The sequence below is a fragment of the Rhodocyclus purpureus genome (assembly GCF_016653115.1).
Lineage (GTDB): Bacteria > Pseudomonadota > Gammaproteobacteria > Burkholderiales > Rhodocyclaceae > Rhodocyclus > Rhodocyclus purpureus.
Window position 1 is genome coordinate 54,889 of sequence record NZ_NHRX01000061.1, and the last position, 55,684, is coordinate 110,572.

The 55,684-nt window shown below is 67.2% G+C and carries 53 protein-coding genes and 2 tRNA genes (2 of these 55 running past the window's edge); 24 read left to right on the forward strand and 31 right to left on the reverse strand.

All coding sequences use genetic code 11. The annotated features are described in order from the left end of the window. From tig to CCR84_RS12415, 5 genes are all read left to right on the forward strand, one after another. Nucleotides 1-81 carry the final stretch of a trigger factor gene (gene tig, locus CCR84_RS12395; protein WP_201212718.1) on the forward strand. It extends 1,248 nt beyond the left edge of the window, so only the last 81 of its 1,329 coding nucleotides appear in the window; the start codon falls outside the window, past its left edge; it ends in the stop codon at nt 79-81. Between the two features lie 53 nt (nt 82-134). Further along, nucleotides 135-761, forward strand: coding sequence for an ATP-dependent Clp endopeptidase proteolytic subunit ClpP (gene clpP, locus CCR84_RS12400; protein ID WP_274610819.1), 627 nt, complete (start codon nt 135-137; stop codon nt 759-761). 45 nt (nt 762-806) lie between these two features. Further along, nucleotides 807-2,078 carry an ATP-dependent Clp protease ATP-binding subunit ClpX gene (gene clpX, locus CCR84_RS12405; RefSeq protein WP_201212720.1) on the forward strand — a complete coding sequence of 424 codons (1,272 nt, stop codon included), beginning with the start codon at nt 807-809 and terminating at the stop codon, nt 2,076-2,078. A gap of 103 nt (nt 2,079-2,181) precedes the next feature. Next, complete coding sequence (lon, locus tag CCR84_RS12410; RefSeq protein WP_201212722.1) at nt 2,182-4,587, forward strand: endopeptidase La; 2,406 nt, start codon at nt 2,182-2,184, stop codon at nt 4,585-4,587. Between the two features lie 111 nt (nt 4,588-4,698). Further along, nucleotides 4,699-4,774, forward strand: a tRNA-Val gene (locus CCR84_RS12415). 74 nt (nt 4,775-4,848) lie between these two features. On the opposite strand, the gene CCR84_RS12420 is transcribed toward CCR84_RS12415, so the two are convergent. The 13 genes from CCR84_RS12420 to CCR84_RS12480 all read right to left on the reverse strand — a co-directional run bounded on the left by CCR84_RS12420 (nt 4,849) and on the right by CCR84_RS12480 (nt 19,436). Then, complete coding sequence (locus tag CCR84_RS12420; protein ID WP_201212724.1) at nt 4,849-5,172, reverse strand: hypothetical protein; 324 nt, start codon at nt 5,170-5,172, stop codon at nt 4,849-4,851. Beyond that, nucleotides 5,126-6,097: an ATP-grasp domain-containing protein gene (locus CCR84_RS12425; RefSeq protein WP_201212726.1), complete on the reverse strand. Its 972-nt coding sequence runs from the start codon at nt 6,095-6,097 to the stop codon at nt 5,126-5,128. The genes CCR84_RS12420 and CCR84_RS12425 overlap by 47 nt, the downstream gene beginning before the upstream one ends. Then, the gene (locus tag CCR84_RS12430; protein ID WP_201212727.1) at nt 6,094-6,903 is read right to left on the reverse strand and encodes a hypothetical protein; all 810 of its coding nucleotides are present in this window, start codon (nt 6,901-6,903) and stop codon (nt 6,094-6,096) included. The genes CCR84_RS12425 and CCR84_RS12430 overlap by 4 nt, the downstream gene beginning before the upstream one ends. 18 nt (nt 6,904-6,921) lie before the next feature. After that, entirely contained in the window at nt 6,922-8,721 is a 1,800-nt protein-coding gene (locus tag CCR84_RS12435) for a M6 family metalloprotease domain-containing protein (protein WP_201212729.1), read from the reverse strand. A 257-nt stretch (nt 8,722-8,978) separates the two neighbouring features. Continuing rightward, entirely contained in the window at nt 8,979-10,610 is a 1,632-nt protein-coding gene (locus tag CCR84_RS12440) for a tetratricopeptide repeat protein (RefSeq protein ID WP_201212731.1), read from the reverse strand. Between the two features lie 260 nt (nt 10,611-10,870). Beyond that, on the reverse strand, nt 10,871-11,131 hold the full coding sequence (locus CCR84_RS12445) for a hypothetical protein (RefSeq protein ID WP_201212733.1): 261 nt from the start codon (nt 11,129-11,131) through the stop codon (nt 10,871-10,873). Between the two features lie 399 nt (nt 11,132-11,530). Then, on the reverse strand, nt 11,531-11,992 hold the full coding sequence (locus CCR84_RS12450; RefSeq protein ID WP_201212735.1) for a response regulator transcription factor: 462 nt from the start codon (nt 11,990-11,992) through the stop codon (nt 11,531-11,533). Between the two features lie 283 nt (nt 11,993-12,275). Beyond that, complete coding sequence (locus CCR84_RS12455) at nt 12,276-13,886, reverse strand: peptide chain release factor 3 (RefSeq protein WP_201212737.1); 1,611 nt, start codon at nt 13,884-13,886, stop codon at nt 12,276-12,278. A 160-nt stretch (nt 13,887-14,046) separates the two neighbouring features. After that, nucleotides 14,047-15,072 carry an AI-2E family transporter gene (locus tag CCR84_RS12460; protein WP_201212739.1) on the reverse strand — a complete coding sequence of 342 codons (1,026 nt, stop codon included), beginning with the start codon at nt 15,070-15,072 and terminating at the stop codon, nt 14,047-14,049. Between the two features lie 8 nt (nt 15,073-15,080). Next, nucleotides 15,081-16,379 carry a TIGR03862 family flavoprotein gene (locus CCR84_RS12465; protein WP_201212741.1) on the reverse strand — a complete coding sequence of 433 codons (1,299 nt, stop codon included), beginning with the start codon at nt 16,377-16,379 and terminating at the stop codon, nt 15,081-15,083. 34 nt (nt 16,380-16,413) lie between these two features. Beyond that, on the reverse strand, nt 16,414-17,199 hold the full coding sequence (gene murI / locus CCR84_RS12470) for a glutamate racemase (RefSeq protein ID WP_201212743.1): 786 nt from the start codon (nt 17,197-17,199) through the stop codon (nt 16,414-16,416). A gap of 106 nt (nt 17,200-17,305) precedes the next feature. After that, a complete protein-coding gene (locus tag CCR84_RS12475; protein WP_201212745.1) occupies nt 17,306-18,853 on the reverse strand; it encodes a fumarate hydratase in 1,548 nt (515 codons plus the stop codon). A gap of 43 nt (nt 18,854-18,896) precedes the next feature. After that, a complete protein-coding gene (locus CCR84_RS12480) occupies nt 18,897-19,436 on the reverse strand; it encodes a TIGR00645 family protein (protein ID WP_242508709.1) in 540 nt (179 codons plus the stop codon). Between the two features lie 315 nt (nt 19,437-19,751). On the opposite strand from CCR84_RS12480, the gene acs reads away from it, so the two are divergent. The 10 genes from acs (at nt 19,752) to rpoS (ending at nt 30,655) form a co-directional block, all read left to right on the forward strand. Then, entirely contained in the window at nt 19,752-21,725 is a 1,974-nt protein-coding gene (gene acs, locus CCR84_RS12485) for an acetate--CoA ligase (protein WP_201212748.1), read from the forward strand. 227 nt (nt 21,726-21,952) lie between these two features. Then, nucleotides 21,953-23,842, forward strand: a complete 1,890-nt coding sequence (locus tag CCR84_RS12490; RefSeq protein WP_242508718.1) for a DUF294 nucleotidyltransferase-like domain-containing protein — start codon at nt 21,953-21,955, stop codon at nt 23,840-23,842. Further along, the gene (locus CCR84_RS12495; RefSeq protein WP_201212750.1) at nt 23,839-24,555 is read left to right on the forward strand and encodes a 3'-5' exonuclease; all 717 of its coding nucleotides are present in this window, start codon (nt 23,839-23,841) and stop codon (nt 24,553-24,555) included. Before CCR84_RS12490 ends, CCR84_RS12495 begins: the two co-directional genes overlap by 4 nt. A gap of 8 nt (nt 24,556-24,563) precedes the next feature. Then, the gene (locus CCR84_RS12500) at nt 24,564-26,597 is read left to right on the forward strand and encodes a sodium:solute symporter family protein (RefSeq protein ID WP_201212752.1); all 2,034 of its coding nucleotides are present in this window, start codon (nt 24,564-24,566) and stop codon (nt 26,595-26,597) included. A gap of 25 nt (nt 26,598-26,622) precedes the next feature. Then, nucleotides 26,623-26,889, forward strand: a complete 267-nt coding sequence (locus CCR84_RS12505; RefSeq protein WP_201212754.1) for a DUF4212 domain-containing protein — start codon at nt 26,623-26,625, stop codon at nt 26,887-26,889. A 31-nt stretch (nt 26,890-26,920) separates the two neighbouring features. After that, nucleotides 26,921-27,208, forward strand: coding sequence for a hypothetical protein (locus CCR84_RS12510; protein WP_201212756.1), 288 nt, complete (start codon nt 26,921-26,923; stop codon nt 27,206-27,208). 117 nt (nt 27,209-27,325) lie between these two features. Further along, nucleotides 27,326-28,069: a 5'/3'-nucleotidase SurE gene (gene surE, locus CCR84_RS12515; RefSeq protein ID WP_201212758.1), complete on the forward strand. Its 744-nt coding sequence runs from the start codon at nt 27,326-27,328 to the stop codon at nt 28,067-28,069. Next, nucleotides 28,066-28,722, forward strand: a complete 657-nt coding sequence (locus CCR84_RS12520; RefSeq protein ID WP_242508710.1) for a protein-L-isoaspartate(D-aspartate) O-methyltransferase — start codon at nt 28,066-28,068, stop codon at nt 28,720-28,722. Before surE ends, CCR84_RS12520 begins: the two co-directional genes overlap by 4 nt. Further along, the gene (locus CCR84_RS12525; protein ID WP_201212762.1) at nt 28,719-29,666 is read left to right on the forward strand and encodes a peptidoglycan DD-metalloendopeptidase family protein; all 948 of its coding nucleotides are present in this window, start codon (nt 28,719-28,721) and stop codon (nt 29,664-29,666) included. Before CCR84_RS12520 ends, CCR84_RS12525 begins: the two co-directional genes overlap by 4 nt. 2 nt (nt 29,667-29,668) lie before the next feature. Continuing rightward, entirely contained in the window at nt 29,669-30,655 is a 987-nt protein-coding gene (gene rpoS, locus CCR84_RS12530; protein ID WP_201212764.1) for an RNA polymerase sigma factor RpoS, read from the forward strand. Between the two features lie 21 nt (nt 30,656-30,676). Here the strand turns inward: rpoS and mltB are convergent, their stop codons facing one another. The 4 genes from mltB to CCR84_RS12550 are packed head-to-tail and all read right to left on the reverse strand — an operon-like array spanning nt 30,677 to nt 35,703. Further along, nucleotides 30,677-31,783, reverse strand: coding sequence for a lytic murein transglycosylase B (gene mltB, locus CCR84_RS12535; protein ID WP_242508711.1), 1,107 nt, complete (start codon nt 31,781-31,783; stop codon nt 30,677-30,679). Between the two features lie 5 nt (nt 31,784-31,788). Further along, nucleotides 31,789-33,792 (reverse strand): transglutaminase TgpA family protein, encoded by a 2,004-nt coding sequence (locus CCR84_RS12540; protein ID WP_201212765.1) that lies wholly within the window; start codon nt 33,790-33,792, stop codon nt 31,789-31,791. Then, nucleotides 33,779-34,774 carry a DUF58 domain-containing protein gene (locus tag CCR84_RS12545; protein ID WP_242508712.1) on the reverse strand — a complete coding sequence of 332 codons (996 nt, stop codon included), beginning with the start codon at nt 34,772-34,774 and terminating at the stop codon, nt 33,779-33,781. Before CCR84_RS12545 ends, CCR84_RS12540 begins: the two co-directional genes overlap by 14 nt. Further along, nucleotides 34,774-35,703 (reverse strand): AAA family ATPase, encoded by a 930-nt coding sequence (locus tag CCR84_RS12550; protein WP_201212767.1) that lies wholly within the window; start codon nt 35,701-35,703, stop codon nt 34,774-34,776. Before CCR84_RS12550 ends, CCR84_RS12545 begins: the two co-directional genes overlap by 1 nt. A gap of 198 nt (nt 35,704-35,901) precedes the next feature. On the opposite strand from CCR84_RS12550, the gene CCR84_RS12555 reads away from it, so the two are divergent. The 5 genes from CCR84_RS12555 (at nt 35,902) to CCR84_RS12575 (ending at nt 39,963) form a co-directional block, all read left to right on the forward strand. Beyond that, nucleotides 35,902-36,828: an arginase family protein gene (locus CCR84_RS12555; RefSeq protein ID WP_201212769.1), complete on the forward strand. Its 927-nt coding sequence runs from the start codon at nt 35,902-35,904 to the stop codon at nt 36,826-36,828. Nucleotides 36,829-36,913: 85 nt separating this feature from the next. Beyond that, on the forward strand, nt 36,914-37,792 hold the full coding sequence (gene dapA / locus CCR84_RS12560) for a 4-hydroxy-tetrahydrodipicolinate synthase (RefSeq protein ID WP_201212771.1): 879 nt from the start codon (nt 36,914-36,916) through the stop codon (nt 37,790-37,792). Between the two features lie 35 nt (nt 37,793-37,827). Continuing rightward, nucleotides 37,828-38,988 carry an outer membrane protein assembly factor BamC gene (bamC, locus tag CCR84_RS12565; protein ID WP_201212773.1) on the forward strand — a complete coding sequence of 387 codons (1,161 nt, stop codon included), beginning with the start codon at nt 37,828-37,830 and terminating at the stop codon, nt 38,986-38,988. Nucleotides 38,989-39,012: 24 nt separating this feature from the next. Continuing rightward, a complete protein-coding gene (locus CCR84_RS12570) occupies nt 39,013-39,741 on the forward strand; it encodes a zinc ribbon domain-containing protein (RefSeq protein WP_201212775.1) in 729 nt (242 codons plus the stop codon). A 3-nt stretch (nt 39,742-39,744) separates the two neighbouring features. Further along, entirely contained in the window at nt 39,745-39,963 is a 219-nt protein-coding gene (locus CCR84_RS12575; protein WP_201212777.1) for a double zinc ribbon domain-containing protein, read from the forward strand. Between the two features lie 63 nt (nt 39,964-40,026). On the opposite strand, the gene CCR84_RS12580 is transcribed toward CCR84_RS12575, so the two are convergent. Continuing rightward, nucleotides 40,027-41,298 (reverse strand): bifunctional O-acetylhomoserine aminocarboxypropyltransferase/cysteine synthase, encoded by a 1,272-nt coding sequence (locus tag CCR84_RS12580; protein ID WP_201212779.1) that lies wholly within the window; start codon nt 41,296-41,298, stop codon nt 40,027-40,029. Between the two features lie 257 nt (nt 41,299-41,555). Between CCR84_RS12580 and CCR84_RS12585 the strand changes: the two genes are divergently transcribed. The 3 genes from CCR84_RS12585 to CCR84_RS12595 are packed head-to-tail and all read left to right on the forward strand — an operon-like array spanning nt 41,556 to nt 45,718. Next, nucleotides 41,556-42,860, forward strand: a complete 1,305-nt coding sequence (locus CCR84_RS12585) for a hypothetical protein (RefSeq protein ID WP_201212781.1) — start codon at nt 41,556-41,558, stop codon at nt 42,858-42,860. A gap of 2 nt (nt 42,861-42,862) precedes the next feature. Next, a complete protein-coding gene (locus CCR84_RS12590; RefSeq protein WP_201212783.1) occupies nt 42,863-43,297 on the forward strand; it encodes a type 2 periplasmic-binding domain-containing protein in 435 nt (144 codons plus the stop codon). A 9-nt stretch (nt 43,298-43,306) separates the two neighbouring features. Next, complete coding sequence (locus CCR84_RS12595) at nt 43,307-45,718, forward strand: putative bifunctional diguanylate cyclase/phosphodiesterase (RefSeq protein ID WP_201212785.1); 2,412 nt, start codon at nt 43,307-43,309, stop codon at nt 45,716-45,718. Here the strand turns inward: CCR84_RS12595 and mnmC2 are convergent. From mnmC2 to prfB, 3 genes are all read right to left on the reverse strand, one after another. After that, on the reverse strand, nt 45,715-46,476 hold the full coding sequence (mnmC2, locus tag CCR84_RS12600) for a tRNA (5-methylaminomethyl-2-thiouridine)(34)-methyltransferase MnmC2 (RefSeq protein ID WP_201212787.1): 762 nt from the start codon (nt 46,474-46,476) through the stop codon (nt 45,715-45,717). The two genes, CCR84_RS12595 and mnmC2, sit on opposite strands and share 4 nt — an antisense overlap. A 244-nt stretch (nt 46,477-46,720) precedes the next feature. Beyond that, nucleotides 46,721-48,253: a lysine--tRNA ligase gene (gene lysS / locus CCR84_RS12605; protein WP_201212789.1), complete on the reverse strand. Its 1,533-nt coding sequence runs from the start codon at nt 48,251-48,253 to the stop codon at nt 46,721-46,723. Between the two features lie 165 nt (nt 48,254-48,418). Beyond that, nucleotides 48,419-49,523 (reverse strand): peptide chain release factor 2 gene (prfB, locus tag CCR84_RS12610; RefSeq protein WP_201212797.1). Its coding sequence is split into 2 segments (ribosomal slippage): nt 48,419-49,441 and nt 49,443-49,523, totalling 1,104 coding nucleotides; the frame shifts between segments, so codons are not numbered across the junction. 103 nt (nt 49,524-49,626) lie between these two features. Here prfB and CCR84_RS12615 point away from each other — a divergent pair. After that, nucleotides 49,627-49,701: transfer RNA gene (locus CCR84_RS12615), tRNA-Val, on the forward strand. A gap of 116 nt (nt 49,702-49,817) precedes the next feature. On the opposite strand, the gene CCR84_RS12620 is transcribed toward CCR84_RS12615, so the two are convergent. From CCR84_RS12620 to CCR84_RS12665, 10 genes are all read right to left on the reverse strand, one after another. Next, a complete protein-coding gene (locus CCR84_RS12620; protein ID WP_201212806.1) occupies nt 49,818-50,873 on the reverse strand; it encodes a tyrosine-type recombinase/integrase in 1,056 nt (351 codons plus the stop codon). Continuing rightward, a complete protein-coding gene (locus CCR84_RS12625; protein ID WP_201212807.1) occupies nt 50,860-51,081 on the reverse strand; it encodes a DUF4224 domain-containing protein in 222 nt (73 codons plus the stop codon). The genes CCR84_RS12620 and CCR84_RS12625 overlap by 14 nt, the downstream gene beginning before the upstream one ends. After that, nucleotides 51,078-51,287 (reverse strand): hypothetical protein, encoded by a 210-nt coding sequence (locus CCR84_RS12630; protein ID WP_201212809.1) that lies wholly within the window; start codon nt 51,285-51,287, stop codon nt 51,078-51,080. The genes CCR84_RS12625 and CCR84_RS12630 overlap by 4 nt, the downstream gene beginning before the upstream one ends. Before the next feature lie 2 nt (nt 51,288-51,289). Continuing rightward, nucleotides 51,290-52,069 carry a hypothetical protein gene (locus CCR84_RS12635; RefSeq protein ID WP_201212811.1) on the reverse strand — a complete coding sequence of 260 codons (780 nt, stop codon included), beginning with the start codon at nt 52,067-52,069 and terminating at the stop codon, nt 51,290-51,292. Next, entirely contained in the window at nt 52,066-52,410 is a 345-nt protein-coding gene (locus CCR84_RS12640) for a hypothetical protein (RefSeq protein ID WP_201212813.1), read from the reverse strand. The genes CCR84_RS12635 and CCR84_RS12640 overlap by 4 nt, the downstream gene beginning before the upstream one ends. Further along, the gene (locus CCR84_RS12645) at nt 52,400-52,816 is read right to left on the reverse strand and encodes a hypothetical protein (RefSeq protein ID WP_201212816.1); all 417 of its coding nucleotides are present in this window, start codon (nt 52,814-52,816) and stop codon (nt 52,400-52,402) included. Before CCR84_RS12645 ends, CCR84_RS12640 begins: the two co-directional genes overlap by 11 nt. Beyond that, complete coding sequence (locus CCR84_RS12650; protein WP_201212818.1) at nt 52,810-53,004, reverse strand: hypothetical protein; 195 nt, start codon at nt 53,002-53,004, stop codon at nt 52,810-52,812. The genes CCR84_RS12645 and CCR84_RS12650 overlap by 7 nt, the downstream gene beginning before the upstream one ends. Next, on the reverse strand, nt 53,001-53,525 hold the full coding sequence (locus tag CCR84_RS12655; RefSeq protein WP_201212821.1) for a hypothetical protein: 525 nt from the start codon (nt 53,523-53,525) through the stop codon (nt 53,001-53,003). Before CCR84_RS12655 ends, CCR84_RS12650 begins: the two co-directional genes overlap by 4 nt. A gap of 126 nt (nt 53,526-53,651) precedes the next feature. After that, the gene (locus CCR84_RS12660) at nt 53,652-54,074 is read right to left on the reverse strand and encodes a hypothetical protein (RefSeq protein WP_201212823.1); all 423 of its coding nucleotides are present in this window, start codon (nt 54,072-54,074) and stop codon (nt 53,652-53,654) included. A 199-nt stretch (nt 54,075-54,273) separates the two neighbouring features. Beyond that, a protein-coding gene (locus CCR84_RS12665; RefSeq protein WP_201212830.1) for a GIY-YIG nuclease family protein crosses the window boundary here: on the reverse strand, nt 54,274-55,684 show its 3' portion. Its footprint extends 194 nt past the window's final position; the window shows 1,411 of its 1,605 coding nt (coding positions 195-1,605); its start codon lies beyond the right edge, outside the window — the gene reads right to left on this strand; its stop codon occupies nt 54,274-54,276.

Sequence of the window (55,684 nt, forward strand, 5' to 3'; positions counted from 1 at the left end):
GCCGTCGAGTGGGCGCTCGGCAAGATTCAGGTCACCGACAAGCCGATCTCGTTCGACGAGCTGATGGGTCGCCAGGGCTGATTGCCGGCCGCAAGACACGGACCGACTGTCTGAATCCAAACAGAGGAGAAGGAATGAGCACGTACGAAGGAAGCTTTGAGCCGCAAATGCTCGGCATGGTGCCGATGGTCATCGAGCAGAGCGGTCGCGGCGAGCGCGCCTACGACATCTACTCGCGCCTCCTGCGCGAGCGGGTGGTCTTTCTCGTCGGTCCGGTCAACGACGTCACCGCCAACCTGGTGGTGGCGCAGCTCCTGTTCCTGGAAGCGGAGAATCCCGACAAGGACATCTTCTTCTACATCAACTCGCCCGGCGGCTCGGTGACCGCCGGCCTGTCGATCTACGACACGATGCAGTTCATCAAGCCCGACGTGTCCACGCTGTGCCTCGGGCAGGCCGCTTCGATGGGCGCTTTCCTGCTCGCCGCCGGCGCCAAGGGCAAGCGCTTCGCCCTGCCCAACTCGCGCGTGATGATCCACCAGCCGATGGGCGGCTTCCAGGGGCAGGCGTCCGACATCGCCATCCATGCCAAGGAGATCCTCTCCTTGCGCGCCAAGCTCAACGACATCATGGCCCTGCACACGGGCCAGCCGGTCGAGCGCATCGAACGCGACACCGATCGCGACAACTTCCTGTCGGCGCAGGAAGCGGCCGACTACGGCCTGATCGACAAGGTGCTGCACACCCGGCAGGCGGCCTGAGCGCCGTCGCTGCGCCGGCGCATTTAGAAGGAGGAATGGGAGAACATGGCGGACAAGAAAAGCGGCAGCGACAAACTGCTCTACTGCTCGTTCTGCGGCAAAAGCCAGCATGAGGTGAAGAAGCTCATCGCCGGACCGTCGGTGTTCATCTGTGACGAGTGCATCGATCTGTGCAACGACATCGTGCGCGACGAGATCGCCGGCGAGAACGGCGGCAAGGGGCTGCGCAGCGACCTGCCGATCCCCAAGGAAATCTGCGCGATCCTCGACCAGTACGTGATCGGCCAGGAGCAGGCCAAGCGCATCCTGTCGGTGGCGGTTTATAACCACTACAAGCGCCTGCGCCACCAGGGCCTGCCGACCGACGACGTCGAACTCGCCAAGAGCAACATCCTGCTCATCGGCCCGACCGGCTCGGGCAAGACCCTGCTTGCGCAGACGCTGGCGCGCCTGCTCAACGTGCCCTTCGTCATGGCCGATGCGACGACGCTTACCGAAGCCGGCTACGTCGGCGAGGACGTCGAGAACATCATCCAGAAGCTCCTGCAGAAGTGCGACTACGACGTCGAGAAGGCGCAGCACGGGATCGTCTATATCGACGAGATCGACAAGATCTCCCGCAAGTCGGACAACCCGTCGATCACCCGCGACGTTTCCGGCGAGGGCGTGCAGCAGGCCCTGCTCAAGCTGATCGAAGGCACGGTGGCTTCGGTGCCGCCGCAGGGCGGGCGCAAGCATCCGAACCAGGATTTCGTCCAGGTCGATACGACCAACATCCTGTTCATCTGCGGTGGCGCCTTCGACGGGCTGGAGAAGGTCATCCGCAACCGCTCCGAGAAGGGCGGCATCGGTTTCGGCGCGCAGGTGAAGAGCAAGGACGACCGCAAGGCGAGCGGCGAACTCCTGCGCGGCGTCGAGCCCGAAGACCTGATCAAGTTCGGCCTCATCCCCGAGCTGATCGGCCGGCTGCCGGTCGTGGCGACGCTCGAGGAACTGTCGGAAGACGCGCTGGTGCAGATCCTGATCGAGCCGAAGAACGCGCTGATCAAGCAGTACCAGAAGCTGTTCGCGATGGAGGGCGTCGAACTCGAGGTGAGGCCGGCGGCACTGGTCGCGATCGCGAAGAAGGCGCTCGAACGCAAGACCGGCGCGCGCGGGCTGCGCTCGATCCTCGAATCGGTGCTGCTCGACTCGATGTACGAACTTCCGGGGATGGAGAATGTCCTAAAGCTCGTCATCGACGACAACACGATCAACGGCGACGTGAAGCCGCTCCTGATCTATGCGGACCAGCCGAAGGTGTCCGGGTCGAACTGATCCGGAGCGACTGAAGCAGCGCCGCTTCATTTCTTCCGCAGCTTGTTATCTTCGTCGATGCCCCCATCTGGGAGCATCGACGTTCATTTTGTAAGGCGCCCTGATGTCATCCCACTCCCTTCTCCCTGCCGAGCTCGTCGACCTGCCGCTGTTGCCGCTGCGCGACGTGGTGGTCTTCCCGCACATGGTGATCCCCCTCTTCGTCGGTCGTCCGAAGTCGATCAAGGCGCTCGAGGTCGCGATGGAGTCGAACAAGAGCATCCTGCTCGTTGCGCAGAAATCCGCCGCCAAGGACGAGCCCGAGGTCGAGGATCTGTACGATGTCGGTTGCGTCGCCAACATCCTGCAGATGCTCAAGCTGCCCGACGGAACGGTCAAGGTCCTCGTCGAAGGCACGCAGCGTGCGGTGATCAAGTCGGTCGAGGTGCGCACCGACGTGTTCTTCGCCGGCGCGCTGCCGGTCGAGGCCGAAGACGGCGCCGAGTACGAGGTCGAGGCGCTGCGCCGTGCGGTGATCGCCCAGTTCGATCAGTACGTCAAGCTCAACAAGAAGATCCCGCAGGAGATCCTGAGTTCGATCGCCGGGATCGGCGACGCGGGCCAGCTCGCCGACACCATCGTCGCGCACCTGCCGCTGAAGCTCGAACAGAAGCAGGAAGTGCTCGAGCTGTTCGACATCCGCGTGCGCATCGAGCGCCTCCTGGCGCAGCTCGAAAGCGAGATCGACATCCTGCAGGTCGAGAAGCGCATCCGGGGCCGCGTCAAGCGGCAGATGGAGAAGACGCAGCGCGAGTACTACCTGAACGAGCAGGTCAAGGCGATCCAGAAGGAACTCGGCGAGGGCGAGGACGGCGCCGACCTCGAGGAACTCGACAAGAAGATCAACGAAGCCGGGATGAGCAAGGAAGCGACGGCGAAGGCGCAGGCGGAGCTGAAGAAGCTGCGCCTGATGTCGCCGATGTCGGCCGAGGCCACCGTCGTGCGCAACTTCATCGAGACGCTGACCGGCCTGCCCTGGCGCAAGAAGACGCGCATCAGCAAGGACCTCGGCGAAGCGCAGAAGGTGCTCGACAAGGACCACTGGGGGCTGGAGAAGGTCAAGGAACGCATCCTCGAATACCTCGCGGTGCAGCAGCGCGTCGACCGCCTGAAGGCGCCGATCCTCTGCCTGGTCGGACCTCCCGGCGTCGGCAAGACCTCGCTCGGCCAGTCGATCGCGCGCGCGACCAACCGCAAGTTCGTGCGCATGAGCCTCGGCGGCGTGCGCGACGAGGCCGAGATCCGCGGCCACCGCCGTACCTACATCGGTTCGATGCCGGGCAAGATCCTGCAGAACATGAGCAAGGTTGCGGTCAAGAACCCGCTCTTCCTGCTCGACGAGGTCGACAAGATGGGCCTCGACTTCCGCGGCGACCCGAGCTCGGCGTTGCTCGAAGTGCTCGACCCCGAGCAGAACTCGACCTTCGTCGACCACTACGTCGAGGTCGAGTACGACCTCTCCGAAGTGATGTTCGTGGCCACCGCCAACACGCTGAACATCCCGGCGCCGCTGCTCGATCGCATGGAAGTGATCCGCCTCTCGGGCTACACGGAGGACGAGAAGGTCAGCATCGCGCAGCGCTACCTGCTGCCGAAGCAGATGAAGAACAACGGTCTCAAGAAGACCGAGCTCACCGTCGCCGAGAGCGCGCTCAGGGACATCCTGCGCTACTACACGCGCGAAGCCGGCGTGCGCTCGCTCGAACGCGAGCTGTCGAAGATCTGCCGCAAGGTGGTGAAGACGCTGCTCCTGAAGAAGAGCCAGACCAAGGTCGCCGTCACCGCGCGCAACCTCGACAAGTTCCTCGGTGTCCGTCGCTACAGCTTCGGGATCGCCGAGAAGGAGAATCAGGTCGGCCAGGTCACCGGTCTCGCCTGGACCGAGGTCGGCGGCGAACTGCTGACCATCGAGTCGGTGGTGCTGCCCGGCAAGGGCAAGACGACGACCACCGGCAAGCTCGGCGAGGTGATGCAGGAGTCGATCCAGGCCGCGCTGTCGGTGGTGCGCAAGCGCGGGAAGTCGCTCGGCATCGCCGACGACTTCTACCAGAAGAGCGACATCCACATCCACCTGCCCGAAGGCGCGATCCCCAAGGATGGTCCGTCGGCCGGCATCGCCATCTGCACGGGCCTCGTCTCGGTGCTGACCGGCATTCCTGTGCGTTGCGACGTGGCGATGACCGGCGAGATCACGCTACGCGGCGAGGTGCTGGCGATCGGCGGTCTCAAGGAGAAGCTGCTCGCCGCGGTGCGCGGTGGCCTGCGCAAGGCACTGATCCCGCACGAGAACGTCAAGGACCTGGCCGAGATCCCCGACAGCATCAAGGGCAAGATCGAGATCGTGCCGGTGCGCTGGATCGACGAGGTGCTCGCGCACGCGCTCGAGCGTGCGCCGGAACCCGTCGCCGAGGCTGCCGTTCCCGTCGTGCCGGCAGCGGCCGAGCCGGCCGCTGCGCTGGTCACCCACTGATCGTAGATCCGTTCCCGTGCGGCTCCCGCACGGGAACGAGTAAACGATGGGCTGCCGAACTGGTGAAACGCTCGCGGATGCGTTAGAATGCGCGGCGTTTCGCAGCAGCGGGGGTGCTTAGCTCAGTTGGTAGAGCGCTAGCCTTACAAGCTGGATGTCGGCGGTTCGATCCCGTCAGCACCCACCACTCCGCAGCAGTCCGGAAAGACCGGCCAACCCGCCCCGTGCGGGTTTTTTTACGTCCGGCAGCCGCGTGCCTCCTCAGCGAGCTTTTCCGCGCTGAAGTTCCTCCCCGGGCTGTCCGATGCTCCCCGGTACAGCTGTATACACGCCGGGAGCGCGCAGGCGGACGTCCAGTGCAATGTCGGCACCGGGCTGCAGGGCATCGATGCTCGCGCGGTCGGCGGGTGAGGCGAGGACGACGAGGGTATCGCCGGCGCCCGCATGCACGAGGCTGGGGAGATCGCGCAAGCTGCTGCTCTCCCGCACCTCGACGGAGACGCGCAACCAGCCGGGCCGGGCCGGGTCGGCGCTGCTTTCAAGCAGGCGGGCTTTCAGCTGGGTGGCGTTTTCGATGACTTCCACGATTGGGTCCTCCGGCAAGATGGGTTACCAGCGAATCGGCCACGCCTTCTGCCGATTCGCGATCGAAACAGGTGTACGCCGGTGATGGGTTCACTTCGAAGCAGACGTATTCGCCGCCCGGGGTGCGCTTGAGGTCGATCCCCGCCAGCTCCAGCTCCATTCCGGCCGCCAGCGCCACGCAGCGGCGGGCGATTTCCGGCGGCAGGCGGTCGGCGCGCATCTCGGCCTCGACACCCTCGTGGCCGGCGTAGCGGTAGTCGGTGGCCTCCGACGCCACCCGCGTGCAGAAGACGCGCTGGCCGACCACATGCACGCGGTAGTTCACCCCCGGAACGAAGGCCTGGAACAGTGTCGGCAGCGCGCGCACGCGCTCCAGTTGCGCAGCATGGATCCCGTCCAGCGTCGTCACGATCGAACGCACGCCGCTGGCCGACTTGAACACCACCCGACCGTGGCGGCGGGCGAAAGCGCGCACGGCTTCCGGATCGTTGCTCAGCAGCGATACCGGGGTCGCGAAACCGGCCTTGCGGATCAGTTGCTCCTGCCACGGCTTCGACGCGTTGGACATCCCCGGTGCCATGCGGTTGGCCACCCGCAGCGGCGCCACCTCCAGCCAGGCGTTGAGCGCATCGACGAAGTAATGGTGATGCAGGACGCCGCGCGGATCGAGCGGTGGATCGCGCAGCAGGCTGGCCGGCATCAGCCGCGAGTAGGCGCCGGCATGGCGGGAAAGGTCAACGCTGACGCTGCCGCTCCACCAGCGCGCGAACAGGCGACCGCGACTGAGTCCGACTTCGATGTCCTGGTGGGCCAGCTGGCGCTGGTCGATGACCAGGCAGTCGACGTCCAGGCGTTCGGCTGCGGCGATGACCATAGCCAGCGGGGACTCGCTGGCGACGCCACAGACCAGCAGCGCCCCGTTCATGGTGTCAGTGCCCCATGCAACCAGGCGGCGCAGCGCTCGGCGAGTTCATCGTCGTCGAGTGCGGGACAGGGATCGAGCTCGACCAGGCGCAGCCCTGCCGCGGTGTCCATGAAGCCCAGCGCCGCGTAGTGCAGGCCCAGGGCACGCACGAAGGCCGGACACGCTGCTGCCACCCCTTCCTCCAGCCGCCCGAGCGATTGCTCGCCGAGCACCCACAGCCAGTGCAGCTCGCTTCCTGCCGGCGCCGGCCGGTACCAGCCGGCGAGGTCGCTGCCGCGCGGGTAGGGGCTGCCGCCGACCCGTTCGAGGCCGCTGCAGGCGCCACCGCGTAGCGATGAAACCACGCAAAAATCACCCACCGGCAGGCCATGCGCCGCTGCCAGCGCATGCCAGCCGAGGGGATGGCGCGCCGACGCCCAGGGGTTGTCGTCCGCCGGCGGGTTGGCGACCAGCACCTCCTGCACCGCCAGGCCATTCAGCCAGCTGGCGAGCAGGGCACCGAATTCGGCCAGGGCGTAGTCGCGGTCTGCTGCCGTCGCCTGCGCGAACTGGGGCAGTTGCGGCCCGTTCAGCCGGTTGAGCACGACCCCGATGCGCCGGTCGTCGAGCTCGACGCCATCGGGCAGGACGATGCGCGTGCCCTCGTCGTGCGGCGAGTGATGCCAATGCGCCAGGGCCAGATCAGCCGCGCTCGCCTGGACGACGCGGCAGTCCCGTCGACGCAGGGCAAGCCCGACCAGCGCGCACATCGGCTCGTCGGGCTCGCCCAGGATGAGGGCTACACGCTCGCTGCCGGACGGGGTCATCGGCAGGTTCCGCAGGCATCAGCCGCCGGCAGGACGATCGAGCAGGCGCTTCGCGGAAGCCTCGCAGCAGCCGGCATCCGCCTCGACCTCCTCGCCGGAATAGGCGCTTGCCGACAGGTCCGGACGCAGGTCGCCGGAGATGAAGGGCTGCGCTGCCTCGCCGCCGAGCAGCAGGGACTCGATGTGCGCGACGCGCGCCTCCAGCGAACCCTGCGTCGTGGAGCGCAGGCCGCCGCCGGGTTTGTCGACGAGCTTGCCGTCGGTCAGCTTGTCGGTGAGCTTGTCGGGCTTCTTGTCGGTCAGCTTGTCGTGAAGTGGCTTGTCGATCGCAACATCCTTCTTCAGCTCCTTGAGTTCCTTCTGGAACTCCTTCTTGACCTCCTTGATCTCCTTCACCTTGACGACGCACTTGACGCGCAGGTTGGCACTCATCACCGGCCCGGAGGCGCCGATGCCGGTCACCGCCACGCAGGTGTCGGCGCCTGCGTAGGACTTGGAGTTCGGCGTCGAGGCGCTGTTGAAGGTGGTGTTGTTGCTCGAACCCGGATACGGGTCGCCCGCGTCGCCGCGGTTGTGGTCGAGTTCCATGTCGCGCTTGCCGTCGGCCTGCTCCAGCGCCACCTTGTAGTGCGCCTCGTTGGTGTTGTTGGCGACGCTGTCGTCGATGTGCCAGATCAGCAGCCCGCCCGCCGGCAGCGAGGCATCGAAGCCCGTCTTCTGGCGGTTCTCGACCAGGAAGTATTCGCTGCTCGCGGCACCGTCCTTCCACAGGCGATAGACCGTTCCCGAGTCCTTCACGTCGGCGATGTTCCTGGCCCCGTTGCTGGTCACGTTGATCACACTGGCCCAGCCCTGGTTCACCTTGCACCAGGCCGAGGGGTGTGCGGGTGTATTGCCGCCGCCACCCCAGCTGCCGCCCGCCATCAGGCACCAGTTGCCGATGCCTTCGGAGGTGTAGTCGGTGTCGTAGAGATCGGGGAAGCCGAACAGCAGGTGCCCCAGTTCGTGGCAGCAGACGCCGATCTTCGAGTCTTCCGGAACGGTCAGGTAGGAATAGACCTTGGTGCCATCGATGTTCATCGCGCCACCGGCGATATTCCACTTGTGCGACCAGATGTCACCGGCACTGCCGGTTACCTCCGCCCCCGATCCCGCATGCACGACGATGAAGGCATCGACGTAGCCGTTGCCGTCGTTGTCGTACAGGCCGAAATTCACGCTGGCATTGGCGGCCAGCAAGGCATCGCGTGCCATCGTCTGCGCGTTGGGCTGGGCGCCGCCGATGCCCGAGGCACCGTGGGCGTACTGGGCCAGCGTCTGCGGCATGCGGAAGGGACCGACCACCTGGCCCTGGATATCCACGAGGCCGCGGCTGACCTCGCTGTAATACTCGCGCACGCTCCTGGTCGGGATGACGCCGGTCGAGAAGAACAGCTGATTGAAATGCGCCGCCGTCTGCACCATCGGCTTGTCGGAAAAGTCCACCAGTACAACGATCACGCGCACGACCCCGCGCAGCGGCGCACGCTCGGCGGCGGCGCCGCGGATCATGCTCGGCGAGGCACCGAGCGGGAAATCCTCCGGTGGAAAGATCGTTCCGTCGTTGAAGCCGTCATGACGAGGCTCGGAGGCGCGCAGCTGGAAGGAGGACAGGAATTCCTTGGCCTTGCCGCGCATCTGCGCCAGTTCCTTCTTCAGCTTGTCCGCCAGTTCCGGGCACGGCGCCACCATGCTCCGCTCGCCATCCGCGTTGGCCTGCGCTGTCCGGTAGATATGCGCCATCTCCCTCGCCAGGGACCGGTAACCATGTTCACTCATGACATTTCCCTCGTAGACGATGCGTGCAAGTCGGCCACCGGGCGGATGCCGATCGATTGATCGAGATCAGGGATGAGCCGAAGTCAGGGCGCTTCCTTCGCGGCGATGGGGCTTCCACCCGGACTGCCGGAAGGGCTCACCTGCACATGATCTTAGATTGCGGAAATGACAATGTAAATATGATTTTTGAATTTTCGAGGGGCGGTGCTGCCGGCACGGGTGCGTGCCGGCGCCGATCACGCGCGCGGCGCTCCGTGCTAGCGCAACTTGGCGACCGCGCGTACGTACGGGCGAGGGTTGGCGAGGGTGGCGGGCAACTGCGCCATCGCCGCCGCGGCTGCTGCCCTGTCCGGATAGTCGCCATAGATGATGCCGATGCGCTCGCGTCCGCTCAGACGCGAACGATAGGCCCGCACCTGTTGCGGATCGAGCGCAGCGAGGACCTCGGCGAGCCGGGCTTCTGCCGCCGGGCGCTGCCGGGCGTCGTTCGACCACAACTGGATGAAGCAGTGCTCGCCCGGCGCTTCCCTGATCCACCCGGCCGATGCGGCGATCAGGGAATCGAGCGTGTCGCCGGCAGCGCCCGACGGCTCGGGCGCGGCAGGTACCGCTGCGGTTCCGGCGTTCGCGGCAGCGGCAGATGCAAGCCGGGCCGCGGGTGGTGTTTCCGGTACCACGACGGGATCGGTCTGGCGATCACCGCGCAGCTGGTGCACCTGACGCAGCGTGGGGCGGCTCTTGCGCAGGGCCACCGGCAATTGCGCCAGCGCGGCGGCGGCACTTGCCCGGTCGGCGAAGTCGCCGTAGATGATGCCGATGCGATCGCGACCGCTGAGCGCCGAGCGATAGGCGCGCACCTGCTCGGGGTCGAGCAGGGCCAGGGCTTCGTCGAGCTTGTCTTCGGCAGCTGTCCGCTGGTCGGCGCGATTCGCCCACAACTGGATGAAATAGTGCCCGCCCGGGGTCCGCTGCACCCAGTCGCCGGAAGCGGCGATCCGTGCATCGAGCGCACTGCCCGCTGCCGGGCTTGTCGCCTGGCTGGTGACGGGAGGCGTTGCCGGCGTCGGCGCAGTTGCCATGAGCGTAGCCGGCCTCCCGCCTGCACTCGGCGCAGCAGCGCCGGCTGGCGTGAGCGAGCCCGCGGACAAGGGAGGCGCAGCGCGTAGCGCAGGCGCTGCCGTCGGTGCTGCCGTCAGTGCAGCCTGCTCCCGGGCGGTCGGCAGTCCCGCCGGCAAGTCCTGCCGATCCAGTTGCGCCAGGATTTCCGGTCGGTCGCCCTGGTCGGCATACATCGCCGCCAGGTTTTCCCTGACGGCCAGCGTGCTCGGATGGTCCTTGCCGAGGTTCCGGTCGAGAATCTCCAGGCTGCGCTCGTAGAGCGGCTTCGCTTCGGCGATCTGCCCGCGTGCCCGATACAGCTGGGCCAGATTGTTGAGGCTGACGGCGACATCGAGGTGCTCGGGGCCGAGCGTCTTTTCCCGGATGGCCAGGCTGCGGCGATAGAGCGGCGCAGCCTCGTCGTACTGGCCCAGGTTCTTGTACAGCATCGCCAGGTTGTTGAGCCCGATCGCGACGGCGGCGTGCTCCGCTCCCAACTCCCTCTCCAGGATCGCGATGCTCCGGCGATACAGGGGAACGGCCCGCGCGCTCTGCCCCTGCTGGTGATAGAGCGCCGCCAGATTGTTCAGCGCCTTCGCGGTCTGCGTGCTGCCCGGGCCGCTTTCCCTTTCCGAAATGGCCAGGGCTTCCTCGACCAGCGCGGTGGCACGCGGGTAGTCGCCCGCACGAAAGAGACGCGTTGCCTCCGCGTTGACCGAGTCGTAGCTCGAACCGGCGAAGGCACTCGCGGTGGCAAACAGGAGAGCAATGGCGGTGAGTCGTGATTTCATCGTCTGTGTTCCTTGAGTCGTGGCCCGGCGTATGGGGCGCACGCCGACATAATATGGTGCCATATCAACGCGGGAATGTTTAGCCTGTCAATGTGTGCCGGTCGAAGCGTTCATCATGCTGCAGACTGCCCGCTTTCCACGGGTATCGGAAAGTATGTTTTGATGCTAGTCCAAAGGCATTTTCAGGTGCGGCAGACGGCGAGGTCGGATAGTGTTGCTTGCGTCAGGGTATATATGTCCGACATTGATGATCAGGTGATTCAGCCGATATCTCCACGTTGTTTGTTTATGATGAATAACTTGTTTTTGGCATGTTCAGCCGCGCCCGGCGAATCATCCGCCTGTGATTCCAGAAAAGCGCCAACTTTCTGATTTCGATGAAGATAAATCCAGACAAGAAACCGGACAATCAGCGCTGTCCGGTATTTTTTTAACTGCAGGCAGGTATTTTCAGGTCTGCCTTTTTGCCGGCGGGAGAAATCGAGAAACGCGCCCAATTGTCCGGTGAATTTGCTGCACATTGGCCATCCATCGTCTCGCCTGATCGTCCGGATGGCAGGAGTCGAGCTCGGACGGGTCATGATTTTCCGATTCGCCAGCTGTTTCTTGCATTCCGGGTAGGCTATGCGTCACGCGCGAAGAAACATGAATCGCCGGGAATATTTCCCTGTTTTCGGAAATGCATGAAGATAATGAAATATGGTTATTCCTTATGGATGAAGTCCGGCGGTGCCGTATTTGTGTCGAAGAAACCCGCTGACGATGAATCCTCGAATCCGTTCCGGTCGTGACGGGCTCTGGCAACCGGCCAGTTGCCCGCCCTTTGGCTGAAGCAGCCGTTTGCGCAGATGCCGGGCCCTCCGATCGCCGTGAGTTGCTGCACTAACTCGACATCCCCAGACTCGTCGCAAGACTCGGCGTCAGCGCGCCTGCTGGCCCGGGAAGCTCGGGGCATGCGGTTTTGACGCCGGCGGCACGGCATGCCCGCGCGCGTGGCCGAGCCTACGCCTGATGTTGTTGACGACGAGCGCCAGTTCAGGTTCCGAGACAGGTTTGCTCAGGTAGATGTCGGCACCGCTGACGTAGCCCCGAATCCGCTCTTCCGCATTGGCATGGGCGGTCAGCATGAGGATGTAGGTATCAGGGTGGGTGGTACGCATCCGCTTCGCGATGTTGTAGCCGTCCTCACCCGGCAACTTGAGGTCGAGTACCAGGAGGTCTGGTGTCGTGCAGGCCAGATAATCGTAGAACTCGTCGGCCAGGGCAAAACCGATGACGATATGCCCCATGCCGGAGAGGAAGTTGACGAGCAGATTACGCAAATCGGCATGATCCTCGACTATCGCGATTCTAAGCCCGAGTTCTTGATTTTCACTTCGCATGCCCCGCATTAAAGCACGTGGCATTATGCGGGGCCAGCGAATTCTTGCATTGCCGAAACCGGCGAGGCGCTGCAGCCCTTGACGCAAAAGCGCAAGTTCAGCAGCAGTGGCGTCTCCCTCTGCGCCCGTTCGGGTGGCGAGCGTCAGCAGGAGGGAGGGGAGCAGCTCAACAGCAGCGCAGGCTCAAGGCGCGTCCGCTGGTGAAGGCGTGAGGGCGCGCGCCGGTACACGGTCACGGATTGCGCATGGCTGCAGTCTCGCTGCGCATTCAGGAAGATCGGTTTCAGCGCAGTACTTCGCCGTGCTCGCGGGAGGCATGGAAGCCGACCTTGGTCCATTTCTCGCGGGTGACGTCGAGGTTGTAGCGCGTGCTGGCGAGATAGACGAGGTTGCCGTCGACGTCGCGGCCCATGCGGTGCTGCTGCTCGCGCTCGAAGTTGCGCCGCGTCGTCTCGTCGGGGAAGGTCAGCCAGCGTGCCGAGTAGATGTCGGCCGGCTCGAAGATCGCGTCGACCTTGTACTCGCTGCGCAGGCGCTCGGCGACGACTTCGAACTGCAGCTGCCCGATCGCGCCGAGCAGCAGCGCGCCGGTGGCGAGGTTCTCGAAGACCTGGATCGCGCCTTCCTCGCCGAGTTCCTGCAGGCCCTTCTGCAACTGCTTGCTCTTCAGCGGATCGCGCAGCCGCGCCTGGCGGAACAGTTCGGGCGAGAAGTAGGGGATGCCCTTGAAGCCCAGCGCCTCGCCCTCGGTCAGCGTGTCGCCGATGTGCAGCTGGCCGTGGTTGTGGATGCCGATGATGTCGCCGGCGACCGCGTCCTCCATCAGCACGCGCTCGTTGGCCATGAAGGTCAGCGCGTTGGCGAGCTTGATCTCGCGGTCGAGGCGAACGTGCTTCACCTTCATCCCCGACGAATAGCGGCCCGAGCAGACGCGGAAGAAGGCGATGCGGTCGCGGTGGCGCGGGTCCATGTTGGCCTGGATCTTGAAGACGAAGCCGGAGAACGCCGCTTCGGCCGGTTGCACCTCGCGCTTGCCGCCGTCGCGCGCCAGCGGCGCCGGCGCCCAGTCGAGCAGCGCCTGCAGGATTTCCTGGACGCCGAAGTTGTTGATGCCCGAGCCGAAGAATACCGGCGTCTGCTGGCCGGCGAGGAAGTCGACCAGGCTGAACGGGCTGCTCGCGTCGCGCAGGAGTTCGACGTCCTCGCGCAGCTTGCCGACCTCGAGCGGGAACTGCGCGTCGAGCAGCGGGTTGTCGATGCCGTCGAGCTTCTCCGCCTCGACGCGGCGCTCCTCGCCGGGCGAGAAGCGCAACAGCGAGTCTTCCTGCAGGTGGTAGACGCCGCGGAAGGTCTTGCCCATGCCGATCGGCCAGGTGATCGGCGCGCACTCGATGCCGAGCACCGACTCGATCTCCTCGAGCAGGTCGAAGGGCTCGCGCACCTCGCGGTCGAACTTGTTCACGAAGGTGATGATCGGCGTGTTGCGCATGCGGCAGACTTCGAGGAGCTTGATCGTCTGCGCCTCGACGCCCTTGGCCGCGTCGATCACCATCACCGCCGCGTCGACCGCGGTCAGCACGCGGTAGGTGTCTTCCGAGAAGTCCTCGTGACCCGGCGTGTCGAGCAGGTTGACGACGTGGTCCCGGTACTCGAACTGCATCACCGAGCTGGTGACCGAGATGCCGCGCTGCTTCTCGACTTCCATCCAGTCGGAGGTGGCGTGACGCGCGCTCTTGCGCGCCTTGACGGTACCGGCGAGCTGGATCGCGCCGCCGAAGAGCAGGAGCTTCTCGGTCAGTGTCGTCTTGCCCGCGTCGGGGTGGGAGATGATGGCGAAGGTGCGCCGGCGCGCGATGTCGCGCAGCAGTTCGGGCGGGTAGGGCAGCGAATTCATGAAGGTCTGGGCGGGGAATGGCCTGATGCCGACCCTCGTGAGGGGTCGGCGGGCAAAGGGTGGCGCCGGGGCGCAGCGAGGCCGAACTATAGCAGGACTGGCTCGCCGGCGGAATTTGCCGGCGCCGCCGCGCTCGCGCCGGTCGCGACGATGCGGCGCTTCAGATCAGGCCGCGACTCGCGAGCTCGTCCTTCAGCCAGGCGTAGCAGATCGGCGCGGCGACCAGTCCGGGGATGCCGAAGACGCTTTCCATCACCAGCATCGCGCTCAGCAGTTCCCAGGCGCGCGCCCTGATCTGCGTGCCGACGATGCGCGCGTTGAGGAAGTATTCGAGCTTGTGGATGACGACGAGGAAGAGCAGCGAGCCGACCGCCACCAGTGGCGAATTGGCGAAGCTGACGGTGACGATCACCGTATTCGAGATGATGTTGCCGACCACCGGCAGCAGGCCGGCGACGAAGGTGACGACGATCAGCGTCTTGACGAGCGGCAGCTCGACCCCGAGCATTGGCAGCAGCAGCGCCAGATAGATGCCGGTGAGCACGGTGTTGATCGCCGAGATGCGGACCTGCGCGAAAACGATGCGGCGGAAGGCGTCACCGAGGCGCGCCGCGCGTTCGCCGAGCGCGCGCGCGAGCGGGCCGACCTTCTCGCCGTCGACCACCTCGCGCAGCGAAACCAGACCGCCGATGATCATCCCGATCAAGAGCTGCGCGATCAGGCGACCCGTTTCGCCACCGACGCGGCGCAGGTCGGCGGCGTGCTCGCGCAGCCAGGCGATGATGTCCTCGCGCAACTCGGCAGCGTTTTCCGGCAGCGCACTCCCCAGCCAGCCGAGCCAGTCCGGCAAGGACGAGCGCGACTCCTCGATGATGTCGGCCATGCGCGAGAGCAGCGCCGAGAGGCTGCTTCCTTCGCGGTGCATCAGCACGAAGACGGCGAAGGCGAGCCCGCTCACCGCGGCGATCACGAGCAGCGATACCAGCCCGACCGCCAGCCCCTTGCCGCTACCGACGGGCAGGTGGCGCGCGAAGATCGGCGCCAGCACGCGCACCATCTCGTGCACCAGCAGGCCGGCGAGCAGCGCCGGCAAGAGCTGCGTCGAGATCACCAGCAGCATCGCCAGTCCGGCGAGCACCCAGGCCGCGTAGTCGTGGCGGCTGGCCGCCTGCATTGTCCGCGTCATCGGTAGCTTCATTCCGCGCTCCCCGGCGCCGGCGCCTCGCCCGCGCCGGCGCGCAGCCAGGCGGCAATCCCTGCGCCGGCCGCACGGCCGCTGGCGAAGCAGGCAGTGAGCAGGTAGCCGCCGGTCGGCGCCTCCCAGTCGAGCATCTCGCCGGCGCAGAAGACGCCGGGCAGCGCCTTCAGCATCAGGTGCTGGTCGAGCGCCGCGAAGCGCACGCCGCCGGCACTGCTGATTGCCTCGGCGAGCGGGCGCGGCGCATTCACGGTGATCGGCAGGGCCTTGATCGTCGCCGCCAGCGTCGGCGCGTCGTTGATCCGCGCCTTGCCGAGCACCTCGTGGAGCAGCGCGAGCTTTACGCCGGCGATGCCGACGCGGCTGGCGAGGTGGCTGGCCAGCGAGCGCGAGCCGCGCGGGTGCATGACCTCGGCCAGCACCCGTTCGGCGCTGCGACCCGGTGCCAGGTCGAGCGTGAAGCTGGCGCTGCCGCGGGCATTCACCGCCTCGCGCAGGCGCTGCGCGAAGGCGTAGATCAGGCTGCCCTCGACCCCGCGTGCGCTGATCGTCAGTTCGCCCTGCCGCGTCTCCGTGTTTCCCTCGGCGTCGGTGAAGCTGAGCGCCACCGACTTCAGCGGTGCGCCGGCAAATTTCTCGCGCAGGTAGGCACTCCACGCCACCTCGAAGCCGCAGTTGGCCGGCTGCCAGGGGGCGATGTCGACGCCGCGCTGTTCGAGCCAGGGCACCCAGGCGCCATCCGAACCGAGCCGTGGCCAGCTGGCGCCGCCGAGCGCGAGCAAGGTCGCCTGCGGCTGCAGCGAGAATTCGCCGTCGGGCGTCGCGAAGCGCAAGGCGCCCGTTGCAAGGTTCCAGCCGAGCCAGCGGTGGCGGACGTGGAAGTGCACGCCGGCCGCGCGCAGCCGCTGCAGCCACGCGCGCAGCAGCGGTGCCGCCTTCATCTCCTTCGGGAAGACGCGCCCGGAACTGCCGACGAAGGTGTCGACGCCGAGCCCGTGCACCCACTCGCGCAGCGCCTGTGGCGGAAACGCGTCGAGCCAGGGCTGCAGCTCCGCCCGGCGCGCGCCGTAGCGGCTGCAGAAGGATTCGTGATCCTCGCCGTGCGTGATGTTCAGCCCGCCGACGCCCGCCTGCAGGAACTTGCGCCCGAGCGACGGCATCGCGTCGAAGACGGCGACCGACAGGCCGCTGCCGGCGAGCACCTCGGCCGCCATCAGCCCGGCCGGACCGCCGCCGATGACGGCGACTTGCGCTGAACGTTGATCGGGAATTGACGGGAGCGGGGGAGATTTCATCGGGGACGCATTCCAGGCGCCGTTGCTGCGCGGCTCAGACGCGGACCTCCTGGGCCGGCCTCGACATGCGCCGCGCGAGCCAGTCGAGCCCGAGTGTCGGCAGCGCCGCCTGCAGCTGTTCCGGGTGCGCGCTGGCGAAGAGTTCGAGGCGACCGTCACCCTGCGCCTCGCTGCCGGCGAGGCGCACGCACTGGCGCGCGACCGCGTCGGCGACGTCGACGAGTTCGGCACGGCCATCGATCAGCGTGTTCAGGGTCGGCGCGAGGAAGGCGTAGTGGGTGCAGCCGAGGACGATGCGGTCCGCGCCGGCGGCGAGCAGGGGTTCGATGCGCGCACGCGCTTCGGCGACGAAGTCCGGGTGGTCGAGCTGCAGGGTTTCCACCCGCGTCGCCCAGCCCGGGCAGGGTTCGACGTCGACGCGGACACCGGTGGCGTGATCCTCGATCAACTGTGCCAAGCGCTCGCTGCGTGCGGTCGCCGGGGTGGCGAGGACGGCGATGTGCCGGCGCGCCGAGCTGGCGGCCGCCGGCTTGATTCCGGGCTCGATGCCGACCACCGGCACCTCCGGGAAGTGCTCGCGGCAGGCGGCGACCGCGGCGACCGTCGCCGTGTTGCAGGCGACGACGATCAGCGAGCAGCCGCGCCCTACGAGGTACTGGCTGATCGCCAGCGCGCGACCGCGGATGAATGCATCGTCGCGTTCGCCGTAGGGAACGTTGGCGCTGTCGGCGAGGTAGCAGAGGTCGGCGGCGGGCAGCGCACGCGCGATCGCCGCGAGTACCGAGAGTCCACCCAGGCCGCTGTCGAAGACGCCGATCATGATGATTGGGGAAGGGGGGGAGCGGCGGCCGCGACAGCCGCCGCGAAGGCCCCGCCAGGCATGGACATGCGCGGCTGCCGCCGCTCCCGCTGCTTCAGCCCGAGCCTCAGGCGGCGACCACCGGGATGTTGCCGATCTTCGCCTGCGCGATCTTTTCCTGCCACGCGCGCGGGCCGGTCTCGTGCACCGAGCTGCCGTTGGCGTCGACGGCGACGGTGACCGGCATGTCCTTGACCTCGAACTCGTAGATCGCTTCCATGCCGAGGTCGGCGAAGCCGACCACCCTGGCTGCCTTGATCGCCTTGGCGACCAGGTAGGCGGCGCCGCCGACGGCCATCAGGTAGGCCGAACGGTGCTTCCTGATCGCCTCGATCGCCGCCGGGCCGCGTTCGGCCTTGCCGACCATCGAGATCAGGCCGGTCTTGTCGAGCATCATCTCGGTGAACTTGTCCATGCGCGTCGCCGTGGTCGGGCCGGCCGGGCCGACCGCCTCGTCGCGCACCGGGTCGACCGGGCCGACGTAGTAGATGACGCGGTTGGTGAAGTCGACCGGCAGTTTCTCGCCGCGGGCCAGCATGTCCTGGATGCGCTTGTGTGCAGCGTCACGGCCGGTGAGGAGCTTGCCGTTCAGGAGCAGCGTCTGTCCCGGCGTCCATGAGGCGACTTCCTCGGGTGTCAGCGTGTCGAGGTCGATGCGCTTGGCGGTCTCCAGGTCGGGAACCCAGTTCACCTGCGGCCATTCGGACAGCGCCGGCGGTTCGAGCCTGGCCGGGCCGCTGCCGTCGAGGTGGAAATGCACGTGGCGGGTCGCCGCGCAGTTCGGGATCATCGCCACGGGCAGGCTGGCGGCGTGCGTCGGGTAATCCATGATCTTCACGTCGAGGACCGTGGTCAGACCACCGAGTCCCTGCGCGCCGATGCCGAGCGCGTTGACCTTCTCGTAGAGTTCGAGCCGGAGTTCCTCGACGCGGCTGAGCTGTTCGCCCGCCTGTTTCCTGGCGACCAGTTCGTGGATGTCGACCGGCGCCATCAGCGACTCCTTGGCCAGCAGCATCGCCTTCTCGGGCGTGCCGCCGATGCCGATGCCGAGGATGCCGGGCGGACACCAGCCGGCACCCATCTGCGGGACGGTCTTGATCACCCAGTCGACGATCGAGTCGGACGGATTGAGCGCGACGAACTTCGACTTGTTCTCGGAGCCGCCGCCCTTGGCCGCGCAGATCACCTCGACGTGGTCGCCGGGGACCACCTCGAAATGGACGATCGCCGGCGTGTTGTCCTTCGAGTTCTTGCGGCTGCCGGCCGGGTCGAGCAGCACCGAGGCGCGCAGCGGGTTGTCCGGGTTCATGTAGGCACGGCGCACGCCTTCGTCGACCATCTCCTGCACCGACAGCGTCGCGTCCCACTGCACGTTCATGCCGACCTTGAGGAAGACGACGGCGATCCCCGTGTCCTGGCAGATCGGCCGGCGGCCCTCGGCGCACAGGCGGCTGTTGGTCAGGATCTGTGCGATCGCGTCCTTCGCGGCAGGGCTTTCCTCACGCTCGAAGGCCTTGGCGAGCGCCTGCAGGTAGTCGAGCGGGTGGTAGCAGCTGATGTACTGGAAGGCATCGGCGATGCTGTCGATGAAGTCTTGCTGGCGGATGACGGTCATGGGATTTTCCTGCGTTGAGATGTCCGGCGCCGGAGTTCGCGCCTCAGTGGTGGTCCTTGGAGAGCAGCAGCGTCTGCGTCATCATCCTGTCGACCCAGACCATCGCCATCGCCGACAAGAGGAAGACGACGTGGATGATCACCTGCCACTGGATCGCATGCTCGCTCATGTTCTCGGCGTTGATGAAGGTCTTCAGGAGGTGGATCGACGAGATGCCGATGATCGCCGTCGACAGCTTGATCTTGAGCACGCCCGCATTGACGTGGGAGAGCCACTCGGGCTGGTCGGGGTGGCCTTCGAGGTCGAGCGGCGAGACGAAGGTCTCGTAGCCGCCGATGATGACCATGATCAGCAGGTTGGCGATCATCACCACGTCGATCAGGCCGAGGACCACGAGCATGATCGTGGTCTCTTCGACGTGGCCGGTTTTGAAGATGTCGCCGACGAGGTGCGACAACTCGACCATGAACAGGTAAACATACACGCACTGGGCGACGATCAGGCCGAGGTAGAGCGGCGCCTGCAGCCAGCGGCTCCAGAAGATCGTCTTTTCGAGGGTTTGTTCGAATGCTGTCTTCTTCATCATCGTGGAAGGGCTCGGGAGGGGGGGCGATGGGCGCTGCGCGGAGGCGGCGATTCTAGCACGGCCGGTGCTCGCCGCCCTTGCCGGACGCATGCTGCTGCCTGCCGCCGCGCCTGTAAGGCGCTTGTAAGATAGCTGTCGTCAAATGCGCTTCGGGCAAAGTTATGCCAACTACCGGGTCCAGGTGCCCGGACCGACTGTGCTTCCTGCGCAGCAGTCCGGCGCTGCGACCGCCCCGTCGGCATCGCCTTTGCATGCAGCTTGCCATACCCCGATTCGCTTCAAGTCATAAAAAACCCCTACAGGAGATACACGATGTCCGAGAGCCAGTCCGTCCAGGTTTTTCCGCCGCCCGCCGACTTCGCCGCACAGGCGACGATTTCCGGCATGGACGCCTATCGCGCCCTCTGTGCCGAGGCCGAGCAGGACTACGAAGGCTACTGGGCACGTCTCGCCCGCGAACACGTGACCTGGAAGCAGCCGTTCACGCAGACGCTCGACGAGTCGAACGCACCTTTCTTCAAGTGGTTCGCTGACGGCAAGCTGAACGTCTCGCACAACTGCATCGACCGCAACATCGAAGCCGGCCTCGGCGACAAGACCGCGATCATCTTCGAAGCCGACGGTGGTGAAGTCACCCACGTCAGCTACAAGGAACTGCTCGTCCGCGTCTCGCGCTTCGCCAACGCGCTCAAGGCGCAGGGCGTCAAGAAGGGCGACCGCGTCGTCATCTACCTGCCGATGTCGATCGAAGGCATCGTCGCCATGCAGGCCTGCGCGCGCATCGGCGCGACGCACTCGGTCGTCTTCGGCGGCTTCTCGGCGCAATCGCTGCGCGACCGCATCAACGACGCCGGCGCCGTCCTGCTGATCACCTCCGACGGCCAGTGCCGCGGCGGCAAGGCGCTGCCGCTGAAGCCGATCGCCGACGAGGCGCTGGCGATGGGCGGCTGCGAGTCGATCAAGAAGGTCGTCGTCTGGCAGCGCACCGGCGCCGCCTGCGCGATGACCGAAGGCCGCGACATCTTCTGGCAGGACTTCGTCGCCGGCCAGGCGGACTATTGCGAACCCGAGTGGGTCGAAGCCGAACACCCGCTGTTCCTGCTCTACACCTCGGGCTCGACCGGCAAGCCGAAGGGTGTCCAGCACTCGAGCGGTGGCTACCTGCTGCACGCCATCCTGACCATGAAGTGGACCTTCGACCTGAAGGCGAACGACGTCTTCTGGTGTACCGCCGATATCGGCTGGGTCACCGGCCACACCTACATCACCTACGGCCCGCTCGCCTGCGGCGGCACCGAGATCGTCTTCGAAGGCGTCCCGACCTACCCCGATGCCGGCCGCTTCTGGAAGATGATCCAGGACCACAAGGTCTCGATCTTCTACACCGCGCCGACCGCGATCCGTTCGCTGATCAAGGCTGCCGACACCAACGCCGCCGTGCATCCGAAGAGCTTCGACCTCTCTTCGCTGCGCCTCCTCGGCTCGGTCGGTGAGCCGATCAACCCGGCGGCCTGGTCGTGGTACCACGACAACGTCGGTGGCGGCCGTTGCCCGATCGTCGACACCTTCTGGCAGACCGAGACCGGCGGCCACATGATCACCCCGCTGCCGGGCGTCACGCCGTTGGTTCCGGGTTCGTGCACGCTGCCCTTCCCGGGCATCCAGGCGGCGATCGTCGATGAGACCGGTACCGAGCTCGACTGGGGCAAGGGCGGCATCCTCGTCGTCAAGCGTCCGTGGCCGTCGATGATCCGCACCATCTGGAACGATCCGGACCGTTTCCAGACCTCGTACTATCCGGCCGATTTCAACGGCAAGCTGTACCTGGCGGGTGACGGCGCGACGCGCGACGCGGAAACCGGCTACTTCACCATCACCGGCCGCATCGACGACGTGCTCAACGTTTCCGGCCACCGCATGGGCACGATGGAAATCGAGTCGGCGCTGGTCTCGCACCCGCTGGTCGCCGAAGCGGCCGTCGTCGGCCGTCCGGACGACCTGACCGGCGAAGCCATCTGCGCTTTCGTCGTCCTGAAGGGCGAGCGTCCCGAAGGCGACGCTGCGAAGAAGGTGATCAAGGAACTGCAGGATCACGTCGGCAAGCTGATCGGACCGATCGCCAAGCCGAAGGACATCCGCTTCGGCGAGAACCTGCCGAAGACGCGTTCGGGCAAGATCATGCGCCGCCTGCTGCGCTCGCTGGCCAAGGGCGAGGAAGTGACGCAGGACACCTCGACGCTGGAAAACCCGGCGATCCTGGCGCAGCTGTCGCACACCGCCGGCTGAGCATCGCCCGGCAGCGGCGTGGTCCCTGCGGCCACGCCGCCCGTATCGTGTTGGAGGAGACCGGCCGCGGCATTGTCGCGGCCATGAAACGAGGCAAAGCGGCGACCGAAGCCGCGCCCGGGCCGGCGGCGAACAACTGCCGGCCTTTTCATTGGTCCGCCAGTAAGCGCATGCCGGGACGAGGACTGGCGGGAAACGGGGAGGATCGGAAAGTGAGCGCTACGCAGATGCTGGTTGCAGCGACGGCGGAGTTCCTGCGCCGTCATCCGCCCTTCGACCGAATGGAAGCCGAGGCGCTGCAGTTCCTCGGCGAGCGCGTCAAGCTCGCCTACTACGCGAAGGATACGGCGATCATCACCCCCGAGATGGGGGTGATGCAGCGTTTCTACATCCTGCAGCGCGGCAAGGTGCTGGTGCGCCGCGAGGGCGAGGTCGGTGCCATCGACTACGCGACGATGACACTGTCGGCCGGCGAGTGTTTCCCGATCGGTTCGCTCACCGCGCGTCGGGCGTCGACCAACGTCTATTCGGCGCTCGAAGACGTCTTCTGCTATGAACTCGCGGTCGATGACTACTTTGCGCTGATGCGCATGAGTCCCGAGTTCAACTACTTCTGCACGCAGTACATCGCCAGCCTGCTCGGCCAGTCGCGGCAGCAACTGCAGGTCGAGTTCGCGCAGCGCGCCAGCGAACAGCAGACGATGAACTCGCCACTGTCGTCGATCATCAAGAAGCAGCCGGTGTGTGCGTCCGAGCAGACGACGATCCGCGAGGTGATCGCCGTCATGGCCGGCGGCCACATCGGCTCGATGATCGTCGTCGACGACGAAGAGCGGCCGATCGGCATCTTCACCCAGTCCGACGTCCTGAAGCGCGTCGTCCTGCCCGGCGTCCCGCTCGATGCGCCGATTGCCTCGGTGATGTCGCCCGACCCGCACACCCTGCCGCTGGCCTCGAGCGCCTACGATGCGGTGCTGGCGATGGCCTCGTTCGGCATCCGTCACGTGCTCGCTGTCGACGAGGGCGGACGCCTGAAGGGCGTCGTCTCCGAGCGCGACCTGTTCGCCCTGCAACGCGTCGGCCTGCGCCAGATCCGCCAGGAGATCGAGACGGCAGCCGACATCGAAGTGCTCGCGCAGGCGGCGGTCGATGTGCGCAAGCTGGCCCTGAACATGCTCGCGCAGGGTGTCGGCGCCGAGCAGCTGACCCAGTTCATCTCGGCGCTGAATGACACGCTGACCCGCCGCGTGATCCAGTTGAACCTCGACCGCCACGACCTCTACGGGATCGACTGGGCGTGGCTGTCCTTCGGTTCGGAAGGGCGCGACGAGCAGACCTTCAGTACCGACCAGGACAACGGCCTGATCTTCATCTGCACCGACATCATGGACCGCGAGCAGACGCAGTTGCGCATGCTCGAATTCGCCCGCGACGTGAACGACGACCTCGACCGCGTCGGCTTCCCGCTCTGCCCGGGCAAGATCATGGCCAGCAACCCCGAGTGGTGCCTGACGCTTGAAGAGTGGGAGGAGAAGTTCCTGAACTGGATCCGCACGCCGGAGCCGCAGGCACTCTTGAACGCCAGCATCTTCTTCGACTTCCGCCCGCTCTACGGGCAGTTCCACCTCGCGCACCGGCTGCGCCTGACCCTGCTCAGGGCGGCGCAGGACAACCGCCTGTTCCTGCGCATGATGGCGCAGAACGCGCTTTCGGTGCAGCCGCCGCTCGGCCGCATCCGCGATTTCGTCACCGACGCCGATCCCGAGCATCCGGGAACGATCGACCTGAAGAAATTCGGCACGCGCCTCTTCGTCGACGCCGCACGCGTGCTGGCGCTGGCGGCCGGCGTCGCGGCGACGAACACCGCGCAGCGCCTGCGCCTGGCAAGCGCAGCCTCGCGCGCTGCGGGCGAGGAGGCGGCGAGCACCATCGAGGGCTTCAACTTCCTCCAGTTGCTGCGCCTCAAGCGGCAGAATTTCGAACTCGAACAGGGTCGCGCTGGCGACAACCTGATCAATCCCGACGAACTCAACCAGGTCGAGCGGCGCGTGCTCAAGGAAGCTTTCCGCCAGGCGCGCAAGCTGCAGCAGCGCTTGAAGCTCGACTACCAGACATGAGCTGGCTGAAGCGAATCTTCGGCGGCAAGGCCGAGCCAGGCGTCGAACTCGGCGACGCGCAGCGCGACTCGCTCGCCGCCTGGCAGCGCTCGGCCGCCGCCGACCTTTCCCGCCCGCACTACCAGACCCGCTACGTCGTCGTCGATGTCGAGTCGAGCGGGCTCGACATGAACCGCGACCGGCTGATCGCGATCGGCGCGGTCGCCGTCGTCGACGGCCTCATCGACGCGCACGACAGCTTCGCGACGATCCTGCGCCAGGACGAGGTGAGCACCACCGAGAACATCCTGATCCACGGTATCGGCGGCTCGGCGCAGCGCGACGGCATCGACCCGCCGCAGGCGCTGCTCGACTTCCTGAACTACTGTGCCAAGGCGCCGCTGGTCGCCTACCATGCGCTGTTCGACCAGACGATGATCGAGCGCGCCTTGCGCCGCCACCTCGGCGTCAGGCTCGACGCCGAATGGATCGACCTCGCCTGGGTGCTCCCCGACCTCTTTCCTGAACGCATCGACGCGCAGGTGCAACTCGACGACTGGCTCGACCTCTTCTCGATCGAGAACATCCAGCGCCACAACGCCGTTTCCGATGCGCTGGCGACGGCGATGCTGCTGCAGGCGGCGATCGCGCGCGGCGCCGCCCGCAATGCGCGCACGCCGGCGAGTTTCATAGACATCCAGAAGTCGCGCCGCTGGCTGCGCCGCTCGACCTGATCAGCGCCATGCCCGACCTTCCCGCCCGCCTGCGCCGTTACTTCGTCGCCTACACCGGCGCCTTCGTTGCGCTCGTGCTGCTGCTCGGCACGCTCGAACAGCTGGGCCTGCCGCCGCGCTGGATCGGCTGGTCCTTCCTGTTCCTGACCATCATCCTCTACGCGACCATCGGCGTCCTCGCCCGTACCGCCAACATCACCGAGTATTACGTCGCCGGCAGGAGCATCCCGGCGCTCTACAACGGCATGGCGACCAGCGCCGACTGGATGAGCGCCGCGTCGTTCATGGGGCTCGCCGGGACGCTCTACCTGGCCGGCTACCAGGGCCTGGCCTACGTCATCGGCTGGACCGGCGGCTACGTGCTGGTCGCGCTGCTGCTCGCCCCCTACCTGCGCCGCTTCGGTCAATACACGATTCCCGACTTTCTCGGCGAGCGCTACGGTGGCGACTCCGCGCGCCTGATCGGCGTCGCCGCCGTGGTGCTCGCTTCCTTCGTCTATGTCGTCGCGCAGATCTACGGCGTCGGCCTGATCACCAGCCGCTTCGTCGGCTTGCAGTTCGAGGTCGGCGTCTTCGTCGGGCTCGCCGGCATCCTCGTCTGTTCCTTCCTCGGCGGCATGCGTGCGGTGACCTGGACGCAGGTCGCGCAGTACGTGATCCTGATCGCTGCCTACGTCGTTCCGGTGGCGATCCTGTCGTTCAAGGCGACCGGCTTGCCGCTGCCGCAGATCGCCTACGGCGAGGTGCTGCAGCGCGTCGAGGCGCTGGAGACGAAGATCTTCCAGCAGCCGGAGGAGGTCGAGGCGCGCCGCCTCTATCGCGAGCGCGCCGAAGAGACCGGCGAGCGCATCGCCCGCCTGCCCGAATCGCTGACCGAGGAAAGGCAGCGCCTGTCGGAGAAGATCGGCGAGCTGAAGGCGGGCGACGCGCGCATGCGCGACATCGTCGTCGTCGAGCGGCAGCGCCGCGAACTGCCGCAGAACGTCGACGCGGCGCGTGACTACTGGGAGGCGTCGATGGAGGCCGCCGCCGAGCGTGGTGCCGAGCCCGTGCATCACGCGACGGCGTTTCCGGGCGACGAGGGCAGGAGCGACAATGCGCGGCTCAACTTCCTCGCGCTCGTCTTCTGCCTGATGATCGGCACCGCCGCCCTGCCGCACATCCTGATGCGCTCGTATACGACGCCGACCGTGGCCGACGCGCGCACCTCGGTGTTCTGGTCGCTGCTCTTCATCTCGCTGCTCTACCTGACGGCGCCGGCCTACGCGGTTTTCGCCAAGTACGAGATCTACTCGGGGCTGATCGGCAGCAGCATCGCCGAGCTGCCGGGCTGGATCGCTTCTTGGGGCAAGGTCGGTCTGGTGTCGATCGATGACATCAACGGCGATGGCCGCCTGCAACTCGCCGAGCTGACACTCAATCCCGACCTGATCGTGCTGGCGACGCCGGAGATCGCCGGGCTTCCCTATGTCGTCTCCGGCCTCGTGGCCGCCGGTGCGCTGGCAGCTGCGCTGTCGACCGCCGACGGCCTCCTGCTGACGATCGCCGGCGCGCTGTCGCACGACCTCTACTACAAGATCCACCGCCCGCAGGCGTCGACGCAATGGCGCCTGCTGGTATCGAAGACGATGCTGCTCGTCGTCGCAGTACTCGGCGCGACGGTCGCCGCGCAGAAGCCGGCGAGCATCCTCTACATGGTTTCCTGGGCCTTCTCGATCGCCGCCGCCGCCTTCTTCCCGGCGCTGGTCTGCGGCATCTTCTGGAAACGCGCGAACCAGGCCGGCGCCGTCGCCGGCATGCTGGTCGGCATGCTGCTCACCCTCTATTACCTCGTCCGCGTGCAGTTCGATTCGATCCCCTGGCTCGGCATTCACGGCATCCGCATGCAGCCCTGGTTCGGCATCGAGTCGCTGTCGGCCGGGATCTGGGGCGTCGCCGCAGGATTCGTCACCATCGTCGTCGTCAGCCTGCTGACCTCGCCACCCTCTGCGGAACTGCAGCGCTTCGTCAGGAGCGTTCGCTACCCGCCGATGCAGGCCTGAGCGCTTTTCGGGGAAGTTCATTCCGATGCAGACATCCGACCGGCAGAAGCAGTACTGGCGGCGCAACATGCGCGTCACGCTGATCCTGCTCGCGATCTGGCTCCTGGCCACCTTCAGTGCCTGTTTCTTCGCGCGCGAACTGAACGGGCTCAGCGTGCTCGGCTTCCCGCTCGGCTTCTACATGGGGGCGCAGGGCCTGCTGCTCATCTACCTGGCCATCGTCGGCTTCTACGCCTTCTACATGAACCGGCTCGATCGCGAGTACGGGGTCGATGAGGGTGGCAGCCGCTGATGCCGCCATCCGCTGCCACGCTCGATCGCCGATGTCCGCGCTGCTCTTCCTGATCAGTCTCCTGCGCACGCTGGTCGAGGTCGCGCTGCTGTCGCTGCTGGCGCAGGGGATCGTCGGCCTGCTCAGCGGCGCCGCCCGGCAGGCGAATCCGGTCTATCGCGTCCTCGCGCTGGTGAGCGCGCCGGCACTGCGCGCCAGCCGCTTCGTCACCGGCGGCGTGTGCCCGGAAAGGCGCCTGCCCTTGCTAGCTTTCCTGCTTCTCTTTTCGCTCTGGATCGGTCTCGCCTGGCTGAAACTTTCCTTGTCCGCACCGGTCTGAGGCAGCTGCTGTTCGCATTTGTCATGATTTGTGCATTGCGGGACTTTCGCTGCCGCCTGCGTTAGAATCCCGCAGTCGCTCGTCTCCGGCTTCGCAACGGGCATTCTTGGGTATCTTATGCGCATATTGCTCAGTAATGACGACGGTTACTTCGCCCCCGGGATCGAGCATCTCGCCCGGGCGCTCGCCGGTCTCGCCGACATCACCGTCGTCGCACCTGAACGCGACCGCAGCGGCGCCAGCAATTCGCTGACGCTCGACCGTCCGCTCTCGCTGCGTCGCGCCGCCAACGGCTTCTACTTCGTCAATGGCACGCCGACCGACTGCGTCCATCTCGCGGTCACCGGCATGCTCGACGAGCAACCGGACATGGTCGTCTCCGGCATCAACCACGGTGCCAACATGGGCGACGACACGATTTACTCGGGTACCGTCGCTGCGGCGACCGAGGGCTTTCTGCTCGGCGTCCCCTCGCTGGCGATCTCTCTCGTCAGCCGCAGCGGTACGCATTTCGAGACCGCGGCGCGGGTCGCACGCGAGATGGTCGAGGAATTGCTGCATCGGCCGTTCCCGCAGCCGATGCTGCTCAACGTCAATGTCCCCGACGTCCCCTACGCCGAACTGCGCGGTCGCGTCGTCACGCGCCTGGGCAAGCGGCACAAGGCCGAGCCGGTGGTGGCCGCGCAGACGCCGCGCAACGAGACCGTCTATTGGGTTGGTGCCGCGGGCGCGGCGCAGGACGCCGGCGAGGGAACCGATTTCCACGCGCTACGCCAGAATCAGGTGTCGGTGACGCCCTTGCAGATCGATCTCACCCATACCGCACAACTGGGCCTGCTGCGCGAATGGATGGGCGGATGAATGTCGCCGCAGGCATCGGCATGACGTCGGCGCGCACGCGCGCACGCATGGTCGATCGCCTGCGCGAGCGCGGCATCCACGACGAGGAGGTGCTGGCGGCGCTCGGCGCCGTCCCGCGCCACCTGTTCGTCGAGGAGGCGCTGGCTTCGCGCGCCTACGAGGATACGGCGCTGCCGCTCGGTTGCTCGCAGACCATCTCGCAGCCTTACGTCGTCGCCCTGATGATCCAGGCGCTGCGTTGCGGCGGGCGCGCCTTGGGCAAGACGCTCGAAGTCGGCGCCGGCTGTGCCTACCAGGCCGTGGTGCTGGGCAGGCTCGCCAGCGAGGTCCATGCGCTCGAGCGCATCGGCACCCTGGCCGAACGGGCGCGCCAGAACGTTGCGCGCGTTGCGCAGTCCAACGTCCGCATCCTGCATGGCGACGGCCATCTCGGGTTGCCGGAAGCGGCGCCCTTCGACAGCATCATCGTCGCTGCAGCGACGCCGGTCCTGCCGCCGGCTCTGCGCATGCAACTGGCCCCCGGCGGCAGGATGATCCTGCCCTTCGGTGCCAGCGAGCAACAACTGCTCATGATCGAACGTCGTGGCGAAAGCTTCGTCGAAAAACGCCTCGACGGAGTCAAGTTCGTCCCATTACGCCAAGGAGTCGAATGAATCAGGACCGTCGCCGCCGTGCCGCCCTCGTCACGGTTTCTTCCTGCACGCTGTTCCTGGCCGCCTGTGCCAGCAATGTCCCGGCGCCGGTGATCAGCCGGGCAGCGCCCGCGACGGTGAGCACCGCGAAAGTCCCTGCGACCGAGAACGGTGCGTACACGGTGAGGAAGGGCGATACGCTCTACAGCATCGCGCTCGACAACGGCCAGGATTACAAGGACATTGCTGCCTGGAATGGCATTGCCAATCCTGATATCATATTCGTCGGGCAGCAGCTGCGCGTCAGGCCGCCTGAAGATGGCGCGTCGGTCGCCGTGGTCAGGCCGCTTTCGACGGGGCCCGTGGTGGAGACGCGTCTCCTGGCCGGCAACAGCGAACTGCTCAAGCGCGAGCCGAAAGCGGGCAAGGAGCCTTATTCGGAACAGGCGCTGGCGCAGGCAGCGAGGCGCAGCGAGCCGGCGCCGCAACTGGTGGCTGTGCGTCAGGAGCCGCGGCCGGAGGTGAAGACGGAAACCCGGCCCGAGGCTAAGGCCGAGGCCAAGGTCGACGCGGCAGCCAGTGAGGCGGCGGTGGCCGACGGGATCAGCTGGAAGTGGCCGGCGACGGGAACCGTGATCGGCGCCTTCAGCGAGGGCACGAACAAGGGCATCGACATCGGCGGCAAGCCGGGAGATCCGGTGCGGGCAGCCAGCGACGGCAAGGTCGTCTATAGCGGCTCCGGCCTGCGCGGCTACGGCAAACTGCTGATCGTCAAGCACAACGCGTCCTACCTGTCGGCTTACGCACACAACCGCCAGGTGCTGGTCAAGGAAGGGCAGACCGTCACGATGGGGCAGAAGATCGCCGAGATGGGCAATACCGATTCAGAGCAGGTCAAGTTGCACTTCGAGATCCGCCGCCAGGGCAAGCCGGTCGATCCCCTCAAATATTTGCCGCAGCGTTGACCATGAGTGATTCCCGCGATCCCACCGACGAAGAGTTTGCCGCCGCCGACGCGGAAGGGGTGCCTGTGGACGAGGCCTGTGCCGACGCGGCGCTGGGACTTGCCCAGGAAGCGTCGCCGGGCGCGGCCAATGGCACGGTCGCCAACGGCGAGGCCGAGGTGCTCAACGACGTCACGCTGATCTACCTCAACGCGATCGGTGCCAAACCCCTGCTCACGCCGAGCGAGGAACTCGACTGTGCGCGGCGCGTGCGCGCCGGGGACTTTGCCGCGCGCCAGACGATGATCGAGCGCAACCTGCGCCTGGTCGCCAGCATCGCCAAGCGCTACCTCAACCGCGGCGTTCCCCTGCTCGACCTGATCGAGGAGGGCAATCTGGGGCTCATCCACGCGCTGGAGAAGTTCGATCCCGAACGCGGCTTCCGTTTTTCGACCTACGCGACCTGGTGGATCAGGCAGAGCATCGAACGGGCGATCATGAACCAGTCGCGCACGATCCGCCTGCCGGTCCATGTGGTGAAGGAACTCAACGTCGTCCTGCGTGCGGTCCGTCGCCTCGAGGCGCGGCATGGCCACGACGTCGGCGTCGAACGCATCGCCGAGGAGAGCGGCCTTCCGGTCGAGGATGTCCGCCGCGCACTGGGACTCAACGAGCATGTCGGATCGCTCGACGCGCCGCTCGAATTCGACGCCGAGCGCAGTCTCGGCGACGCGCTCGCCGACGAGAATGCGACCGATCCCGAGGACAGCATGCAGTCGCTCGAGATCGGTGAACTGCTCGAGCGCTGGCTGGGGCAACTCGACGAGCGGCACCGGGCCGTGATCGAGCGCCGCTACGGACTGGGCAGCGCCGAGGTGAGCACGCTGGAGACGATCGCCAGCGAACTCAAGCTCACGCGCGAGCGTGTCCGCCAGATCCAGATCGAGTCGCTCGACCAGTTGCGGCGGCTGATCAAGCGCGCCGGCCTCGGTCCGGACAGCCTGTTCTGAACTCGCCAGGACGGCGCAGCTTCAGCGCTGCTCCTCTCCAGTGCGCAGTGCCTGCGCCAGCTGGAACACCGCCATCGCGTAAAAGCTCGAGCGGTTGTAGCGCGTGATCACCCAGAAGTTGTCGAAGGTCGCCCAGTATTCGTCGTCCGCCTCCGGGGAGGACAGGCGGATCAGCGCCGCCTGCCGCTCCGGCTCGACCTCGGCGGCGGTGAGGACTCCCTGACGTGCGAGTTCACCGACCGGGACCGAGGGCTTCATCCCGGCCGCGAGCAGCGCCCCGGGGTCGCCGTCGACGCGCGCCGGCAGCGTCACCGGCGCACCGCTCTGCCAGCCATGCGCCGCCAGATAGCGGGCGACGCTGCCGATGGCGTCGGCGCGGCTATGCTCGAGATCGATCCGGCTGTCGCCGTCGTAGTCCACCGCGAAACGGCGCAGGCTGCTCGGCATGAACTGCGCGATGCCACTGGCGCCGGCAAACGAGCCGCGCAACGACAAGGGGTCGATGCCGCGCTCGCGCGCGAAGAGCAGCAAGGCTTCCAGTTCGTCGCGGAAGAAGGGCGCACGCGGCGGGTAATGGAAGGCGAGTGTCGCCAGCACCTCGAACACGCCGAAACGGCCGGTGTTGGCGCCGTAGGCCGTTTCGACACCGATCAGCGCGGTGACGATTTCCGGCGGCACCCCGTAGTCGGCCTCGGCACGGCGCAGGAGATCGTCGTTCTCCTGCCAGAAGCGCAGGCCGGCGTCGATGCGCTGGCGATTGACGAAGCGCATGCGGTAGCGTTCCCATGAACGCTGCAGTTCCGGGGTCGCTGCCGGCGCGATGGCGCGCAGCGCCGCGTCGTTGCGCTCGATCGAAGCAAAGAAGCGGTGCAGTTGCGTCGGGTCGAAACCGTGCCTCGCCTGCATTTCGGCGACGAAGGCGCTGACCTCCGCGGCGGCGCCGAAGGCGGCCGGCTTCCTCGGCGCGGCAAGGCGGAGCTTGGCCTTGCCCGGTTTCACTGCGGCATGGCGGGCCTGCGTCTTGGCCGGCTTCGCCATCGCCTCGACCGGGGCCAGCGCCAGCGCGAGCAGCGCGGCGAAGAGCAACTGCAGCCAGCGTGCCGGCGGGTTTTTCGGGGGCGGCGTCATCGCCTTCAGGCCTCGTCTTCGTTCATCGGCGACCGCCAGTGCATGCGGTTGGCGCGACGCACGCACCGGCGAAGCTGCAGCAGGTCTTCCGGCGTGCCCTTGCCGTAGCGCAGAAGAGCGTAATGGCCGGCGGCGTCCCGGGTCAAGCGCGCCAGCTGCGGGCGTTCGCGCGCGACGCGTTCGGCAAAGGCGAGCGGTCCTTCCCAGCCGGCGCGGATGACGCCGTGCGCGGCGAGTCGGCGGCAGAAGCGCTGCCAGGCACGCTCGGCCGGGTCCCTGGGCCGCTGGCGCAGGAAGGCGGCCGCGGCGAGGGCAAGCAGGACCATGCCTGCCGTGGCCGAGAGGGCGATGGCCAGGGGGCGCCAGTCGACCTCGCCGAGTCCGAGGCGGGCGAAGGTGCTGCGCTGGCGCTCCGGAGAGTAGCCGAGCACCCACTGGTTCCAGGCATTGTTGCTCGCCTCCCAGCGGTCGCGCAGCGCGCGCAGCCATGGAGCATCGATGCGCAGCGCCAGCGGCAGGGCGTCGCCGACCGGCAGCGCAGCGGCAACGCCGCGTTCGATGCGCGACGGCGCCACGGCGGCGGTCGGATCGACGCGCAGCCAGCCGCGACCGCGGATCCATACTTCCGCCCAGGCGTGCGCGTCGGACTGGCGCAGCACGAGATAGCCGTCGACCGGGTTGATCTCGCCCCCCTGGTAGCCGCCGACCACGCGCGCCGGAATCCCGGCAGCGCGCATCAGGAAGACGAAGGCAGAGGCGTAGTGCTCGCAGAAGCCGCGCCGCGACGAGAAGAGGAAGTCGTCGACCGCGTCGCGTCCGAGCAGCGGCGGCTGCAGCGTGTAGGCGAAGGGCTCTTCCCTGAACAGGGCGAGCGCGCGCTCCACGATCCGCTCCGGCGCCTGGCCGCCGGATTCCGCGACCCAGCCGCTAGCCAGGGCGCGGGCGCGCGGATTTACGTTACCCGGCAGCTGCAGCGAGCGCAGCAGCATGCGGCCACTTTCCTCGCGGTTGGCGACGAAGGCGGGCGCCGAGGTGAAGGAGAAACGGGCGCGCTGGCGCACCGGCTCGCGCGCGAGCGCGGCGAAGCTTTCGCCGAGCACGGCATCGGCCGGCAGCACCAGCGGCATGTCGAGCGCCAGCAACCAGCGCTGGTTGTGCGCTTCGAGCGTCGTCTCGTAGTCGATGGCACGCCTGCTGCCCGCCGCAAGCTCGATGCGCGGTGGGGGCGCTCCTGCGTCCGGCGCCATCGTCCAGGTGCGGCCGTCGTAGTTCTCGAAGACGGGACCGCGAAAGTAGCGCTCGTCCTGCCTCGGCACCTCGCCTGCGAAACGCACGCGCAGGGCGATCGCGCCCGACTGGATCAGGGAACTGAACGAGCCCGGGGACATGCGCTCGGACAGTCCGACGCCGGCGGTGAAGGCGTCCTGCGGCAGTCCCCAGAGCGGTCCCGAGACGCGCGGAAAGATCACGAAGAGCAGCAGCGCCAGCGGCAGCGCCTGCAGGCTGAGCCGCGCCGCCAGGGCGGCGATCGCCCTCGCTGGCTGCGCGCCGCCATGCACGCGGATCAGCACCGCCGAGAGCAGGGTCGCCGTCGCCACCATCCAGGCACCGACGAGCAGGGTCTGCGCGTAGAAGAACAGGGTCAGCAGCAGGAAATAAGCGAGCATGACGAGCGCGATTGCATCGCGGCGCGTCTGCATCTCCATCGGCTTGGCGGCCATCAGCAGGAAGAGCACGGCGACACCGGCATCGCGTCCGAAGAAGGCGCGGTACTCGCCGCTGATGGCGACGATCGCGCCGAGGACCGGCAGCGCGAGCAGCCAGCGCGGCGGCAGGGGTTTCTCCTGCTGCCAGAGCCACGCACGCCAGAGCAGCAGGACGGCGCCGAGCGCACTGATCCACGGCGGCAGGTGCAAGGCATGCGGCGCCGCGCTGGCCAGGGCGGCGGCGAGCAGCCAGGGGACCGTGCCGCGCTCGAGCGGCGGCGACGGACGGTCAGCGCCGGCCATGGAACGCGAGCGCCTCCAGGCAGGCCGCACGATGCGCCTCGCCGTACGCCGGCGCAATCTCCCGCCCGGGGAGGCGCAGGCCGTAGGGGCTGCCCTCTGCGTCGGCGGCCAGCACCCAGCCGGTGAGCAGCGACAGCCGCGTCTCGACGTCGCTGTCGGCGGGCAACTGCTCCCAGTCGAGCCAGCGCTCGCCGCTGTCGCCGCCGGCGAACTGCTTGACCAGCAGCGGGCTGTTGCCGGCGTCACGCGCCGCCACCTTCCAGGCCACGTGGCGCAGGGGGTCGCCCGGCTGGCGCAGGCGCAGGCCGGCGAAATCCTCGTCGCCGCCGTTGCCAGTGAGGCTCACGCCGCCTGCGCTCGCCGCCAGCGGCGGCAGCGGCGAGGGGAGCGGACGCGGATAGACGATGCAGGATAGCAGCGGGTGCGGATGGCTCCAGGCGCGGAAGAGGCCGAGCGGGTAGCGCGTGGCGAGCGTCAGTCGCCCCGGGTCGAGCAGGCCGCGCCGGGGCGCGGGCAGGGGGATCGACACGCTGCTGCGCTGGCCGCTGGCGACCGCGAAGACGACGGTCCCGGCCGGGGCATCGGCGAACCCCAGTTCGAGCGCGTGGCGCGCGCGTGCCGCCGGGTTGTCGACATGCACGACGAAGCGCGCCGTGTCGCCGGCGAAAACCGGCTCGCTGCGCCCCGGGCTGATGGCGAGTAGCGAGAGGTTGCGGAAGGTGTGCAGGATGGTGGTGGCACCGATCGACGCGAGCAGGAAGACCAGCGCGTGGCCGAGACCGAGCTCGTAGTTGATCGCGCCGAGCAGCATCAGGCCGAGCAGCAGCGCGAACAAGAGCCCGCTGCCGGTCGGCAGGATGAAGATGCGCCGCTGGCTGAGCACGACCGGAAGTTCCTCGTCGCGCCCGAAGCGGAACAGGCGTTGGCGCAGGCGCTCCATCAGGCGGCGCAGCAGCGCGGAGCGGTCCGCGGCGACGTGCATCAGGGCAGGGCGACGCGCTGGATGAGCTCGGCGATGTCGTCGGCGCCGGCACCGATGCCCTTCTGCGCAAGACGCAGCCGATGGCGGGCGACGCCGGGAAAGACCGCCTGTACGTCTTCCGGCAGCACCAGCGCGCGTCCGTCGATCAGCGCCCAGGCGCGTGCTGCGGCGAGCAGCGCGAGCGCCGCGCGCGGGCTCAGGCCATGCACGAAACGCGGATCGTCGCGCGTCGCCGCGACCAGGGCCTGCACGTAGTCGAGCAGTGCCGGCGCGACATGGACCTCCGCCGCCCGAAGCTGCAGCGTGAGCAGCATTCCCGGCGCCAGGCAGGCACCGATGTTCACAGCCTGGTCGCGCCGTCCGCCGCTTTCGAGCAGCGCACGCTCGGCGGCACGGTCGGGATAGCCGAGCTCGATGCGCATCATGAAACGGTCGAGTTGCGACTCGGGCAGCGGGAAGGCGCCGATGTGGTGTGAGGGATTCTGCGTCGCAATGACGAAGAAGGGCTCGGGCATCGGGCGGGTCTCGCCTTCGCTGGTCACCTGGTGTTCCTCCATCGCCTCGAGCAGCGCGCTCTGCGTCTTCGGCGTGGCGCGGTTGATCTCGTCGGCGAGGACGACGTGCGCGAAGATCGGGCCGGGGACGAAGCGGAAGGAGGCGCGCTCGCGGTCGAACACCGAGACGCCGATGATGTCGGCCGGCAGCAGGTCGCTGGTGAACTGGATGCGCGCAAAGCGCATGCCGAGCACCGCTGCCAGCGCATGCGCCAGCGTCGTCTTGCCGACCCCCGGCAGGTCCTCGATCAGCAGATGCCCGCGTGCCAGCAGGCAGGCGAGCGCCAGCCGGATTTCGTGCTCCTTGCCGAGGATGACGCGGTTGACGGCAGAGAGGATCGTGGCGATCGGCACTTCCTGGTCGGGCGGGTTCATCTGGATTCCTCGGGCATGGCTTGTCGACGACACGGCATTGCGATCATAATCGAGCATCGCCGTAGATTGCTGATGGACGCACGGGTTCGGCAAGAGTTCATTCGTGCCGCCCTTGTTTCGATCCTGCCGCGTCGCCGGCGCAGATTTCCGCTTGAGTTCCCGAAGGGGCATCCGCCTCACTGTTCGAGAAAGGCCCGCGTGACCAGTACTGCATTCATCACCCACCGTGACTGTCACCTGCACGACATGGGTTCGTATCACCCCGAGGCGCCGGGGCGCCTCGCGGCCATCGGTGATCAGCTGATTGCACAAGGTATCGACCCCTATCTCGTGCACCATGAGGCGCCGCTGGCGACCTTCGAGCAACTCGGGCGCGTGCATCCGGCCGCGCATCTGCAGAACCTGAAGCGCAAGTCGCCCGAGCACGGCATCGTGCACCTCGACCCCGATACGGCGATGTGCCCGCATACCTGGCAGGCCGCGCTGCGTGCGGCCGGAGCCGGCATCGAGGCGGTCGACATGGTAATGCGCGGCGAGGTCGAGAACGCCTTCTGCTCGGTGCGTCCGCCCGGACACCATGCCGAGCGCGAGACTGCGATGGGTTTCTGCTTCTTCAACAACGTCGCGGTCGCTGTCGCGCACGCGCTCGCCGTCCATGGCCTTGAACGCGTCGCCGTCGTCGATTTCGACGTGCACCACGGCAACGGGACCGAGGACATCTTCCGCGGCGACCCGCGCGTGCTGATGACGAGCATCTTCCAGCATCCGTTCTTCCCGTATTCGGGCACCGAGAAGCCCGCCGAGAACATGCTCAACGTGCCTCTCCCAGCGGGCGCCGACAGCGAGCAGTTCCGCGCCGTGGTCAGCGAGCTGTGGCTGCCGCGACTGCGCGAGTTCCGTCCGCAGATGGTCTTCTTCTCGGCCGGCTTCGACGCGCATCAGGAAGACGAGATGGGCAACATGAGGCTCACCGAGAAGGATTTCGCGTGGGTCACGAGCGAGGTCCGCCGCGTCGCCCGGGAGACGGCAGGAGGGCGCATCGTCTCGATGCTCGAAGGCGGTTATTCGCTCTCCTCGCTGGCACGCAGCGTCACCGCACACCTGCGCGCGCTCGCCGACCTGTAGTGGGGCGCCGGCACGGCCGTCGTAGGCAGGCTGTGCGCCTTCGGTTAGAATTCACCGCTCAATTTTCCTGACGGATCCCCGCCCCATGATTACCGGATCGATCGTTGCGATTGTCACCCCGATGCACGAGGACGGCAGCCTGGACCTCCCCGGTCTGCGCCGCCTGATCGACTTTCACGTGCAGGAGGGAACCGACGGTCTCGTCATCGTCGGCACCACTGGCGAATCGCCGACAGTCACCCCCGAGGAACACTGCGAACTCATCCGCGTCGCCGTCGAACACGCCGGCGGCCGCATCCCGGTGATCGCCGGCGCCGGCGCCAATTCGACCGCCGAAGCGATCGAGCTGACCCGCTTCGCGCAGCAGGCCGGCGCCGACGCCAGCCTCTCGGTCGTCCCCTATTACAACAAGCCGACGCAGGAGGGGATGTACCGCCACTTCCGCGCGGTGGCCGAGGCGGTCGATCTGCCGCTGATCCTCTACAACGTGCCGGGGCGCACCGTCGCCGACCTGGCCAACGATACCGTCCTGCGGCTGGCCGAAATCCCCAACATCGTCGGCGTCAAGGATGCAACCGGTAACATCGAACGTGGCTCCGACCTTATCGCGCGCGCGCCCGCCGATTTCGCCGTCTATAGCGGCGACGACGCCAGCGCCTGCGCGCTGATGCTGCTCGGTGCCAAGGGCGACATCTCGGTGGTCGCCAACGTGGCGCCGCGGCTGATGCACGAGATGTGCGCGGCGGCCTTGGCCGGCGACGTCGTGCGCGCGCGCGAACTCAATTTCCGCCTGCTCGGACTGCACCGTCACCTGTTCTGCGAAGCCAACCCGATTCCGGTCAAGTGGGCCTGTCAGCAGATCGGCCTGGTCGGCAGCGGCATCCGCCTGCCGCTGACCCCGCTGTCGCCGGAGTACCACGAGCGCGTGCGTGCTGCCATGCGCCAGGCCGGACTCGCTGCATGAAGCGAACGCCTTCCAGTTTCCATCCCGAATCCCAGATGAAATCCTCCTCCCTGGCAGTGAAGCCCTTGGCGCTTCGGCTCACCCCGCTCGTGCTGGCGATGGCGGCGGCCGGCTGCAGCGGCCAACTCTTCGAATCGAAGAAGATCGACTACAAGTCGACTGCCGTGCAGACCGTGCCGCGGCTGGAAGTCCCGCCCGACCTGATCGCCCCGACGCGTGACGACCGTTTCGCCGTCCCCGACATCGGCGGCAAGGGCGGCGCCACCTTCTCAGCTTACAGCGCCGAGCGCTCGCCGCAGGCGGTGGCGGCGCAGCAGAGCGACGTCTTGCCCGCGGTCGACAAGACGCGCATCGAGCGAGCCGGCACTCAGCGCTGGCTGGTCGTGAGCGGGACGCCCGACAAGGCCTGGGACGTGGTCAGGGAGTTCTGGCAGGAGACCGGCTTCATCGTCAGCATCGAGCGCCCCGAGGCCGGGGTGATGGAGACCGACTGGGCCGAGAACCGCGCCAAGATTCCGCAGGACGGCTTGCGTGCGCTGCTCGGCAAGGCCATCGATGCGCTCTATTCGACCGCCGAACGCGACAAGTTCCGCACCCGCCTCGAGCCCGGCAGCGAGCCGGGGACGACCGACATCTTCATCAGCCACCGCGGCATGTACGAGACCTTCATCAGCGAAGGCAAGGACGAGACGCGCTGGCAGCCGCGTCCGGCCGACCCCGACCTCGAAGCCGAGATGCTGCGTCGCCTGATGGTCCGTTTCGGCGTCGACGAGAAGCGCGCGGAAGCCGCGCTTGCCGCTGCTCAGTCGAAGCCGCTCGACAAGGCGAGGCTCGCGCGTGGCAACGACGGCGTCGGCAGCCTCGAAGTCGACGAGTCCTTCGATCGTGCCTGGCGCCGTGTCGGTCTGGCGCTCGACCGGGTCGGCTTCACCGTCGAGGACCGCGATCGCTCGAAGGGTCTCTACTTCGTCCGCTACGTCGATCCCGACGCGGGCAAGAAGGACGAGGGCATTCTCGGCAAGCTGGCCTTCTGGAAGGGCAAGCCGGCCGACGCCGAGGCGCAGACGCAGTTCCGCGTCTACCTGCGCGACGACGGCGCGATCACCACCGTTCAGGTCCTCTCGCGCGAGGGCGGCGTCGATCGTTCCGAAACAGCGCGCAGGATCCTTGGCCTGCTGCACGAGCAGCTGAAGTAAGTTTTCCCTGCGGAGGCAGGCGCCGTGCGTGAGACCTGCAGCGGCTGCGGCGCCGCCCTGCGCCCCGGGGCGAAGTTCTGCGGCCGCTGCGGCCTGCGCATCGCCGCCGCGGTTCCCGTGGCGGTCCCGGCTGTTCGCGAGCGCGTGCCTGCGGGCCACATCCGCATCCTGGAAACCCTCACCGAGGGACCCGACGAGAGTGGGCGTTACCGCCTCGTCACGGTGTTCGAACTTGCCGATGAGCCTGGCGGCGCGCTCGTCCCTGCCGTAGCGACCAGCGCCGCAGCCGACACGCCGCCAGCGCCGCTCGCATCCTCCGGCTGGCGCGTGCGCCTGCTCGACCCTGCCGCGCACCCCCGCCGCAGCAGCGCTGGCGCCTTCCCGCTCATCGTGATGGTGGTCGGGCAGGAGGCACGCCCCTGGGATCGCTCGGCTCTGGGCGATGCCCTGTTCGCCGGTCGCTCATGGCGCTGCTGCGAGCCGCCGGGAAGCAGCATTCCGGGAGGGCTGCTGCCGGGGCTCGCTGCCGACGGCAAGCTGAGCTACCGCGAGCTGAAGGCGGCGGGAGACCCTGCAGCGCTGCTGCAGGCACTCTTTCCCCATCTCGACGGGGTGTTCAAGGTCGATGCGTCGAGCCGGACGATCGAGGAGTGGGAGCTTTCCGAAAGCAGCGTCAGCTTCTTCCTCAAGTTCGACGTCCTCGCCAAGCCCGAGCGCTTCTACATCGAATTCGTCGAGTTCGTTCCCGCCTGAGCCATGTTGAAATGCCTTCATTGCGGGGCCTGGGGAGACGCCCGGGCAGCCGTCTGCATGGGCTGCGGCAAGCCGGCCGAACTCGCCTACGCGCTCGATGCGTATTGCCTGCACTGCGGCGCCGCGCTCGCGCCCGAAGACCGCTTCTGTTGCGCATGCGGCGCACGCCGCGGCGGCGGCAGGACCGCCGCCGTGCCGCCGGCAATGCCCGGCCAATCCTAGGCCGCGGCATTCCAGCTGGCCAGCCAGCCGCCGGCCGTACGGCCGGCGGTGCGGGCGACGCGCTCAGGCGGCGGCGAGCGCCTGCTCGAGGTCGGCGATCAGGTCGTCCGCGTGCTCGATGCCGATCGACAGGCGGATCATGTCCTCGGAGACGCCGGCGCGCTCGAGTTCATCGGGCGACAACTGGCGGTGCGTCGTCGACGCCGGGTGGCAGGCGAGCGACTTGGCATCGCCGATGTTGACGAGGCGCGTGAACAGCTTCAGGGCGTCCTGGAAGCGTGCCCCGGCCTCGCGGCCGCCCTTGACGCCGAAGGTGAGGATGCCCGAGGCCTTGCCGCCCATGTATTTCCTGACCAGTCCGTGGTCGGGGTGCGAGGCGAGCCCCGCGTAATTGACCCATTCCACCTTCGGGTGCTGCTGCAGGAAGTAGGCGATCTGCAAGGCGTTCTCGCAGGTCCGCTCCATGCGCAAGGCGAGCGTCTCGATCCCCTGCAGGATCAGGAAGGCGTTGAACGGCGACAGCGCCGCGCCCATGTTGCGCAGCGGGACGACGCGCGCGCGGCCGATGTAGGCGGCGGCGCCGAGCGCCTCCGTATAGACGACGCCGTGGTAGGAAACGTCGGGTTCGTTGAGGCGGGCGAAGCGCTCCTTGTGCTCGGCCCAGGGGAACTTGCCGCTGTCAACGATGGCGCCGCCGAGCGAGGTGCCGTGGCCGCCCAGGTACTTGGTCAGCGCATGCACGACGATGTCGGCACCGTGCTCGATCGGGCGGCACAGGTAGGGCGAGGGCACCGTGTTGTCGACGATCAGCGGCAGCCCGTGGCGGTGGGCGATGTCGGCGAGTTTCTCGAAATCGGTGACGTTGCCGAGCGGGTTGCCGATCGATTCGCAGAAGATCGCCTTGGTGCGCGCGTCGATCTGGCGCTCGAAGGCGGCCGGGTCCTGGTAATCGGCGAAGCGCACCTCGATCCCGTACTGCGGGAAGGTGTGCGCGAACAGGTTGTAGGTGCCGCCGTAGAGCGTCGCCGAGGAGACGATGTTGTCGCCGGCAGCAGCGATGGTCTGGATCGCGTAGGTGATCGCTGCCATTCCCGATGCCACCGCCAGTGCGCCGATGCCGCCCTCGAGCGCGGCGACCCGTTTTTCGAGCACGTCGGTGGTCGGGTTCATGATGCGCGTGTAGATGTTGCCGGCCACCTTGAGGTCGAACAGGTCGGCACCGTGCTGCGTGTCGTCGAAGGCGTACGAGGTCGTCTGGTAGATCGGCACCGCCGCGGAACGCGTGGTCGGGTCGGGACTGTAGCCGGCGTGGACGGCGAGTGTTTCGAGTTTCATCTAGGCTCCCTGGACTTGGCTGCGTGAATGAGGGGAAGCAAATCTTAGCATTGCGTCCGTCCCGGATGAGCGCCGGGCAGTACGGATCGAGCGGTGCCCGCCCCGGAACGCGGCGGCCGGCGGCGGCGACTTCGCTGTGTATTCGTTTGGAATTGGTCCGGGCGATGCCGATTTGTTAGAATCGGGAGGTGCTGCAGAAATTCCGGGCGTCAGATCTGGTGGGCGTGAAAAAACTCTTGGAAAGACCAGAGGCGACGATGGCCAATGACAATCCGACAGGCAGGGTGGGCAGGGCCGTGCAGGGCGCTCCGCGCCGTTCGCCGACGCGCAAGGGCACCGGTTCTTTCCGTCTCCGGCTCGCCTGCTGTCTCGCCGCTGCCGTCCTCGGCGCACCGGGCGCCTTCGCCGCGACCGACGAGGGCGCGCTGCCCGGCCTGTCGTTGCGCGGTTTCGGCACCCTCGGGCTGGCGCGGACGACGACCGACCAGGCCGAGTTCGTCCGCGACCTGTCGCAGCCGGGGGGCGTCCAGCGCGACTGGTCGCCGAAGATCGACTCGATTCTGGGTGTGCAGGCCAACTACCTCGTCGGCGACCAGCTCGAAGCGGTGGTGCAGGCGGTCAGCCGCTACCGTTCCGATGGCTCGTTCCGGCCGGAGGTGAGCTGGGCCTTCCTGAAGTACGACCCGAACCCGCAGTTCTCCTGGCGCGTCGGACGCCTCGGCACCGAGTTCTACATGCTCGCCGACTCGCGCCTGGTCGGCTATTCGTACCTGCCGATCCGTCCTCCCGGCGATTACTTTGGCACCTTGCCGTTCACCTACATCGACGGCGCCGACGTCGCCGTGACCGCGCCTTTCGCAGCCGGCCTCGTGCGCGGCAAGCTGTTCGCCGGGGTGTCGCGCGAGAGCGCGCCGGTCGATAACCGGCAGTTCGACCTGAACGGCTCGCAGATGCAGGGCGGTCATCTCGATTACCAGCAGGGCTCGTGGTTGTGGCGCCTGGGCTACGCGCAGTTGCGCTTCGAGCACGAGTTGCCGCCGGTGGCCGACCTGCGCAGCGTGCTGCTCGGCCCCGGCTTGCCGGCTTCCGCGCGCGCCGTGGCCGACGCACTGGCGACCGCGGGCACGGTGTCGCGCTTCCATTCGGCGGGGATGAGCTACGACCGTGGCCCGCTGCAGCTGCAGTTGATGGCGAGCCGGACGACGCACGAGGCGGGCATCTACCAGGACACCAATGCCGGCTACCTGATCGCCGCCTACCGCGTGAACGAATTCACGCCCTACGTCGGTCGCTCGTGGGCGAGGTCGAAGGCCAGGTCGCTGCCTTCCAGCGGTGTCGGCGAACTCGACGCACTGGTCGCCGCTTCGCAGGCGCGCACCCACACCGACCAATTCACGCATTTCCTCGGCGTACGCTGGGATTTCCGGCGCGACATGGCACTCAAGGCGCAGGTCGACTTCATCCGCGGTGCGCCGTCCTCAGTTTATCCGTTCCAGTGGGTCACCCCCGCCTACGACGGCCGGATGAACGTGTACAGTCTTTCGCTTGATTTCGTCTTCTGAACATGGCGCGTCGTACCTTCAAAGTCATGCTGCTCGCCGGCATGCTCCTGCTGGCGGCCAGCGCAAGCCTCGCGGAAGTGGTGGTGGTCGCCAACGCGAGGAGCGGCATCGATCGTCTGACGCGCGACGAGGTCGTTAACATCTTCCTCGGCCGCTACCGGCAACTGTCTTCCGGCCTGCCGGCGATTCCCGTCGACCTGCCGGCGAGCGATGCGGGGAAGGCGAGCTTCTACCGACTGCTGGTCGGCAAGGACCTCTCCGACCTCAACGCGTACTGGGCGCGCCTCGTCTTTTCCGGCAGGACGGCGCCTCCCCGCCAGTCGAACGGCGAGGACGACCTGTTGCGCTTCGTCGCCGAGAACCCGGGTGCCGTCGGCTACCTCGAGCGTTCCCGCGTCGATTCGCGCGTCAGGATCGTCTTCGATTTCGGTAGCTGAACCCTCGCCATGGCCGTTCTCCCCAAACAGCGCAGCATCCTCTACCTGTCGGCGCGCGCGATCGTTTACAGCGCGGTCGTCGTCGGCCTGCTGTTCATCGGTCTCACCGCCTGGCTGAGCGGAGAGCGCGCCCAGGAGCGGACGACGCAGCGGCTGGGCGAACTGCTCGCCACCGTCGAGAGTACGGTCAGCATCGCCTGCTTCACCGAAGACCCGACCCTGGCCATGGAGGTCGCGCGTGGCCTGATGAAGAACAGCGAGGCGCTGGCGGTGGTCATCCGCACCGATGCGGGCGAGCTGGCGCGTGTCCAGCGCGACGGTGCCAGCGCCGCCGACCTCGCGCAAGCCGCCAAGGCGCGCCTGCTGCGTCCGATCGTCTCCCCCTTCGACAGCGTGCAGCAGGTCGGCGAAATCATGCTCGACCCGGACCACAAGGCCGTGCAGCGCGTCGTCTTCGAGGAGGTACGCTTCACCGGGCTGCTCCTCTGGTGCCTCTTGGTGGTGCTGGTGGTGGTGATCGCCGCGGTCATGCGACGGCGCATCGTCGAACCCGTCCAGGGCCTGTCCGAACAACTGCACCAGATGGATGCCGCTGCCGGCGAGCGTCTCGCCGTCGGCAAGGTGGCCCCCGGGATCGAGCTGGAGCGCCTCGTCGGCGACGTGAACGCGCTGGCCGACCGGCTGGTGACCTCGCTCGACGACGAACGCAAGCTGCGCATCCAGCGCGAACTCGACGAGAAGAAGTACCGGGCGATCTTCGACAACGCCGAGACCGGCATCTTCATCGCTGCCGCCGACGGTGCCATCGAGTCGTGCAACCGGGCGCTTGGCCGTCAGCTCGGCCTGCCTGCCGGGTCGGCGCCTGAGGCGCCGGGCATCCACCTCGATACCCTGGCCTGGCAGGAACCGGAGCGCCTGCACGCGCTCGTCGCCGACTGTCTCGGCGGCAACCGGACTTGTGCAGACGACTTCGAATACCGCTATGGCGACGGCAGCCGCCGCTGGCTGAACGTGCTCATCAGTCCGATCGGCGAGGGCAGGGTCGAAGGCCTGGTCAGCGACGTGACCGAGCGGCGCCTGGCCGAAGAGGCCGCCCGCCGGCAGGCCTTCACCGATCCCCTGACTGGCAACCTCAACCGCCATGCGCTCGAACGGCGTCTGGCCTCGACCATCGGCCAGGAGCACGCCGCCTTCGCCTTCCTCCTGATCGACATCGACGGTTTCAAGCGCGTCAACGACGCCTTCGGGTTGCCCTTCGGCGACCGCATCCTGCGCGCGGCCAGCGCGCGCATCCAGGCTTGCCTCGGCCCGGCGGACATCCTGGCGCGCATCGGCAGCGACACCTTCGCCGTCATCCTTCCCGGCGCCGACGGCAGCGCTGCTGCCGCTGCCGGAGAATGCCTCGTCAGCGCGATGCAGCGCACTTACGACTTGCCGAGTGCCCTGCCGATCAAGCTCGGCGCGAGCATCGGCATCACCCTCTTCCCGCGTGACGCCGCCGACATCCCCGGACTGCTGCGCAACACCGAACTCGCGCTCGATGACGCCAGGGGCAACGGGGGCGCTCGCTTCAGCTTCTTCGACCCGGCCATGGTCGAGGCCACCGAGCGCCGTCGCGAACTCGAAACCGACATGCAGCTGGCGCTGGCGCGCAATGAGTTCAGGCTCTACCTGCAACCGATCATCGATGCCCAGACGGGGCGACTGGGTGGCGCCGAAGCGCTCATCCGCTGGCAGCACCGCGAGAAGGGGCTGATCAGTCCCGACGTCTTCATCCCGCTGGCCGAGGAAACCGGCCTCATCACCGAGATCGGCGGGTGGTGCCTCGAAGAGGCTTGCGCGCAACTGGCGCGCTGGCAGCGCGAGGGGCGTGACTTCTACCTTTCATTCAACGTCTCGGGACGGCAGATTCCCGACGGCCTGACCCCGGCGCGGCTGATCGAGACCGTTCGCCGGCACGGGGTCAGGCCGGAGCGCCTGTCCATCGAGATCACCGAAGGCGTGCTCCTCGCCGATGTCGTTCCCGCCCAGACCTGGCTCGACGAACTGCGCGACAACGGTTTCCGCATCTTCCTCGACGACTTCGGTACCGGCTACTCGTCGCTTTCCTATCTCAAGCGTTTTGCCGTCGACAAGGTCAAGATCGACCGGGCCTTCATCCGTGACATGGCCAAGGACGAGGGCGATCGCGCGCTGGTTGGGGCGATCATCGCTATGGCGCGCAGCCTGCGCCTGCAGGTCGTCGCCGAAGGGGTGGAGGACGCCGAGCAGTTCGCGCAACTGCGGCAGATGGGCTGCCACTACGTGCAGGGCTTCCTGTTCTCGCCGGCGGTGTCGGCTGACGAGTTCGACGCCGTCGCCGAACTCATCGCCGAGCGCTTGGCGACGATCGAAGCGTCCCCGGCACTCGGCTCCCGCTAGGCCTCCGGCCAGCGTCCGTAAAGCATCTCGCGCTTCCCGGCAAAACCGGCGCGCTTGGCCAGCTGCCAGCCCGCGGCGGCGAGCGAGCGGCGCACCGCCGCCGCGACCGACCAGGTGGCGAGCGTCGCCCCCGGCGCCGCCAGCCGGGCGAGCTCGGCGAGCAGCGGTTCGCTCCACAGATCGGGATTCCTCGCCGGCGAGAAACCGTCGAGGTAGAAGGCGTCGACGGGCGCCGAAAGTCTTGGCAGCGCCTGCGTCGCGTCGGCGAAGACGAGGCCGAGGCGGACGCGACCGTCGGCGAAGACGAGGTCGTGGCGACCCGGCGCCAGCGGCGGCCAGGCCGCGGCGAGCTCGCAGGCGAGCGCGGCAAGTTCTGCTTCCAGCTGCGGAGCCATGCCGCCCTCGCCGGCTTCGGCGAGCAGTGCCGCGTGCGCGCGCGCCAGATCGACGGCAGCGAACGGGTGCTTCTCGAAGGAGATGAAGTCGAGCTGCCGTGCACGCTGCGGGTCGGCGCGCCACGCGGCCCAGGTGACGAGGAAGTTCAGCCCGAGACCGAATCCCGTCTCGAGGATGACGAAGCGCTCGCGCCCCTGCCAGCGCAGCGGCAGATCGTTGCCACCGAGAAAGACGTGCCGCGACTGCCCGACGCCGCCGCTCTTCGTGTGATAGACGTCACCGTAGTCCTCCGAGAAAGGAATTCCCTCGGGGGAGAACGACAGCTGCGCGGGCTCGATCGAGGCTTCTTTCCGAAGAATCATCCTGGAAACCCCTTCCGAGCCACGAAAGACACGAAAAGCCACGAAATGAAATCAGGACTCATTTTTCGCGCATTTCGTCGCCAACTATTTCTTCAGGACCGTCGACGGCGTGTTTCCTGAAAATACAATCCCGTATGCGATGCGGCTAGGCGAGCGCAGCCCAGGCAAGGCGCGCACCCCCGCCGCATGGCAGCGCCATGCAAGGGGGTAAGCAACGCCGCATGGGCAAGCGCAGCCGGGCGCATCATTCGGGCCGCATCTGGGGGAAGAGTATGACGTCGCGGATGTTGGCGCTGTTGGTGAGCAGCATGACCAGGCGGTCTATGCCGATGCCGCAGCCGCCGGTCGGGGGCAGGCCGTACTCGAGCGCGCGCACGTAGTCGGCGTCGTAGTACATCGCCTCCTCGTCGCCGGCTTCCTTGGCCTTGGCCTGCTCCAGGAAGCGCGCCGCCTGGTCCTCGGGGTCGTTCAGCTCCGAGAAGCCGTTGGCGATCTCGCGGCCGACGATGAACAGTTCGAAGCGCTCGGTGATCTCCGGGTTCTTGTCGCTGCGGCGTGCCAGCGGGCTCACCTCGGCCGGGTAGTCGATGATGAAGGTCGGCGACCACAGCTTGGCCTCGGCGACTTCCTCGAACATCAGGAGCTGCAGCGTGCCGAGGCCGGCCGCCGGGTGCGGCTCGACCTTCAGTTCGCCAAGCTTCCCGCGCAGCCAGTCGATGTCGTGCAACTGCTCGATGCTGAACTCGGGGTGCTGCTGGCGGATCGCCTCGACGATGGTCAGCCGCGCGAAGGGCTGCGACAGGTCGAGAAGGCGTCCCTGGTACTCGAACACCTCGGTGCCGAGCGCCTCGCGTGCGGCGTGGCGGATCAGCCCCTCGGTGAAGTCCATCAGCTTCCTGTACTCGCTGTAGGCCTCGTAGAACTCCATCATCGTGAACTCGGGGTTGTGCCGCGGAGACAGCCCCTCGTTGCGGAAGTTGCGGTTCAGCTCGAACACCTTCTCCAGCCCACCGACGACCAGCCGCTTCAGGTAGAGCTCGGGCGCGATGCGCAGGTAGAGCTCCATGTCGAGCGCGTTGTGGTGCGTCACGAACGGGCGCGCCGCGGCGCCGCCGGGGATCGGGTGCATCATCGGCGTCTCGACCTCGAGGAAGCCGTGCGTGCTCATGTAGCTGCGGATCGACTGCACCAGCTTGCTGCGCGCGACGAAGGTTGCGCGCGACTCCTCGTTGGTGATCAGGTCGAGGTAACGCGCGCGGTACTTCTGCTCCTGGTCGGTCAGGCCGTGGAACTTCTCCGGCAGCGGGCGCAGCGACTTCGACAGGAGGCGCAGTTCCGAGCACTGCACGGTCAGCTCGCCGGTGCGCGTGCGGAAGAGCACGCCGACGGCACCGACGATATCGCCGATGTCCCAGCGCTTGAAGTCGGCGAGGGTCTCGGCACCGACGCGGTCGGCGGCGACGTAGATCTGGATGCGGCCGGAGAGGTCCTGCAGCGTGGCGAACGCGGCCTTGCCCATGACGCGCTTCAGCATCATGCGGCCGGCGATCTTGACCTCGACCGGCGCGGCCTCGAGTTCCTCGCCGGTCTTGTCGCGGTACTGTTCGTGGATCACCCCGGCGGTGTTCTCGCGCGAGAAATCGTTGGGATACGCGCCGCCCTGCGCACGCCACTCGGCGAGTTTGGCGCGGCGTTCGGCGATCAGGGGATTTTCGTCGCTGGCGAGGTTGGCAGCGGCGGTGGCAGATGCAGCGGCTTGGGGCGTTTGATCGGTCATGGCGGTTTCCGGTCGGAATCTTTGAGGTGGGTCCGGCAGCGGCGCGGGCTGCCGGGCGGTGTCGGCGGATTGGGCGGAGTGGCTGGGGGCGGGCAGAGCCTGTCTGAGTTTGTCAGAGTGTGACAGGCGCCGCGGGCGCGGGCCGGCATTGGCCGGCCCCGACGCTCAGACCCCCTGTTTCAGGCTGGCCTCGATGAACAGGTCGAGGTCGCCGTCGAGGACGCTCTGCGTGTTGCCGACTTCGACGTTGGTGCGCAGGTCCTTGATCCGCGACTGGTCGAGCACGTAGGAGCGGATCTGGTGGCCCCAGCCGATGTCGGTCTTGGCGTCCTCGAGCTTCTGCTGCTCGGCCTGGCGCTTGCGCAACTCGGCCTCGTACAGGCGCGACTTCAGCATCGCCATCGCCTCGGCGCGGTTGCGGTGCTGCGAGCGGTCGTTCTGGCACTGGACGACGATTCCCGACGGGATGTGCGTGATGCGCACCGCCGAGTCGGTCTTGTTGATGTGCTGGCCGCCGGCGCCCGACGCCCGGTAGGTATCGACGCGCAGGTCGGCCGGGTTAACCTCGATCTCGAACGAGTCGTCGATTTCCGGATAGGCGAAGACCGAGCAGAAGCTGGTGTGCCGGCGCGCGTTCGAGTCGAACGGCGACTTGCGCACCAGGCGGTGGATGCCCGACTCCGAGCGCAGCATGCCGTAGGCGTACTCGCCGGACAGCTTGATGGTCGCCGTCTTGATGCCGGCGACTTCGCCTTCGGATTCTTCGAGCACCTCGACCGTGAAGCCCTTGCGCTCGCCGTACTTGATGTACATGCGCAGCAGCATCGACGCCCAGTCCTGCGCTTCGGTGCCGCCGGCGCCGGCCTGGATGTCGATGAAGGTGTTGAGCGGGTCGGCCGGGTTGTTGAACATGCGCCGGAATTCCAGCCCGGAGATTTCCTTCTCGATGCCGTCGATGTCGGCGGCGACGGCGTGCAGCGTGTCGTCGTCGTTTTCCTCGCGCGCCATCTCGAACAGGTCGCTGGCGTCGGCGAGGCCGGCGGCGACGCGGTCGAGGACGAGGACGACGCCTTCGAGCGCCTTCTTCTCCTTGCCGAGTTCCTGCGCGCGTTCGGGCTTATCCCAGACCGTCGGGTCTTCGAGTTCGCGGCTGACCGCGTTCAGCTGATCGTGCTTCTGATCGTAGTCAAAGATACCTCCGCAGTTCGTTCGCCCGCTGGGCGAGGTCCGCAAAGCGGTTGGCGAGGACGTTGAGCTGTTCGGCTTCCATGATCTTGTATCTTCCGCGAGGGCAAAGGCGAGATTATAACCGAGCACCGCGGCAAGGATTGACCCGCGCAACGGGCTGTGGTTTAATACGCACCTTCTCTATCGGGCGGTTAACTCAGCGGTAGAGTGCCACCTTCACACGGTGGAAGCCACTGGTTCGATCCCAGTACCGCCCACCATTTCAAAGCCTTGTATTTGCAAGGTTTTCAGCAAAAAAGCTGTCTAACAATATTTTCAGCGGCAAGCGATTAAGCCATTGATTTTATTGGTTATGCAATAATGCTATTAGACAGCCTCAAGCCGCTCCGGCCGGCTTGATCCGCTCGGGTTTCCGGCGATAGACGCGGGCCGTCATCCTCGCGTCGGAGTGGGCCAGCAGTTGCCGCGCGCGCTCCAGCGACTCCGCATCGCTCCCCACTTTTGCGCGCAGGTCGTGCTCGGTGAAACGCTCGCTCACGGCGGTTTCCTTCAGCACACGAGTCATGAAGTGCTGCCAGATGTTGTTCCAGTTGCCCGCGGTGCCGTCGGAGCGCACGAAGCATTTGCCGTCGAGCTGGCAGAACAGGTACGGCGAGAGTGCCGGTCGCGCATCCTTGGCGGACTCGACCGCGGCGCGCAGTTCGGGCGACCATTCGTAGATCACGCGCTTCCCGGTGCTCGCCTTCGTCTTGCTCGGCGTGACGTGGATGCCGTCCTCGCGGCAGTCGGAGACCGTCAGCAGCAGCAGGTCGCGCTGGCGAAGGCCCGTCAGCAGCTTCAGCCGCAGGTAGGCCTGCACCATGCGGACGCTGCCGACCTTGCGCGTCGGCGGCAGCGACAGCGCCTCTTCCAGCTCCCAGTCTTCGACGTATCGGGTGCGCGGCGCGGCGCCGGAGATGCGGACTTCGCCCTTGAACGGGTGCGCGGCGATCAGGCCCCACTCGACCGCCTTCGTGAAGGCGTGGCTCAGCACCTCGATTTCCCGCTTCGCGGCCGTCGCCTTGCCGCGCTTCGCGGCGTACTGGTAGACGTGCTGCGGCTCCAGGTCTTCGAGCGCCATCGCGCCGAACACCGCGCGCAGCGTGGCCAAGTGCCGCTTGTTCTCGGTCTGCGTCTTCGGCGCCTTGCCGGGCACGGTGTCGAGCAGGTAGCGGTCGAGCAGCTCGCCGATCGTGGTCGGCTTCTCCGGTGCGACGCCGCGATCGGCCCACGTCCGGTAGGCCTCCTGGAGCGTGCCGCCGAGCCGGAACCATGTCTTTCCATCCCACTGCGCTTTGCATGCTGGCGGGACGATGTAGTAGACGGACCCGTTCTTCCACGTCCAGCGTGCCGGCAGCCCGCGGTTCTCCTGGCGGCGTTTAAGCGGCGACATCGAGGGCGCTCCAGTCGGGCTTAGTCTTGCGCTTCGGTTTCTGCGCGGCCTTGTTCTCGGCCTCGATGTCGGCGCGCACGACCACGACGACGCCGTCGGGGCGCCGCGTGTAGCGGATGCCCATTGCCGTGAGCGCGCGGACCTGAGCCGACGGGCGGACCTTGCCGGTCAATGTTTCGAGTTCGGCGGGGGAGAGGAAGAGGCTCATGTCGCCTCGCCTTTCGTCATTTTCTCCTGCCGCCTGATCTCCCGCTCCAGCATCCGGATGATGGTCTTGCGCGGCGTCGCGCTCTTGCGCTCTTCCTCTACGGACGCCTGCAGGCGGTCGATCGCGAACGGCCGGCCGTTGTCGATCGCGCAGCGGATCGTCGAGGCGAGATCCTGCGCGCTGGTATTGTTGAGCAGGTAAGCCATGATCAGACCTTCATCCTGTGCTGGGTGAGCGTGGCGCCGGCGGTGAGTTGGGAGACGGTCTTGCTGCCGCCATGTCCTGGCGCGATCGCCGTGAGCAGCCGTGCCAGTTGAGTGGTCTGGTCCTCGTCGAGCAGCAACTTGGCGCCGCCAACCTGGATGCGCAGCCGGCGGTCAGAGCCAAGCAGGAAGAGCGGCTTGTCGTCAGCTTCGCGTGCCTCGCGTTTCTCGGCGTTCTTCGCCAGCATCTCGCGCACCGACGGCGCTGCCGCTGCCGGCGCTTCGGCAGTCGGCGCCTTGCCGGCGACAAGCCAGCCCTTGGTCGGTCGATGGATGTCGCCGACCCGGGCCAGCCCGGTGAGCTGCGAGTCGATCGAGGCCTTGCCGATGTCGGGCAGCGCCGTGAGCAGCTCCTGGCGGCTGATGCCGATCGATCCGCGCGCGCGGATGACGGCGAGGATGCGAGATGCGATCGTTGTTTTCTGCATGGCAAAAGTTCCTTTCGTTGTTCTCAGCGCCGGGCGGCGCGATGCGCCTGCAGCCTGCGCCCCTCCCGGCGCCGCCAGCGGATTGCGCAGCGGGCACGCGTCCTGGCCGGCCGGGGTGATGCGATAGACGAACCCTTCGAAGCTCTCCGAGCGGGTCGCAAGCCCGGCGCGCACGGCGGTACTGGCCTGGGTGTAGGCCGCCGGGCAGCGCTCGCGCAACTGCGCGGCCTCGATCGGCCCGGCGCGCAGGATCAGCAGCAGCCGGCCCAGGGTGCTGTCGGGACTGATCGGCTTCATTGCTGCGGACCCTCCGGAATCGGCGCCCAGAACAGGACCGACTCGGCATCGACCGGCTCGCAGCCGTCGGTCAGCATCCAGCGCTCTTCGCCGCGGAACGCCGTCCACACCGAGAACGGCGAGAACTCATCCCGGGTCTTGATCAGCGCCTCCTCGTCAGAGCCGGGGAGCTCCGGGCCGGCGGGTCGCCACTCGATCAGCTCGACGTTCGGCCGCAGCGCGCGCAGGCCGGCAGCCACGATCGCGTCGTAGACCTCCTCCAGGCTCGCGCCATGCATCTTCGTGCGCAGGCGCTCAATCGTCTCCATCAGCTCGACCTCGAGCTTCTCGCTAGCGGTCATCGCGCATCTCCTTGCCCATGACCCGCGGCTTGGCTGCCCGCCAGTCGACCATGTCGAGGTCGGCCTCGTGATGGTGCCCACGGTCGCCGTGCCAGAACCCGGCGTGGCCGTCCTGGCCGATTGTCCGGCGGCGCTGGGCGCCGGGCATCGCTGCCCGTCGGTGCGCCTGCGCGGCATCGACGCCGCCGTCGGCCGCGCGCGCCTCCGGCGTCGATACCCGCAGTTCCGCGCGCTGCAGCTTGTGGCGCAGCGTCGTCGCCTCGGTACGGGCGATCGCCAGCGACTCCAGCGTGTCTTCCAGCCGTTGCTCCAGCTGCTCGACCATGGCATCGGCCAAGGCGGAGTCGCGCTTCAGGTTGCGCAGGGCCACGGCGCCTTTTGCGTGTTGGTAGAGGCGTTTCAGCATTGCCGCGCCCTCCACCAGGCGTCGGCCTGCGCGTTGATGCGCGCCAGGCGTTCGGACAGGGCCCGTTCGCGGTCCTGGTTCTCGACCAGCGCCTGTCCGCAGCGGCGCAGCCGGTCGCGGGCGAGGTCAGTCTCGAGACACGCGTACATCAGCCGCGCACGCAGCAAGAGTCGGCGGAGGCGGATCACGATTGCACCTCCTGTGCACGCGTGTGCACCGCCCGGGCCATGATCGCCGCCGGGGCGATGCAGGCGTCGCGCAGCGCGCAGAGCTGCGACGCGCGCACGAACTCGTCGATCTCATCCTGCGGCATCACGACCAGCGACTCGAAATGTTTGGCCGGGATGATCGTGTACCAGCATCCGAGGTCGCCGTGCCAGAGGGCGTCCGCCTCGAACGTCAGCGTCTCGGCTGCTATATCGACGCCAACGCACTTCGCGACGAAGCCGCCCAGGGCGGTGCGCGCCTGACCCGAAGCCTGCTTCGCCTCGCGCAGCGCGGCGCCGGCGCGCTGGATCAGCGCCAGGCGCGGATTGGCGCGCGTCGTGCCGCCATCCTCGCCGACCAGGCCCTCCCGATCGTTCCGCTCCGCCCAGCGGATCTTCTCCGCGGGCGACATCACCGCCAGCGCGCCCTGGATGATCTTGTTCGCGGCGGAGAGCTCCTCGAGCAGCTCGCCCGCCAGCGCCTGCAGGTCCGGGGCGCTCACTTCAACACCTCGATCAGCGTGCAGATGGCGTCGGCGGCATTCGTTCCGGAAACCACATGCGTGATGCCGCGATGGCGGATCCGGTACAGGCCCGGGCGAATTCTCGTTGCAGCCATGTCGATCTCCTCAAACGGTGGTTTCGATGTCGCGCAACTGCCCGCCGACGTGGTGGGCCATGGCCAGCAGCGCCGCGCGGTAGCCGCGCCGATACTCCTCGCCCTGCGCAGGGTCTGCTTGCGGCAGCAGGTCGAGCCCGCCGCAGCGCTGCAGCTCGTCGAGCGGCTCGGCAATCTCCGCAAGGATCTGCTGGGCGCGCAGCCGCCTGAATTGAGCCATCGGCATCTCCGCTGCCGCATCGATCGCCGCCTGCCCGGCCTCCGCCGTTTCGGCCCAGTCGGTCGCCGTGATGCCTTCGCGCGTAATCCACCATGCGCTGCGCCCAGCGCAGCTCGATCCTTCTGGATACGTGTGCACATGCCCGCGCTCGACACCGGCGGACAAAGACACGAGCGTCCGCGTGTCTTCTCCCACTCGCCATCTTTCGCCCATCTCGCTCTCCTTGGTCGGTGTCGCCCGCCGTCGGGGAGGATTCCCCTGCCGTTTCCCGCGGCCTTGCCTGGTTGATGAGTTGCGGCGGGCGATGGTTAAATACTAGCGCCGCTATTCTACGAATGCAATAGCGGCGCTAGTATTCGAGGCGAAAAAAACCCGCCAGCCTTTCGGGTGGCGGGTCTTGGCGCCCAGGCAGTTAGGCGGCCACTTCTTCCTCTTCGATCTCCGTTTCGATCTCCTCCTGGACTTGCGCCCACTCCTGGGCGATCTGTGGGTTTTCGAGGATCTGCTGTTCGATGCGCAGCGTCTCGCGATACTGCAGGGCCTCGGCAGCCATGGTCCATTGCGCCTCGATGCCGAGCGCGCTCACTTCGCTGCGGATGTCGGCGAGTTCGACGCGGAAAAACTCCTTGCGCGGGTTCACCTTGTTCAACTGCCGGCGCCGGAAGTGTGCGTGCAGCGAGCGTTCGAGCGTAGGTGCGTCGTCGCTGTAGATCATCGCGTGAATGTCGAACTCGAACGGCACGCTGGCGTCTCCCAGTTCTCGAATGCGGTCAGTCGGCTCCAGACGCCGTGTCATGCCAATCTTGAAGACATCCTCGCCGAAAGAACCGATGTTGGAGATGATGTAGACGTGTCCGGCGCGCGTCTGCTGCGCCATCGAGAGCGCACGCTGGCTCTTTGCTTCAGCGGCGGCGAGCTTTTCCTCCATGTCGCGCAGTTTCGCCTCGTATTCGGCACGCTGGGCATCGCTCGCGGTGGCGACTTGCGCCTGCAGCTTGTCCATGGCCTTGCGCAAGGCCTCCTCGTCACGTGCCGCTTCCTTGATCGCGCGCTCGTATTCGCGCCGGGCCTTCTCTTCCTCGCGCATCTGCTCGCGCAGCGCGCGCTGCTCTTCGCGCTCCTGTTCCTTCAGCGCGTTGGCGGTGGCGGCCCATTTCAGCTCTTCGAGGCGTGCCCCGAGGTATTCCTCGGTGATGCGGGCGTTGCGGAAGGCGGCGCCGTTGAAATTCACCAGGGCGTAGGCGTCGCGGATTTCCTGCGCGAGCTTGCCGTGGTTATCCGCCTTGCTGCGCGACAGGATCGAGTCGACCTTGCCGTTGAAGGCGTCGACGGCAAAGCGGATGGCGGTCTCCTTGCGGTTCTCCTCGACGTAATCGCAAGTAGCGGCGCGGCCAGTCCGGACCATGGCGCGGCTGGTTTCGCGCGCCTCCTTGAGACGCTGCCCGGCTTCGGTGTAACCGAACTCTTCGGCCAGATTGTCGAGCAGGTTGTAGGTCGGGACGATGTAGGCGTCGCCGTAGCCTTCGATGAGGTTCTTCATCGCCTGGGCAGTGTCGGCGAACTCCTTGGCGCGGTTCATCGCACCATACGCTTCGCCGGCAATCTCTTCGGCCCGCCGCTTTGCAGCGTCGATGATGCGCGATGCTTCGACGACGGCGGCCTGCAGGCGGGTCTCGCTCTGCTCGAGTTTTGCCCGGGCGGCCTGGTTAGCCTCCTTGCGCTCGCGCTCGGCATCCTGTTTGGCTTGTGCCAACGTGTCGCTTGCTTCGCCAAGGATGTCCTTGGCCTTGGCGTCGGCGTCTAGAATGCCCTCATACTTGGCC

Coding starts and splice junctions, on each gene's coding strand:
- dapA (WP_201212771.1), top strand. CDS start 36,914: ATGATTACCGGATCGATCGTTGCGATTGTCACCCCGATGCACGAGGAC.
- CCR84_RS12465 (WP_201212741.1), bottom strand. CDS start 16,379: ATGAAATCTCCCCCGCTCCCGTCAATTCCCGATCAACGTTCAGCGCAA.
- mnmC2 (WP_201212787.1), bottom strand. CDS start 46,476: ATGATTCTTCGGAAAGAAGCCTCGATCGAGCCCGCGCAGCTGTCGTTC.
- CCR84_RS12585 (WP_201212781.1), top strand. CDS start 41,556: ATGGCCAATGACAATCCGACAGGCAGGGTGGGCAGGGCCGTGCAGGGC.
- CCR84_RS12520 (WP_242508710.1), top strand. CDS start 28,066: ATGAATGTCGCCGCAGGCATCGGCATGACGTCGGCGCGCACGCGCGCA.
- CCR84_RS12425 (WP_201212726.1), bottom strand. CDS start 6,097: ATGAACGGGGCGCTGCTGGTCTGTGGCGTCGCCAGCGAGTCCCCGCTG.
- CCR84_RS12580 (WP_201212779.1), bottom strand. CDS start 41,298: ATGAAACTCGAAACACTCGCCGTCCACGCCGGCTACAGTCCCGACCCG.
- rpoS (WP_201212764.1), top strand. CDS start 29,669: ATGAGTGATTCCCGCGATCCCACCGACGAAGAGTTTGCCGCCGCCGAC.
- CCR84_RS12500 (WP_201212752.1), top strand. CDS start 24,564: ATGCCCGACCTTCCCGCCCGCCTGCGCCGTTACTTCGTCGCCTACACC.
- lon (WP_201212722.1), top strand. CDS start 2,182: ATGTCATCCCACTCCCTTCTCCCTGCCGAGCTCGTCGACCTGCCGCTG.
- CCR84_RS12545 (WP_242508712.1), bottom strand. CDS start 34,774: ATGCACGTCGCCGCGGACCGCTCCGCGCTGCTGCGCCGCCTGATGGAG.
- CCR84_RS12540 (WP_201212765.1), bottom strand. CDS start 33,792: ATGGCCGGCGCTGACCGTCCGTCGCCGCCGCTCGAGCGCGGCACGGTC.
- CCR84_RS12620 (WP_201212806.1), bottom strand. CDS start 50,873: ATGTCGCCGCTTAAACGCCGCCAGGAGAACCGCGGGCTGCCGGCACGC.
- surE (WP_201212758.1), top strand. CDS start 27,326: ATGCGCATATTGCTCAGTAATGACGACGGTTACTTCGCCCCCGGGATC.
- CCR84_RS12575 (WP_201212777.1), top strand. CDS start 39,745: ATGTTGAAATGCCTTCATTGCGGGGCCTGGGGAGACGCCCGGGCAGCC.
- CCR84_RS12525 (WP_201212762.1), top strand. CDS start 28,719: ATGAATCAGGACCGTCGCCGCCGTGCCGCCCTCGTCACGGTTTCTTCC.
- CCR84_RS12460 (WP_201212739.1), bottom strand. CDS start 15,072: ATGACGCGGACAATGCAGGCGGCCAGCCGCCACGACTACGCGGCCTGG.
- CCR84_RS12450 (WP_201212735.1), bottom strand. CDS start 11,992: ATGCGAAGTGAAAATCAAGAACTCGGGCTTAGAATCGCGATAGTCGAG.
- CCR84_RS12660 (WP_201212823.1), bottom strand. CDS start 54,074: ATGGGCGAAAGATGGCGAGTGGGAGAAGACACGCGGACGCTCGTGTCT.
- CCR84_RS12505 (WP_201212754.1), top strand. CDS start 26,623: ATGCAGACATCCGACCGGCAGAAGCAGTACTGGCGGCGCAACATGCGC.
- CCR84_RS12475 (WP_201212745.1), bottom strand. CDS start 18,853: ATGACCGTCATCCGCCAGCAAGACTTCATCGACAGCATCGCCGATGCC.
- clpX (WP_201212720.1), top strand. CDS start 807: ATGGCGGACAAGAAAAGCGGCAGCGACAAACTGCTCTACTGCTCGTTC.
- lysS (WP_201212789.1), bottom strand. CDS start 48,253: ATGACCGATCAAACGCCCCAAGCCGCTGCATCTGCCACCGCCGCTGCC.
- CCR84_RS12440 (WP_201212731.1), bottom strand. CDS start 10,610: ATGAAATCACGACTCACCGCCATTGCTCTCCTGTTTGCCACCGCGAGT.
- murI (WP_201212743.1), bottom strand. CDS start 17,199: ATGATCGGCGTCTTCGACAGCGGCCTGGGTGGACTCTCGGTACTCGCG.
- CCR84_RS12455 (WP_201212737.1), bottom strand. CDS start 13,886: ATGAATTCGCTGCCCTACCCGCCCGAACTGCTGCGCGACATCGCGCGC.
- CCR84_RS12635 (WP_201212811.1), bottom strand. CDS start 52,069: ATGAAGCCGATCAGTCCCGACAGCACCCTGGGCCGGCTGCTGCTGATC.
- CCR84_RS12625 (WP_201212807.1), bottom strand. CDS start 51,081: ATGAGCCTCTTCCTCTCCCCCGCCGAACTCGAAACATTGACCGGCAAG.
- bamC (WP_201212773.1), top strand. CDS start 37,828: ATGAAATCCTCCTCCCTGGCAGTGAAGCCCTTGGCGCTTCGGCTCACC.
- CCR84_RS12590 (WP_201212783.1), top strand. CDS start 42,863: ATGGCGCGTCGTACCTTCAAAGTCATGCTGCTCGCCGGCATGCTCCTG.
- CCR84_RS12550 (WP_201212767.1), bottom strand. CDS start 35,703: ATGAACCCGCCCGACCAGGAAGTGCCGATCGCCACGATCCTCTCTGCC.
- clpP (WP_274610819.1), top strand. CDS start 135: ATGAGCACGTACGAAGGAAGCTTTGAGCCGCAAATGCTCGGCATGGTG.
- CCR84_RS12445 (WP_201212733.1), bottom strand. CDS start 11,131: ATGTGCAGCAAATTCACCGGACAATTGGGCGCGTTTCTCGATTTCTCC.
- acs (WP_201212748.1), top strand. CDS start 19,752: ATGTCCGAGAGCCAGTCCGTCCAGGTTTTTCCGCCGCCCGCCGACTTC.
- CCR84_RS12480 (WP_242508709.1), bottom strand. CDS start 19,436: ATGAAGAAGACAGCATTCGAACAAACCCTCGAAAAGACGATCTTCTGG.
- CCR84_RS12490 (WP_242508718.1), top strand. CDS start 21,953: ATGCTGGTTGCAGCGACGGCGGAGTTCCTGCGCCGTCATCCGCCCTTC.
- CCR84_RS12435 (WP_201212729.1), bottom strand. CDS start 8,721: ATGAGTGAACATGGTTACCGGTCCCTGGCGAGGGAGATGGCGCATATC.
- CCR84_RS12510 (WP_201212756.1), top strand. CDS start 26,921: ATGTCCGCGCTGCTCTTCCTGATCAGTCTCCTGCGCACGCTGGTCGAG.
- CCR84_RS12645 (WP_201212816.1), bottom strand. CDS start 52,816: ATGCTGAAACGCCTCTACCAACACGCAAAAGGCGCCGTGGCCCTGCGC.
- CCR84_RS12595 (WP_201212785.1), top strand. CDS start 43,307: ATGGCCGTTCTCCCCAAACAGCGCAGCATCCTCTACCTGTCGGCGCGC.
- CCR84_RS12495 (WP_201212750.1), top strand. CDS start 23,839: ATGAGCTGGCTGAAGCGAATCTTCGGCGGCAAGGCCGAGCCAGGCGTC.
- CCR84_RS12640 (WP_201212813.1), bottom strand. CDS start 52,410: ATGACCGCTAGCGAGAAGCTCGAGGTCGAGCTGATGGAGACGATTGAG.
- CCR84_RS12630 (WP_201212809.1), bottom strand. CDS start 51,287: ATGGCTTACCTGCTCAACAATACCAGCGCGCAGGATCTCGCCTCGACG.
- CCR84_RS12430 (WP_201212727.1), bottom strand. CDS start 6,903: ATGACCCCGTCCGGCAGCGAGCGTGTAGCCCTCATCCTGGGCGAGCCC.
- mltB (WP_242508711.1), bottom strand. CDS start 31,783: ATGACGCCGCCCCCGAAAAACCCGCCGGCACGCTGGCTGCAGTTGCTC.